The following is a 49,849-nucleotide window of genomic DNA, read 5'->3' as shown; positions in this document are numbered from 1 at the left end:
GGCCGGTCTAGCGTCTGATTAAATCAGAAGCTAAGCTTGAGATTGTCGTTGGGACGCTCTTCACGCGAACCCGCGTCCAGCCTCGGGTCAGGCTTGAAGATATGCTCCGCTCGAAAACGCTATAGCGGCGTATATTCCCGACATTTCCGGTAAGCTCCAAAACCGTCCAGGCGCAAATCCCTCAAGCTCAAATCCCTCAGGTCTCTCAAGCTCAAGTCTTCGGCTCCGCGCATCTCGCCGCGAGCCTGTAGCCCTCGGGGGGACAGATACCAGCGAGGAAATCGATGGTCGGTCAGCGCCACGTGAACCCTTGCTAAAGCGTTTTCAAGCGAAGTGGAATTCGGTTCGCGTGAAGTAAACGTTCCAGATCAAAATCATATCGCCCGCTTATGATTCTATCAGAAGCGGAAAGGCTCTAAGGCCGACAGCACCTGTTCGGGGGGATGAGCGGACGGGACCGCTGCCGTATGGTCGGGATCGGGACGGGGTTGCGGGAGCGGGCTCTTGCGCATCAGGCTGACGCCGGTCGGCATTCTGACGATGGCAACGATGATCGGGCTTGTCCTGGTCGCCGTGGCCGTGGTGCTGGCCGTCCGGCAGCCGTGGCTTGGCCTGAACCTCTCCAATCATCCGGATCGCGACCTGGTGTGGATCGATTCCGTCGATGCCGGCAGCCCTGCCGCGGCTGTCCCGGCCGCAGCTACCCTGGTGGCGCTGATCGGCCCTGGCGGAGAGCGGATCAAGCCGGCTCCCGGCGACCTGATCGAAGACCCCGACGGCCTCGCCACCTATGCGCAGGTGCGGGATTTCCTGGCGCGCCAGAGCCGGCTTGCCGCCATCATGGCGCAGGAGACGATCGGCATCGAGAGCCGGGGGGAGGATGCCGAACCTAAGGTCACGAACGTCCGGCTCTGGCGGCAACGCCCGGTGGCCGACCTTCCGCTCGTGTTCTGGGTCCAGGCCCTCACCGGTCTTTTCGGCTTTCTGATCAGCGTTTGGGTCTGGAGCCTCAAGCCTGGGGAGACCGGACCGCGGCTGTTCGCGCTCGCGGGCGCGGGGCTGATGATTTCCGCCATGCCCGCCGCAGTCTATAGCACGCGCGAGCTGGCGCTCGACGGCGGGCTCTTCCGCGTTCTCTCCGGCATCAATCACGCGGGCGCGCTCCTTTTCGGCGCGGCGATGATCGGGCTGTTTCTCTCCTATCCGCGCCGGCTGGTGCGGCCCCGCTGGCTGGCCGTGCCGGCGCTCGTGCTCGGCGTATGCCTTGTCGTCGGCCTGCTGGAGCTTTCGCCGGGGCCCCCGATCGGACTTCACCTGCCCGTGACCCTGGCGATGCTGACGATCCTCGCCTGTGCGGGGCTGCAGTACCGGCGCACGCGTGGCGACCCGTCCGCGCGCGCTGCGCTGGGCTGGTTCTCTCTTGCGGTGACGATCGGCGCAGGCGCCTTCGTGACCACCATCATCGCGCCGCACATGATCGGGGTGGCGCCGGTCATTTCGCAAGGCTACGCCTTTCCGCTGTTCCTCATCATCCATGCCGGTCTCGCGCTCGGCGTGGCGCGCTATCGCCTGTTCGAACTGGATGACTGGGCGTTCAGCATCCTGTTCTATCTCGGCGGCACGGTGCTGCTGCTCGTGCTCGACGCGGCGCTGATCTATGTGGTGGCGTTGGAGCGCTTGCCTGCCTTCAGCCTCTCTCTTCTGACCGTCGCCTTCCTCTACCTCCCTTTGCGCAGCGCGCTCGCGAGCTGGCTGCTCGGCCGCAGGCCGGTCATCCGCGAGAACATGTTCCGGCAGGTGGTCGACGTCGCGCTCGCGCCGCCCGGCGTCGATCAAACCGGACTGTGGCGGCAGCTTGTGCAGGACGTGTTCGATCCGCTGCGGATCGAGCCGTCGCCCGACGTCGGAACCGCCACCCTGAGCGAGGACGGTCTCGCACTTCTCGTTCCCGGCATCGGTACGCTGCCCGCGCTCCGGCTCGAACACGCCGGCCGTGGCCGCAGGCTGTTCTCGGCGCGGGATGCGAGCCTTGCCGCGGAGCTGCACGCCATGCTGCGCCATGCGGTGGAAAGCCGGGAGTCCTATGAGAAGGGCGCGGCGCAGGAGCGCGAGCGCATCGCCCTCGACATCCACGATAACATCGGCGTGCAGCTTCTCGGCGCGCTCCACAGCCGTGCCCCCGACCGCAAGGATGCGATGATCCGCGAAACCCTGTCCGACCTGCGCGACATCATCAATAACGCCTCCCGCCCTGGCCTGTCGTTCGACGAGACGCTCGCTGATCTTCGGGTGGAGATTGCCGAGCACCTGTCCTCCGCCGGCATCGACCTTGACTGGAGCACGCAGACGCAGGGCGCGTCCGTCCTGCCGCCGCAGGCCGTGCACGCGCTGCGCTCGGTGATCCGCGAGGCCTCGGGCAACGTCATCAAGCACGCCAGCGCCTCCGGCCTGCGCATCCACATCGCGCACTGCGTGGGCGGCATCGCCATGGTGATCGAGGACGACGGCTGCGGCTTCGATCCCTGCGGCGCGACCGTCGGCAACGGCCTGACCAACATGCGCACCCGCATGGTCGGGCTTGGCGGCACGTTCGAGATTGTGCCGGGCGCAGCCGGCACCCGGATCACGGTGCAATTTCCCCTCTCCATCGCAAAGGCTTCGCCATGAACCGCGTTCTGATCGTGGAAGATGTCGCCGAAACCCGCAGCTGGCTGGCCGAGATCGTGCGCGGCGCCTTTCCCGGCTCCAGCATCACCGAGGCCTCCAGCATGCGCGCGGGGCTTGCCGCGGCGACGGAAGACCGCTTCGACCTCGCGCTGATCGACCTTGGTCTGCCGGACGGCTCCGGCCTCGACGTGCTGCGTCGCCTGCGGGCCGAGCGGGCGGATACGCTGTGCGTGGTCACCACCGTCATGGGCGACGATGCCCATATCGTCGCGGCGCTGTCGGCGGGCGCGCACGGCTATCTCCTGAAGGAGCAGCGGCCCGAGGTCATCGTCCGGCAGTTGACCCAGCTCACGCAGGGCATCCCGGCGCTGTCGCCGTCGATCGCCCGCCGCATCATGGAGCATTTCCGTCTGACCGGTCCCTCCGCGCCCGACGCCGATCTGACCGCGCGGGAAAAGGAGGTGCTGGCGCTGATCGGCCGCGGCATGCGCAACGTCGAGGCCGCCAAAGCCCTCGATCTCGCCGAGAGCACGGTCGCGAGCTACATCAAGTCGATCTACCGCAAGCTTGACATCTCCTCGCGCGCGGAGGCCTCGTGGCACGCCACGCGGCTCGGCCTGACCAGTCAGCCGGGCTCCAAACCGGGCAAATAGGCCGCGCCGCCGCCTTTGACCACGAGTCGCCGGCCGAAGCGCGCCGCCAGTTCCTCGCGGTGGGTGATGACGATCAGCGTGCGGCCCTGCATGACCGCGCGGATGTTGGCGATCACCTCGGTCTCGGTCTGCGGATCGAGCGAGGAGGTGGCCTCGTCGAGGATCAGCACGTCGGGACGCCGGATCAGGGCGCGGGCAATCCCCAGGCGCTGGCGCTGGCCCGCGGAGAGCGGCTCGCCGTCGGCGGACAGAAGCGTGTCGTGCCTGCGGGGCAGTCCGTCCACCACCTCCCCGAGGCCGGCGATCCGCAGCGCTTCCATGATCTCCGGGAGAGCGAAGGAGCCGTCCCACAGGGTGACGTTGTCGGCGATGCTGGCGCTGAAGATCTCGGTCTCGTGTGGCAGCATGAGAACGCGCCGGCGGTATGGGGTCAGGCCGATGCCAGTGGCGGCGTCGGCCGCGCCGGCGAGCACCGCGCCCTCGCTCGGCTGCATGAATCTTGCTATGATGTGCGCGAGCGTGGTCTTGCCGTCGCCGGACCGGCCGGTGACGGCAATGTGCGATCCCGAATCGAGCGCGAGATCGACGGCACGCAGCACGGGAGCGGCGTCCGCCGCATAGCGGTGGCCGACGCCTGCGAGCGAGAGCCCGGCACCGAGGCGCCAGTCCCGCCCCGTGTCCGCGTCCAGGTCCTCAAGCTCCGCGGCGCGCAATTCGGAGATGCGCGTGATTGCGGCCATGGTGCGCTGCGCCGCCTCCCAGTGCGAGCACATGTTGCCGACCGGACCGGACAGCGACGCCGAGACCGTGAGGAACAGCACCAGCTCGCCGGTGCTCAGTTCGCCCCGGCTCACCATCCAGACTCCCACGACCACCACGATCCCGGGAGCGAAGGTCAGCCACCCGCGGCCCATGGCCTCCGCGTCGGCGGTGCGCTGGCGCATCGCCGCGAGGCTTGTGTTCTCCGCTTCCAGCTTGTCCGCGAAGCGGTCCGCGACCGCGCGATGGGCGTTCATCGACTTGATCGTCAGGAGCGAGGCGAAGGCCTCGACGATCACGGTGAAGGCGCGATCGCGGTCGAGGATCCAGGTCGCAAAGGCGGTGCGGCTGCGCCGCGCCAGCACCACCGCCGTCACGAACGCGAGCCCCGTTGCGCCGAGCGACATCACGGCGAGCAGCGGGTTGACCACCAGCAGCAGCACGGCATAACTCGTCGCCAGGATCGCACCCGTGATGAACTCCGGCATGGTGCCGGCGATGAAGCCGAGCGTCTCATCGAGGTCGTCGAATGAGCGCATCATGGTGGCGCGGCTGTTGTCCTGAAGCTGGCGCAGCGGCAGCCGCAGGCCCGTGACCAGCAGCTTCGGGGCGATGCGCGCGCGCAGCCGGACCTGGGCTGCGATGGTGAAGCGATGTCGCAGCCAGGTCAGGCCCGCGTCGAGCAGCGCGAGCGCCGCGAAGGCGGCGAGCACGCCGAGCGCGAGCAGGCCCATCGTGCCAGCCCCGGCCTCCGCCCGGTCGATCAGTTGCGCAATGAGGATCGGCGGCAACACCGCGAGCAGGCCGAGCGCGAGCGAGGCGGCGATCGCGGGCGCGAACCGGCCGGCCTCGGCCCGGCAGGCTTCGCGGCACAGTTCCCAGAACGCCTTGAACCCGCTTCCCAGGCGGCCTTCAACCAGGGCGTCCCAGGCGTTCATGGAATCAGGACTGCAGGAGGTCGGCCATGGCGGACGCCATCGGCGCGCCGGTGGTCAGCTCGATCCAGTACCACTGGCCGTTGGGATTGAGTTCGAGGAACACGGTCTCGCCCTCGGGCGTCACGATCAGGTCGAAGGCGCCAAAGCGCAGGCCAAAGCGCCGCATCATCGCCTTGAGCGCGGCCTCGACCTTGTTGTCCAGCGTCACCATGCTGTGGGCGATTCGGTCCGGCGACACCATCCGCCAGTCGATTCTGGCCGCTTCGTCGGCCTGGGAATCCAGCCGGCAGGCGAACACCTCATCGCCGATGACGGTGACGCGTAGCTCGTAGTCCTTCTCGATGTATTCCTGGAGCAGCGTGGGGCACAGCGCGATGCGGTCGGCGTGGGCGTCGAATTCATCCTTGCCGACACGACGCGAGAAGATGAAATAGGATCCGTTCGGGGTCGAGTAGCCCGCTTCTTTCATCGCCTTGCACAGAACGCCGCCCTGGGTCTGAGCCGCAAAGCGCCGGGCCTCTCCGGGGTCGTTGGTGATCAGGGTGCGCGGTACCCGGAAGCCAAGCTCGCTCGCCAGGCAGAGCTGGGGAAACTTGCGCTGCGAAACTCGATTGTTCTCAGGGTTATTGTACCAGGGCCGGTCGTGGAAGCAACTCAACGAGTTGAGAAGCTCCAGCGTTTCGCTCTGGATCATATCCGCGGTGCCGCGCTGCTTCACGCCCGGCGGATTATTCGATTCGACCGGCTTGCGGTGCCAGATCGCATGGACATCGTGTGGAAAGCGGACCGAGCGGCCCCAGATGTCCTCGAAAGTCACGCTGCGGTCGCCGGATCGCAGCATGGTTCTGTACTCGGTGTGGAAATCGTCGGTGTTCAGGCGGAAGAACGGCTGCCCGCGCGCCTTCAATTCGCTGATGACGGCATCCGCGTGGGTGTCGAGCTTCGCCGTGACGATGAGGACGGGTCTGGTTTTGCTCATGGAGCGATGCCGGAGAGGCCACCGCGCCGGCCAGCGGCGCGGTGGCTGGACAGCCTAGTCGTCCCGCCGATGGGTCGTGTCGCTGGAGGTCGCGCCGCCGGCCGTGCGGTGAGTGCTGTAGGTGCTACTGATCTGGGCGTGGAGCGGAGCAATCCAGGTCTGGCTCATCGGATCGTAGTACCCCTCCGACTCAGCGTCCGCCACGTCCATGTCCACGGGACGGGCGTTCAGCATCACGAACGCCAGATTCTGGCTGGAGGGTTCGCTACCGGTCTGCTGTCTCATTCGATCTTCTCCTGTGAAAGTTTCCTTGCGAACGCACGACAAGCTCTTCCGCGGCAGCGACCCGGTTGGTTGCCCCCAACCCGCTTGGCCGAAGCAGAGGGGCACGTTTTGCCATGAATGAATGCGCGTGCCACCCCCCGATCAGGGGTATGGAAGGCGGTCGGGGAGATTGGAGAAAAAACGTAGATGGTATGACATATCAATGAGACATGGCGGAGAGGGAGGGATTCGAACCCCCGATAGGCTTGCACCTATGCCGCATTTCGAGTGCGGTGCATTCGACCACTCTGCCACCTCTCCAAGGGGCCGTCGGGCGGGTGGGGCCCATTTATAGCGTTTTCGAGCGAAGTGGAAACCGGTTCGCGTGAAGAAAACGCGTCAAAACAATAAACTAGAGCTTTGCTTCTGATTCAATCAGAAGCAAAGCTCTAGCGCGTTTCAGGCGAAGCGGAAACAGGTTCCCGCCAGAAGACGTGCGCATTGATACATTGCCGCGCGGTCAAATGCAAAATTGAAACGCACCCGCAGCGAGAGGCTGGCGGTAGAACGGGACCAAGTTGCCTTCGTCGTCAATAAGGTGGTCTCGCCGTTATGGGTGGGACCGCCGGACGCAATAATAACCGGCGGCCCCGTGCCGCGTCATTAAAATCGTGGCCGGAAGTGCGGCTTCGCGGACCACCTGCGCGACAATATGACCGTAGCGGTCTTTGCGCAGCCGGCAACGTGATCCCGATCTTAACCTCACCAATCAAGGTTACTTTGTCGTGAAGGAAGGTCAGTCCTGAGTGAGGTCAGTCCTTGGCTTTTTTGTCCTTCTTGTCTTTGTCCTTTCCGTCCTCGGGCTTCTTTTCTTTCTTGTTCTCTTTTCTGCGGTTGGTGAAGCGCGCGTTGCCGAGGCCGGTGCCGATGGTCAGGACGCCCCAGCGGCTGGCATCCTGCATGTAAGGCATTTCGCTCAGGCCCTGCGCCACGCCGTCGTTATGCATGAGCACGGTGGTATCGTGACCGCCGATCTCCGGGATGGCTTCGATCAGTGACTTCGGCAGATTGAATCTGCTGCTCTCCCAGTTGCCGGGAAGGTTCTGCGCGCCTTTCTTGATTGATCCGTCCTCCTCGATCACGCCCGGACAGGAAATGCCGATGAAGGGCGCGAGCTTCAGTCCCTGCTTTTCCGTCTGTGAAACGAGATCCTTCAGCATTTTCACGAGCTTCTTCACCGCGCCCTCGCGGGTCGGCTCGTCATCGGCGTGGCGCCACAGTTCAGATCTCCAAACCCCGGCCCTGGAAAGGTCGGCGGCCTTCTTCCATTTGGTCTCGACCACACCGCAGCGGATATTGGTGCCGCCGATGTCAACCGCCAGAATGCTGTCAAACGCCTCGAAAATCCAGGAAGGCGCAAGATGGAGGCAGCCGATCAATCCCGCTTCGTCGGGATCGAAGCGGATCGGCACCAGGTGGACTTTGTGGCCCTCGTTCTTCAATAACAGGTCGGCACGGGCGATCGCGATCTCGCCGACGCGGCTCTTGCGGAAGCCGCCGCCGACCACGATGCATTCGGTGTCGGCCCAGGCTTTGGTTTTAAGGAAGCGCCCGGTCACATAAGCCAGTTCCTGCGCGAATTCCTCGATGGCGCCATGCACAAGGGCGGAAGCCTCGATATCCTCTCCGACCAGCGCCTCGTCGAGCGAGCCTTTAGCGATCGCCTCGGATGGCGCCTTGCCGAGCGGGTCCTCGCCATTTTTTTTAAACGGCTTGCGGAGGTCGTCAAGAATCCTGCGGAACGCGCCCTTGCAGGCGCGGTCGCCGAGGAAACCATCATCGTCCTTCAACTCGATATTGTAGTTGTCGATGTCCACCGACGGAAGCCGGAGAACGCCGTGCTTGCCGATGCCCGAAGTTGTCAGAACGTCTTCCGCCATGTCGTATGGTGCCCCTTGCCCGTTTGATCCAGCCTGCAACAACTGCGAGGGAACCCATTGGTTTCATGACCGGGCGACTGGCCAGCCGCAAGCGAGGACCCTCCGGGCGGCGTCCATCGGGAAGCGCGGAAAGTTGCTGCCGTTAGCGCCAATATTGCGCGATACTGCTATGCGATTTCCTTGACTCGCAGCGTTGGCGGGCTATAAGTCCCGCGACCGGCGCGGGGTTTACCCAGCGCCGCTCGTTTTTGTGTGACCGGATGGTCAATCCCCCGGCTACGTCGAAAACCATCGAGCATGATCAGGCAAAGCGGCGTTCGTCCGGTTTGCCGTAGGATCAAAAATGCTCCTGTCCAACGACTGAACAAAAAGCCGGCCCGGAATCTTCCGAGGCCGGGATCGAACACGAAGGAATAAAACGATGTTCGCAGTCATCAAAACCGGCGGCCGGCAGTACCGTGTCGTTCCGGATGATGTCCTTGAGATTGGCAAGATCGCCGGCGAGGTCGGAACGATCGTGCAGCTTGGCGAGGTTCTGGTGCTGGGCGGCGACACGCCGGTGCTTGGCGCGCCCACGGTGGCGGGCGCCTCGGTCGCGGCGGAAGTGCTGCAGCACAAGCGTGGCCCCAAGGTGATCGCGTTCAAGAAGCGCCGCCGCAAGCACTCCAAGCGCAAGCGGGGTTATCGCGACGAGATCACCGTGCTGCGCGTCACCGAGGTCCTGGCTGACGGGAAGAGCCCGACAATCGGGCCGCGCCCGAAGAAGGAAAAGGCCGTCGAGCCCGCGGAAGGGGCGAGTGGCGGCAAGCCCAAGAGGGCCGCGAGGAAAGCCGCCAAGACGGCGGAAGACGCGGATTAAGAGCAATTAAAAATCCCCGTGAGAGAAAATGAATGATTCTGTCACGGAAATGATCTAGAGATTCGGACGAGTTTGGAGACGGGCGATGGCTCACAAAAAGGCAGGCGGTTCCTCGCGGAACGGGCGCGATTCGCATGGGAAGCGCCTTGGCATCAAGGCTTTCGGCGGCGAACATGTGATTCCCGGCAACATCATCGCCCGCCAGCGTGGAACCACCTGGCACCCGGGTCTGAACGTCGGTATGGGCACGGACCATACCCTGTTCGCCAAGGTCGAAGGTCACGTCGCGTTTCGCGTAAAAACCGGCGGCCGGACTTTCGTGTCGGTGCTCCCGATGACGGAAGCCGCGGCCGAGTAGACGGTGGATGACGTTGCGTCCGCCGGTCCCTGTTGAACCGGTGGAGCATCGATGGCTCCAAGGGGAGGCGGGAAACCGGCCTCCTTTTTCATTTTGCGCTCGCATGGGACTTGCGTGCGCGACACGGAGCCGACCATGCTGCAGGACATGCCGATATCCACGCCCTTGCTGCGAGATCGGCGGTCGTTTGCGCTTGAGACTGAGCGGTTGACATTGCGCAGGCCAACCCATGCGGATGTCAGAGCCATCACCGCGCTCGCCAACGACCGACGCATCGCGGAGATGACGCGCTGCCTGCCACATCCCTACACGCCGGATGACGCAGTTCAATTCGTCGAAGCCGTCGCGGGCGATAGTCGTGAGATGGTGTTTCTGGTCGAGCACAATCATGTGCCGGTCGGAGTAGCTGGCGTTGACTGGAGAAAACCCGACGCGCCCGAGCTGGGTTATTGGTTCGGCGTTGATCATTGGGGCCGGGGCTTCGCCACCGAGGCCGTGCGCGCGGTCATCGATTACGCTTTCGAGGAGTGTGACGTCGATCGCATGGTCTCCGGCGCGCGCGTGATCAATCCGGCCTCGCGCAACGTGCTTGAGAAGTGCGGTTTCCAATGGACCGGCGTCGAACTGCACCGGATCAGGGCGCTCGGCTCATCCACGCCGGTCGATCGTTTCCGCCTGTCGCGTGGCGTGTGGTCGTCGCTGAAGCGTTGGAACAGCGCCGCGCGCCGTGAGCCGTGCATCTGAAATCTTTTGTGGCGGGCATGCTGTCGTCCTGCCGGAGCCGGAGGTTGGAGCCTTTCCGTTCTGAACGGAATCGGAAAGCGCTGACGGATGCATGATGCATGGCCGTTGCCTCCCCGGCTTCCCTATCCTACCTATCGGTCATGAAATTTCTCGATGAAGCCAAGGTTTATATCCGTTCCGGCGATGGTGGTAACGGCTGCGTGGCTTTCCGCCGCGAGAAGTTCATCGAGTTCGGAGGCCCCTCGGGCGGCAATGGCGGCCGCGGCGGCGATGTCATCGTCGAGGTCGCCGACGGCCTCAACACCCTGATCGACTATCGCTACCAGCAGCACTTCAAGGCTCCGAAGGGCGCTAACGGCATGGGCTCGGACCGCCACGGCGCGAACGGCAAGGCCATCGTGCTCAAGGTGCCGCTTGGCACCCAGATCATCGACGAGGATCGCGAAACCCTGATCCACGACTTCACCCGCGTCGGCGAGCGCCTTGTGCTGGCCGAAGGCGGCAATGGCGGGTTCGGCAACGCGCACTTCAAGTCGTCGACCAATCGGGCTCCGCGCCGCGCCAATCCCGGCCAGCCGGGCGAGGAACGCTGGATCTGGCTGCGGTTGAAGCTGATTGCCGATGCCGGTCTGGTCGGCCTGCCCAATGCAGGCAAGTCGACGTTTCTCTCCAAGGTGAGTGCGGCGAAGCCGAAGATCGCCGACTATCCATTTACCACGCTGCACCCGCAGCTCGGCGTCGTGAGAGTGCAGGATCGTGAATTCGTTCTGGCGGATATTCCCGGGTTGATCGAGGGCGCGCATGAGGGCGCGGGACTGGGCGATCGTTTCCTCGGGCATGTCGAGCGCTGCCGCGTGCTGCTGCATCTGGTGGATGCCGGCTGCGATCATGCCGGCCGCGCCTACAAGATCGTGCGCGGAGAAATGGAAGCCTACGCCGGAGCGCTTGCCGAGAAGGTCGAGATCGTGGCGCTCAACAAGATCGACGCGGTCACGGCCGAGGATCTGAAGAAGCAACGCGACCGCCTCAAGCGCGCCGCGAAAAAAACGCCGCTGCTGGTCTCGGGCGTCACGGGCGAGGGCGTGCAGGATGTGCTGCGCGCGCTGGTCGAGGTCATCGGGCAGGCGCCGGTCTCGGACAAGGCCAGGGGCGCGGATGCTTCGGCTGCGCAGGCGATGGAAACGCCGGTCGCCCGGGCCAAGCCGTGGTCCCCCTGAGCTACGCGACGGTGAGCGCATACCCCCTGTAGAGTGGATACCGGTTTTGCGATCGAATGATTTCGATCGGCATTCCGCTTTCCTGTCCGCTGCTTTCATGTGATGAAAGCGGCGCTTTCGTTTCGATTGACCGTCGAATGCCATGACCCGCCCGCATCTCAAGAAATTTCGTCGTATCGTCGTCAAGGTCGGCTCGTCGCTGCTGATCGATTCCGCCGCGGGCAAGGTGCGAGGGGAATGGCTGTCTGCGCTGGCCGCCGATATCGCAGGGCTTCACGGCGACGGCTGCGACGTGCTGGTGGTCTCGTCCGGCGCGGTCGCGCTCGGCCGCAGCAAGCTCAAATTGCCGCGCGGCCCGCTGAAGCTGGAGGAGAGTCAGGCGGCCGCCGCCGTCGGACAGATCGCGCTGGCCCGGATATGGTCGAAAGTGCTGGCCGATCACGGTATCGGCGCGGGGCAGATCCTGGTGACATGGCAGGACACCGAGGAACGCCGCCGCTATCTCAATGCGCGCTCGACCATCGCGAAGCTGCTCGAATGGCGCGCGGTCCCGGTCATCAACGAAAACGATACGGTCGCCACCAACGAAATCCGCTACGGCGACAATGACCGGCTTGCCGCGCGGGTCGCCACCATGGCGAGCGCCGATCTGCTGATTCTGTTGTCGGATATCGACGGGCTCTATGACGCGCCGCCTCATCTCAATCCGGAAGCAAAACTGATCCCGGTGGTGAAGAGGGTCACGGCGGACATCGAGGCGATGGCCGGCAGCGCCGCATCCGAACTGTCGCGCGGCGGAATGCGGACCAAGATCGAGGCAGCGAAGATCGCGACGACCGCGGGAACGCACATGCTGATCGCCTCCGGCACGATCGAGCATCCGCTGCGGGCCATCATGGATGCAGGTCCCTGCACATGGTTTCTGACGCCGGCCAATCCGGTCACGGCGCGCAAGCGTTGGATCGCCGGTTCGCTGGAGCCTAGGGGAACGCTCAAGATCGATGCCGGCGCGGTCGCGGCGCTGCGCGCCGGCAAGAGCCTGCTTCCGGCGGGCGTGACCCGGATCGACGGGCATTTCGCGCGGGGCGACGCCGTCATCGTGCGCGGTCCGAACGGGCATGAGATCGGCCGCGGCCTCGTCGCCTACGACGCCGCCGACGCCGACAGGATCAAGGGGCGTTCGTCTTCCGATGCAGCCCAGCTTCTTGGGGTTCGCGGCCGCGTCGAAATGATTCATCGCGACGACCTCGTGGTCGGCTCGCCTGGTGAGGCGGGTTAGCCAGAGAGTGCTCCGGGCTTTATAGCGTTTTCGAGCGAAGCATGTCCCCGGGACTGCACGCCTCGCCGGCCACGGATTTCTATGCTAGAGCATTTTCGCTTCTGATTGGATCAGAGCAAAGCTTGAGATTGTTGTTCTGAAGCGTTTTCTTCATGCGAACCGGTATCCGTCCCCCCGGGTCAGGCCAGGGGATATGCTTCGCTCGAAAACGCTATAGAACATGACCTACGAGAATAGAACTGCCGGACTGTTACCCGAATGACTGCTTCTTTGAAGGCGATCGATGCCTCGGCCGATCTTCCGGTCTTGATGAGCGACCTTGCGACCGGGGCGCGTACTGCCGCGCGAGCGCTAGGCCTTGCTCCAACGGCGCAGAAGAACGAGGCGCTCGATGCGATGGAGCGTGCGATCCGAAGGAATGCGGCTGCGATTCTCGCGGCCAATGCGGAAGACGTCGCTGATGCGCGCGCCGGCGGCGCCACTGCTGCTTTTCTCGACCGCCTTACGCTGACGCAGGCGCGCGTGGAGGCGATGGCCGACGGCGTGAAGGTGGTCCGCCAGATCGACGATCCCGTGGGGCGCGTCACAGAGCGCTGGCAGCGGCCCAACGGCATGACCATCGAGCGCGTGCGGGTGCCGCTCGGAGTGGTCGCCGTGATCTTCGAGAGCCGTCCCAATGTCTGCGCCGACGCCGGCGTGCTCTGTCTCAAATCCGGCAACGCCGTGATCCTGCGCGGCGGCTCGGAAAGCTTTCGCTCATGCCGCGCGATTCATGAGTGTCTGGTGGAGGGATTGCGCGAGGTGCGATTGCCGGAAGCGGCGATCACGCTGGTGCCGACGCGCGACCGCGCCGCGGTCGGGCTACTCCTGAGCGGGATGAATGGCGGCATCGACGTGATCGTGCCGCGCGGTGGCAGAAGCCTTGTCGCGCGTGTCGAGGCCGAGGCGCGCGTGCCGGTGTTCGCGCATCTTGAAGGCGTCAATCATGTCTATGTCGATGGCGCCGCCGATATCGCCATGGCGAAGGCGATCGTGCTCAACTCGAAAATGCGCCGACCCGGCGTTTGCGGGGCTGCCGAAACGCTGCTGGTCGATCGCGCGGGCGCGCGGGATATTCTGAAGCCGCTGGTCGAAACGCTGATCGAGGCCGGTTGCGAGGTGCGCGGCGATTCCGACGTGCAGGGCGTCGATCCGCGGGTCAGGGCCGCGGCCGACAGCGACTGGGACACCGAATACGGGGACGCGATCATTTCTGCGCGCGTGGTCGATGGTTGCGGCGGCGCGATTAATCATATCCAGCATCACGGCTCGCGCCATACGGATGCGATCGTGACCGAGGATCCCGAAACGGCGGCCCGGTTTCTCAACGAGGTCGATTCGGCGATCGTGCTGCACAATGCGTCGACGCAATTCGCCGACGGTGGGGAGTTCGGCTTCGGGGCTGAAATCGGCATTGCCACGGGCAAGTTCCACGCGCGCGGGCCGGTTGGCGCCGAGCAGCTGACGAGTTTCAAATATCGCGTCCATGGTGACGGGCAGGTGCGCCCGTGAGCGCGCCCGGATCATCCTGCGGGTGGCGCGGGGATTGATTTGGGGTCGCGTTCCGTCGTCTCACGCGCCATCCCGCTTCATTCCGATGGCATGCGTATCGGCCTGCTTGGCGGCTCGTTCAACCCGCCTCACGCCGCGCATCGCGCCGTCAGCCTGTATGCCCTGAAGCGGCTGGAACTCGACCGGGTCTGGTGGCTCGTTTCACCCGCCAACCCGCTCAAGGATGCGCGGGCGCTCCGCGCTCTCGGTGACCGCGCCGCCGCGGCGGCTGCCGTGGCGAACGATCCGCGCATCGACATCAGTTGTCTCGAAGCCGTCATCGGAACGCGCTACACCATCGACACCATAACCTATCTGCGACGCAGGTGCGCGAACGTGCGCTTCGTATGGATCATGGGCGCCGATAATCTGGAGCAGTTTCACCGCTGGGAAAACTGGCGGCGGATCGCCGCCGCGGCGCCGATCGCGGTGGTCGATCGCCCGCCGCACAGTTTCCGGGCTCTTGCAGCGCCCGCCGCGCAGGCGCTCGCACGATGGCGTTTGCCGGAAGCGAGGGCCGACCGGTTGGCCACGCACCGCCTGCCTGCCTGGGTTTTCCTCACCGGAATGAAATCGCGGTTGTCTTCGACCGGGCTGCGGAACCGGGATGGAACATGGATCGACGGCGACCTGAAAACCTGAAGGCGTTCTCACTGGAATCTTGAAACCTTCTCCCCTACATGCGTATTATAGATCATCGGGCGCTGGGGTTCGGCGTCGGTACCGTGAAAGGAAATGGTCCCTGACCGCACCTGTATTGTCCAGGCCTGCTTCATCCGCCTCGCTCGGATCGTCGACGCCGAAGCGAACGGCGGCCAAGACCGACAGGCCTGAAACCCGAACGTCTTTGGTGGCTCCCGTCCATTCGGAGGCGCAGCCCGACGTTGAACAAACCCTCAAGCTGATCCTTTCACGCCTTGAGGATATGAAGGCGGAAGATGTCGTTACCATCGATCTGCGCGGCCGGTCGGCTGTTTCGGATTACATGGTGATCGTCACTGGCCGGTCGAACCGCCATGTCGGCGCGATCGCCGAAACCGTGGCCAGGAGCCTCAAGGATATCGGGGTCAAGAAAATCCGTATCGAGGGCATGCCCAATTGCGACTGGGTGCTGATCGATTCCGGAGATGTGGTCGTACACGTCTTCAGGCCGGAGGTTCGTGAGTTCTACAATCTGGAGAGGTTGTGGATACAGAACACGGCGACGGCGAAGACGGTCTGAATCGTCCGCCGCTGGGTTTCAATTATTTCATGTCAGCGTGCGCAGATGCGACTCGTCGTCATTGCCGTGGGGCGTCTGAAGCAGGGGCCTGAGCGGGAGCTTGCCGATCGCTATCGCGGACGCTTCGCGGATATCGGGCGCAATCTTGGCTTTCGCGGCCTGGATGTCCATGAAGTCGCGGAAAGCCGCGCCCGTGATGCCGGGCAACGCATTCGCGAAGAGGCGGCGGCCATTCTTGCGCTGGCACCCGGAGAAATGATGGTGGCGCTGGACGAAAATGGCAAAAGTATCGGCAGCGCCGCATTTGCGGAACAGATCGGCCGCTGGAGGGATGAGTCGGTGGCGGACGCGGTTTTCATCATCGGCGGCGCGGACGGACTTTCGCCTGAATTACGGCGCAGGGCTAGGTTGAGCGTTGCATTCGGCGCGGCCACATGGCCGCATCAGATGGTGCGTGTCATGCTGCTGGAGCAGATCTACCGGGCCGCGACCATTCTGGCCGGTCATCCTTATCACCGTGGTTAGCGTGCAATGCTGAACGCGCTGGCGCGACCGGATTGATATCGTGCGAACATACGAGCGCCGATCACCTGAACTGGAGTTGATCCGGAGCCTGCGCTTGCTGTCCACGGAGGCAAGGGGCAGACAGTCGCCGCCTGCTTCGATGCTTGTGATCTCGGCCTGTCTGCTTGCGGGGTTTTCTTCCGCGGTGTCGTCGGCCGTGATGGCGCAGGCCGGAACACAAGCGCCGGCAACTCCTTCGGCGGACGACATCAAGCAGCGCGAGCGGGAGCTGGAAGCGATACGGGCGCAGCAAAAGAACGCGGTTGAACTGCAGGAGCGGCTGAAAGTCGATATTGCGGCGATCGGTCGAAACCGCGCCAAGCTCAATCAGCAGCTGATCGATGTCGCCGCCCGAATTCGTGACATAGAGACCAACATCGCGGAGGCCGAAGCGCGCCTGCTGCCGCTCGGCGCGCGCGAACAGGAAATCCGGGACTCGCTGGATTCGCGGCGATCGGAGATCATGGAAGTTCTCGCCGCGCTCCAGCGCGCCGGCCGCCGCACGCCGCCCGCTTTGCTGGTGCGGCCGGAGGATGCCTTGCAATCGTTGCGTACCGCGATCCTGCTCGGCTCCGTGGTGCCCGAGATGCGTGTGCGCGCGGAAAAGCTGGTGGCTGATCTCGATGAACTTGTCGGCCTCCGGACATCAATCGCCGCCGAGCGGGATCGGATGGCGGCCGATCGCGACAGCATCAAGGACGAACAGACCCGCCTTGCGACGCTGGTGGACGAACGGCAGCGGCAGCAAAGCGGCATTGAAAAAAACATGGCCGCGGAGGCGGCGCGCGCGATCGAGCTGTCGCGCCAGGTCGATACCCTGCAAGGGCTGATCGCGAAGCTGGAGCAGGATCTGAAGAGCGCGGCCAAGGCAGCAGCCACGGCCAGCCGGCAAGGCGTTCCGGGGGCGCCGAACGGCAAGCCGAATCTGGGCGCCCTCAAGGATCCTGGCCGGCTCAGTCCGGCTGTGGCCTTTGCGTCGGCCAAGGGCTTGCTGGCGCTTCCGGTCAATGGCACCAGGATTCGTGACTTCGGCGGTTCCGACGGTGCCGGCGGCATCGAAAAAGGCGTTTCCCTGGCCGCCCGTCCGGGAGCTCAGGTGACGACGCCGTGCGACGGCTGGGTGGTTTATGCCGGGCCGTTCCGCAGCTATGGACAACTCTTGATCCTCAATGCCGGGGGCGGGTATCATGTGCTGATCGCCGGCATGGAGCGTATTTCGGTTAACATCGGCCAGTTCGTGTTGACCGGAGAGCCGGTAGCGACGATGGGATCGACCTCCCGTGTCGCCTCGATTCTCGCGGCAAACGCTAGCCAGCCCGTTCTCTACATTGAGTTCCGTAAGGACGGCACTCCCATTGATCCAGGCCCGTGGTGGGCCGCTAACAGAGGCCAAAAGGTTCGCGGATGATGCGCAAGGTTTCCCTTATTGTTCTCAGCGCTGCCGCGGGTGCCGCGTTGACGCTGTTCGTGACGCAGCCGCGATCCGTGCTGATGGGATCGAGCGCGCGCGCCGCGACGTCGGATACCTATCGCCAGCTCAACCTGTTCGGCGACGTGTTCGAGCGTGTCCGCACCGATTACGTCGAAAAACCCGATGACAGCAAGCTGGTCGAATCAGCCATCAGCGGCATGCTCACGGGTCTCGATCCGCATTCGAGCTACATGGATGCCAAGAGCTTCCGCGACATGCAGGTGCAGACCCGCGGTGAATTCGGCGGTCTCGGCATCGAGGTGACGATGGAGGATGGCCTGGTCAAGGTGGTCTCGCCGATCGACGACACGCCGGCATCGAAGGCCGGAATCCTCGCGAACGACATCATCACCAATCTTGACGACGAGGCGGTGCAGGGCCTGACCCTCAACCAGGCCGTCGACAAGATGCGCGGCCCGATCGGCACCAAGATCAAGCTGAAGATCATCCGCAAGGGACAGGATAACCCGATCGACGTGACGCTGGTGCGCGACAACATTCGTGTTCGTTCGGTTCGTTCGCGGACGGAGTCCGATGACATCGCCTATATCCGCATCACGACGTTCAATGAGCAGACAACAGAGGGACTCAAGAAGTCGGTTTCCGACCTCCAGAGCCAGATCGGTGACAAGCTCAAGGGGTATATCATCGATCTGCGGAACAATCCCGGCGGGTTGCTCGAGGAAGCCGTGACCGTCTCGGATGCCTTCCTCGATCGGGGCGAGATCGTGTCGACGCGCGGGCGCAACGCTGAGGAAACCCAGCGGCGCAGCGCGCATCCGGGCGACCTCGCCAAGGGCAAGCCTGTGATCATTCTGGTCAACGGCGGATCGGCATCCGCGTCCGAAATCGTCGCTGGCGCGTTGCAGGACCACAAGCGGGCGACCCTGATCGGGACCCGCTCGTTCGGTAAGGGCTCGGTGCAGACCATCATTCCGCTCGGCTCCGGCAATGGCGCGCTCCGGCTGACGACCGCGCGCTATTATACGCCCTCGGGCCGTTCGATTCAGGCCAAGGGCATCGTTCCGGATATCGAGGTGCTTCAGGATGTGCCCGATGAACTGAAGTCACGGACCGACACCAAAGGCGAGGCTTCGCTGCGGGGACACCTGCGAAACGGTAATGACGAGAAGACAGGCTCGCAGTCCTACGTTCCGCCGGACGCCAAGAACGACAAGGCTCTCAAGATGGCCGAAGACCTTCTGCGCGGTGTCAAGATCAACGCCTCTTCGCCACCCGCGAGCAATAAAGCGGCGATTGAAAAGCCCGCGAACAAGGCGGCGAACTGATCCTTTGACGGGTGCGGTGTTTCGGAGTCGGGCGGCCTTTGGGCCGCCCGATTCGTTTCCGTGCTGGTTTACTGCAAGTCGCCTGATCTCGCATTGCCGCATTTTGCAAGCGCCCATGGTATCCTCGCGTGGGGATGATTCGAGGGGGCCATGACCGATACGACGGACGATCTCAGCACGCCGCTGGGACAGAACCCCACGCCCAGGCGTCGCTTACGGCTTCCTTTCTCGCTACCTCAGGCCATGGGATTTTTGTTGGGATTGATCCTCGTCGTCTTCCTGGGTTTTGTTTTCTTCAATCACGATCCTCTCGGCGGTGAACCTAAGGCGCGGGTGGCGATCCGCCAAGCTCCGGTCAGCGACGACAAGCCCGCGGCCATCCGACCGCCACCGCAGCAGCCGGACAGCGCCGCCGTCACCGCTCCATCTGCCAACGGGCAGAAGACCATCACCATCATCGACGGATCCAGCGGATCGCGTCAGGATGTCGTGGTTTCCGGTCCCGGTCCTGATGCTGCCGACGCCGGGTCAGTGAAGGCGGCAGTGGGGGGCGATCAGCGTCTGTTGGAGAAGTCGCGCCATGGAATGATTCCCGTTGCCGCCGCCGACGGGCTGAAACCTTTCAAGGCTTATGCGGCGGGTACCGAGGCGGATCGCGCGAAGGCTGCGAAGATGCCGGTGGTCGCCATCGTGGTCGGCGGTCTCGGCGTCGGTGCGACGAAAACCACCGATGCGATTATGAAACTGCCGCCAGCCGTGTCTCTCGCGTTTACACCCTATGGCTCCGATCCGGGCAGACTGGTGGCACAGGCGCGCGCGCAGCGCCACGAGGTACTGTTGCAGGTTCCTATGGAGCCCTATGATTATCCCGACAACGATCCCGGACCGCAGACCCTGCTGACGACACTTGGCGCCGAGCAGAATATCGATCGCCTGCACTGGCAACTGAGCCGCTTTCAAGGCTATGTCGGTCTGACCAACTTCATGGGTGCGCGTTTTGTCGCTGCGGCTGCGGTCATGCAGCCATTCATTCGCGAGACGGCCAGACGTGGTCTCGGATACCTCGACGACGGCGCCGCGCCCTTGAGCGTCGCGGGTCAGCTTGCGGAAGGGCAGGCCATGCCGTTCGCCAGGGCCGACCTGATTGTTGACGCCGTTCCGACCTCGGTGGAGATCGACAAGGCGCTCGCAAGGCTTGAAGACCTGGCCATGAAACGAGGCGCCGCCATAGGCATGACATCGGCGCTTCCGGTATCCGTCGACCGAATTGGCGTCTGGATCAAGAGCCTCGAAAGCCGTGGCGTGATGCTTGTGCCATTGACAACCGCGATGCTGAAATCAAAATCGAACTAGAGCGCCAGATTGTTGGACGCGTTTTCTTCACGCCGACCGGTATCCAATTCGCTTGAAAACGCTATAAGATCAGCACTCGTATCCGTCCCGTTCTCAGAGCGGTGGAGGCGCACGGGGCATTGATGGAATGACACGTTACGACGATCTACCCTATCGCACTTGCGTCGGCATGATGCTGATCAACGAGCGGGGGCTGGTTTTCGTCGGTCGCCGCGCGGGCGTTGAGCAGGTCGATGACAGCTACGTCTGGCAGATGCCGCAAGGCGGCGTCGATCCCGGCGAGGATACGTGGCTTGCAGCGAAACGCGAACTCTATGAAGAGACCAGCGTTCGTTCGATCGAGAAGCTTGCCGAAATGCCGGATTGGCTGACCTACGATATTCCACGTGTCGTGGCCGGCCGGGCGTGGAAGGGCCGATATCGCGGTCAGCGCCAGAAGTGGTATGCGGTGCGCTTCATGGGCGAGGACAGCGAGATCAACATCGCTAACCCCGGCGACGGTCACAAGCCCGAATTCACGGCATGGCGCTGGGAGCCGATGCAGAATCTGACCGGGTTGATCATCCCGTTCAAGCGTCCGGTCTATGAGCGCGTGGTCAAGGAATTCGGGAGTCTTGCAGGCGCTCAAGCCCGGACATAACCCCCGGATGTTCGGCGCCTCGCATCAGTCCACCACGATCTTGACCCGGTTGCCGACCTTGACCTGGGCGCGTGGATCGAGCCCGTTGAGGACGCGAAAGCGCTCGGCCGGATGATCGACGCCCGCCATGCGGTGCGACAGTGATTCCACGGTATCGCCCGGTTGCACGGTGATCGCCTTGATTCGCAGTGGTCGCGCGGCTTGAATCTCGTCGAGTGTCAGGCGGCGGAAGGAAGCGACCGTTTCGCGCGCGTTGCGTTCGCTTTCCGTTGTCTTGTGACGGGCGGCGAAGATGAAGCGGTAAACGTCGCTGCCGAAGCGCAAGGCATAGACGCGGAACTGCCATTCCTCCCCGCTGGCGACCGCCGATGCCGCGGGAAAGCCGTTGATGGTCAGTTCCTCGGTCGACGCCTTGTTGACGTTCTCCATCCATCCCGAGTTGAGGTACTCGGTGAGCTTCTGCTCCGCTGGCACACGGACTACATCGAAGCGCATGGCCTGACTGCCGCCCTCGCGAATGCCGATGACCGCCTGAGCCGTGTTATCCAGCGTAAAGCCTTCCGGCGCCTGGAAGGTGAAGCCCAGTTTGGGATGCAGGAAACGCCGGCTCCGCACGAATCCCTCACTCGGATCCTCGCCGTAGACGATGTTGTCGATCGCGTGGAGATAGGTCTCTCGGTCCCGTTCGCCCTGCGCGGGAGCACTGTACTGGCGAGCGTTGGCCTGCGCATTCTGGACGCGCTCCGGCGTTGCGGGATGCGACGACAGGAAGTCCTGCGAGCGGGGGTCCAGCGACGGCTTCCCGGCCTTGAGCGCCGCATTGCGCTCCATCGCAGCAAGGAAGCGGGCCGCGCCATAAGGATCGAAATGGGCGCGCGCCGAGATCCCGACGCCGATCCCGTCCGCCTCGAATTCCTGGGCACGTGAAAAGCTCGCCAGCGTCAGTTTGGACTTGGCGAGCGCCAAGGCCGTCAGATCCGGGTCGGTTCCCATCTCGGTCACGACATGGCTGACGAGGGCGGCCTGCCGTGCCTGGTCCTCGCGGATTGTCGCGTGCTTGGCAAGAACATGCGCCATTTCGTGCGACAGCACCGAGGATAGTTCCGATGTATCGTTTGCCAATGCGATCAGGCCGCGTGTCACGTAAAGCTGGCCGGTCGGCAGCGCGAAGGCGTTCACCGCGCCTGAATTGAGGATCGTCACCTTGTAGGTGAGGTCGGGCCGCTCCGACACCGCCACCAGCCGCTCGACCGTCCGGTTGATCAGCGCTTCAAGTTTGGGATCGTCATACGAGCCCCCATAAGAGGCGAGGATGCGCTTGTGCTCGTGTTCTGACTTCGGGGTAGGGGCCACTGCCCGCGCGGGCTTTACCGATTTGGCGGATGAAGGGGAGGCGGTCTGGAACCGGGTCATATCGCCGCATCCGCCGAGGGCGAGCGTCGCGCAGAGCAGCACGACAGGCGCCGCCAAAAAGCGGCTCGCTCCTGTCCCGCGCCATACTGGGCTCGCCGTCATGGCCGCAACGTTCTCCCTCGGACCGGAAATTCTATTTCAGTATTCCCGATCTGTTCAGTAAAACTCGACGGCAAAATGCCGACACTCCACCGCCGCATCTTACCACGCCAGCGCAGCCCCCGTTCTAAAAGTTGATGCTGGCAGAATACCGTGTCCTTTTCCATTGCGTTTTCGAGCGGAGCGGCTACCGGCTTAGCGCGAATAAAGCGGGTCAAAAACAACAGTCTAGAGCATCGGACCCGAAAGTGGGAACCGGTTTCGGGATAAATCCGATGCTCAATCAATTAACTGGAGCGGCGGCGCTGGTTCCATTTGACCGGCCGCCGCTCTAGAGCATCGCTTCTGATTCAATCCGAAGCGACAATGCTCTAGTCGCCGGCCACTTCGATCTGCCCAACGCGGAGCACCTCGATTCGTGGCCCTCCGCGCCGATCGACCCAGCCGCGGACACGCACTCGCCGATGTTCGAAAGACGTCGGCGCGACACCTGCCGCCTTAAAAGACGGCATTGTGCGTCTTGGAATAGTGGCGGCAAAGTCTCGTGTCCAGCGGGGGCCGAAGTTGAGATACAGGGTTCCGCCGGCCTGCCTGACAGTCCGGACGTGACCTTCCACGATCGCAAACCGCCCGATACGCGTCAAAATCTCCTCCGGGTGTTCGGCGCTTTTGATTACGGACGATTCCGCCCAGATTCCAAGACGGGCCTGCCGTGCCCCCGTCTCAGCCGTAGCGAGTTCCGCCGCGCAACCCTTGTCGGCAACGTCGGCGGAGGCCAGCGCTTCGCCGCGCGCCAGAAGTTCGCTCTGCACCGAACTTGCGGCGTGTTCGAGAAACAGGAAGCTGGATTGCCGGCCATAGCGATCGGGATCACCGTGCTCGCCGCGCAGGATCACATGCTGGCCGATCAGGCTTGCGAGGCTTGAGCGACGATTATCCGAGTCCCGCGCCACCACTTCGACGCCGGCAAGGCGGACCTCGCGGCCATCTTCGAGACGGAGCGTCCGCGCGTCGATGACGGCGCTCACGACGCCTTCACCCTGGACGTCCAATTGGCATCCATCGGCAAGCGCCGATGGAATGGCGAACGATATGACGCAGGGCAGCACAGCGAACAGGAGATTGCGAAGGCAAAGCCGTCGGGCCGTCATCTGACAGCCGCACCGTTCAGAGCCGTCTCCTGAGCCGCCGAGGCCCTCGGAGCATTATCCGAGGGCCAGGTGGGATTATCTTGGTCCGGAAATCGCACCGCGTGCGACCAGCCTGTTCCAGATGAACAGCACCACGACCGCGCCGATGGTCGAGGTGATGAAGCCCGCGCCCTGATCCGGACTGTAATGGCCGATCTGCTGTCCGATGAAAGTGGCGAGAAACGCACCGGCGATGCCCAGTGCCGTGGTGAGAATGAACCCGCTCGGATTGTTCGGGCCGGGCGATAAGAACTTTGCGATAACCCCGGCGACGAAGCCGACAAGAATGATCCAAAGAATGCCGCTCATGATGAAAGTCCTTCCTCAGAAATAGTCGTGGCGCTGAACGCTTCGCGCGATAGGCCGGTCCATGGGGCTGCACCTGCGGTGTGAGCCGCAATCCTAAAGCAATCGCGATAGTTCACTTTCAGTCGGAAGGCGTCCATCGGGCGTCAGATGGTGGACGACCTCGGGCAGATGCTTGCTCAATTCGGTGAGCAGTTGGTCCTGGGACAGCCCGGTCTGCGTTGTCAGCGCTCTGATCTGGTCAGCGCCGAGCGCATCGGCGAGGTCGCGCGGCGCGATCTGCTTGTTTGGTCCAGAACCGACCCAGGAATTCGCCGTCTCGCTATGGCCCTTCTTCTGAAGCTGGTTCAGCAACTCGCCGAGACCGCCGCTCAGAATGCTTCCGGCGGCGCCGCCCGCCAGCAGCCCGCCAAGTCCGCCCTTGAGCAGGTCACTGAGGCCGCCAGTGCTCCCGGGCAATCCGGCGTTGACGGTGCGTCCGGGCATGGGCGGCGGAGGTGCGGTGGTCGCCGGGCTGGTGTCAGGCTGGCTTCCGGTGAGGTGCTTCAGCGCCTTGTAGCCCAGCACGGCGAGGATCGCCAACGTCAGCGGCGACATGCCGCCGCTTTGGCTTTCAGCACTTTGGCTTTCCGCGCTGGGCTGGCTTGGGCCGCGGGGGCCGTTCTGCATTCCGTTGAGGATGTCGAGCAAACCCATGATCGCCTCCTGATGACGCACCAGCCCGCGGCGAAAGATAAGGTCGCCGTAGGAACATCACAAGGCGCTTTTGGCCGGCGGACGCTTTAGCCTTTCTGAATGGTCTTGCCGCGAGCGCGTGTCGGCAAGGGATCCGATCCCGGTTGGAGAGGATCGCGCGACGGCACCAGCCTCTTGAATCCACAATCTGATTCGGATCAGATGCTCAAGGCTTGCCCGAGGCGCCGATGTGCCGGATAAGTGGCAGGGCTTGGCGTTCAGTCCCGGTAGCTCAGCTGGATAGAGCACAGGTTTCCTAAACCTGGGGTCAGGGGTTCGACTCCCTTCCGGGACGCCATACGCTAGAGCATTGTTGCTTCTGATTGAATCAGAAACGAAGCTCTAGATTGTTGTTTTGGCGCGTTTTCTTCACGCGAACCGGTTCCCCCTTCGCTCGAAAACGCTCTACAGCTTCAGAGAAGATTTTTCTTCCCCGGCCTTTTCGGGCAGGGACAGCGTCAGGCGGTGCGGCTGCGGGTGACGGCTTGATACAGCATCCGCGCTCCGGCATCGAGCAGGAAGCCGAGGATGCCGATCATCAGCACCGTGGCCATCAGCTCGGAATAAGCGAGGCGGTCGCGCGTATCCAGAATGAAGTAGCCGAGCCCGGCCGAGACGCCGAGCATCTCGCATGGCACCAGCACGATCCAGACGATGCCGACGGCCAGCCGCAGGCCGGTCAGCACATGGCCGAGAACGCCGGGGAGGATCACGTACCACAGCGTTTCCCAGCGCGTCGCGGCGAGGCTGTCGGCAAGGCTGAGCCAGCTCGGCTGCAGCCGCCGCACGCCTTCGGCGGTGTTGAGCAGAATTGGCCACACCGCGGCGAACGCCAGCATGAAATAGATCGGCTGGTCGCCCACGCCGAACACCATCACCGCGATCGGCATCCACGACAGGGGCGAGATCATGCGCAGGAACTGAAACGCCGGCGAGGTCGCGGTGTTGAGGCGGTTATAGCTGCCGACGGCGAGCCCGACGGGCACGCCGATCAACAACGCGAAAGCGAGGCCGATCAACACCCGGCGCAGACTGACCAGAACATGCACCAGCAGATCCGGCTGTCCCAGCATGGTTACCAGTTCGGGGATGGCCGTGGTCGGCGAGAATTGTCGGATGAATCCCTGTGATGAGGCCAGGACATCGGTGCCGAGCCACCATAGCAACAGCAGCACGATCAGTCCGCCGATGCCGAGCAGGCTGCTTGTCAACGCCGGCAGCGTCAGCCACGGCTTGCGGCCGGCCCGAGCGGCGAAGGTCGCAGGGCCTGGCGGCGCGGAGCCGCTCAGGCTGTCGCCTGGCCAGCTTGTGCTCACGCCGCCACGACCTCGGTACGGGTAAAGGATTCCGGCAGATCGAACGCCGCCATGCCGCCTGCCGCGATCACCGCCTTCTTGACGAAACGATCGTCGACAAGCTCACGGCCGGCCGCCGCCGGATCGAGCTTATCGAGGAACGCGCGGTCGCCCTCGACTAGCGTATCGCGCAGGCGCCGGATCAGTTCCTCGGTGTAGCTCGGATACGGATAGGGCTGAAAATCGATCCGGCGCTCGCGCCAGTCCGGATGAATGATCGCGCCGGCCTTGATGTAGGCGGCATCGTCGGTCTCCGGCGGCGCCAGCACCTTGCTGAGAACCTCGACACTGTGCGGGGTGTACTGGTTGGGATTGTCCTTGGAGAGCAGCGCCGCCGTCTCGGCGCGATGTTCGCGCGTCCAGAGCTGCGCCTTGACCATCGCGTTGACCGCGCGCTGCACCCATTCCGGGCGCTGCTCGATATCGCGTTCATGCATGAACACCAGGCAGCAGGCGTGATCCTTCCAGACATCTCCGGTGAAGCGCAGGATCTTTCCGACGCCAAGCGCCTCACTCGCCGCGTTGAACGGTTCGGCGACGATGTAACCGCTGATCTGCTTCGCGGCGAGCGCAGGCACCATGTCGGCCGGCGCCATGACAACGAGATTGACCTCGTCGGCGGCCGGGGCGCCCGTGCGTTTCGACACCGGCTTCAATCCGTTTTCGCGCAGCAGGATTTGCAGCACCACATTGTGGATCGAGTACCAGAATGGAATGGCGACCGTGGTGCCGCCAAGTTCCCTGACGCTGTTGATGTGCGGCAGAACGCTGAGGCCGGAGCCGCTGGTGTGATTCCAGGCGACCACCTTGGCCGGCGCCTTGCTGCCGAAACGCGCCCATACCGTCATCGGCGACAGCAGATGGACGGCGTTCACCTGCCCGGAGATGAAGGCTTCCAGCACCTGAGCCCAGCTCCGCAGGCGCACCGGCTTTTCGGCCTTGATGCCGGCCTCCTCGAAAAACCCCTTGCCGTGCGCGACCAGGAGCGGCGTCGCGTCGGTGATCGGCAGATAGCCGATGCGCAGCGGCACATCCGCTTCCCTGGCGCGCGCCTCATACGTTTTCAGAAGGGGCAGCGCGCCGCCGGCCGTCAGCAGCGCCGACAGGCGCAGCATCTGACGGCGGGAGACGTCATAACGGGAGAACTCGTCGATCGACATGGCCGGTCCTTTGATTCGTAAATCTGGTCGCGTGGCGCCGGACGCGTGACCGGTTCAGTTGATGCGCCGCAGGGTCGCGCCGCGCAGCCGTGAAAGAATTTCGACGCGGATGGCGCCAAGCTCCGCGATGTAGTCCTCGCGTGGCGTCGGCAGATCGATGCGCCATTCGCCGATGACACGCGCCGGCGTTCCGCCGAGCAGCAGGATGCGATCGGAGACCAACAAAGCCTCATCGATGTCGTGGGTGATCAGGATCGCCGCGGTATGGAAATCGCGAACAACTTTCAGCAACAGATGCTGCATCTCGGTGCGGGTTACTTCATCGAGCGCGCCGAAAGGCTCGTCGAGCAGCAGGATTTCAGGTTTGCGCGCCAGGCATCGCGCCAGCGCGGCGCGCTGCGCCATGCCGCCGGACAGCTGCGCGGGGAAGTAGCGCCGCGCGTGCGTCAGCCCGACTTCACGGATCGCAACATCGACGCGGACCTTGCTTTCCTCCTGCGTCAGGTGCGGTTGATGCTTGAAATTGAGTCCGAATGCGACGTTCTTCTCGAGCGACAGCCATGGCAGCAGGCTCGCGTCCTGGAAGGCGATGGAAACGCGCGGCGGCACGCCCCGCAGCGGCTTGCCGTTCATCGTCACCGTGCCATCGGTCGGCTCTTGCAGTCCGCCGAGCACGCGCAACAGGCTCGATTTGCCGACACCGCTCGGACCGAGCACACTGACGGTCTCGCCGGCATCCAGCTCGAAGTCGAACGCCTCGACGACCGGTTTCAGTTGGCCGGGGTAATGCAGCACAACGCCGGCGGCTTCAAGAACGGCGACTTGGCGATCCGATGCCGGTGAGATGGTTTGTGCGAGTGCGGTCATGCTGTCGCGCCGATCGCCGCGGGCAGTTCCTGAACGCGGAGCGCGAGCTTCAGTTGTATGAGGCTGGGCGTGAGCACCGGAATGAAAGCCGCTTCGCGCAGCCGGCGCTGGAAGCCCGCGCCGGGCTGGGACAGATAGGCCCGGCCGCCGGAGGCCGACAGTTCGAACTGCACGGCCTGCACCGCGATCTCGGCGAGGCGGATGCGCAGGCGGAACAGGCTTGCCGGGTGCTCGACGAAGCGACCTCCACCCAGACCCTCAAGCAGCGCTGTTTCGGCGGTCGAGAGTTCGGCGGTGAGCGTAGCGACCGGCTCGCTCAGGATGTCGCGGTCATTGCGGAGTCTGGCGGTTGCTTCCGCGAGCGCGCGGCGCGCCAGGCCGATCGACAGCGCGGACTGCATCGCCAGAAAAGCGGGTCTCACCTTCGGAAGCCACTCGGCCGCATGATGATGGATGATGCGATCCTCGCCAATCTGCACGCCGTCGATCTTGAGCGCCGCCGTGTTTGATCCGCGCATTGCCATCAGATCGAGGTCGGACGAGCGTTCGAGGCCGGAATCGTCGGAGGCCAGCGCGGCGATAAAGGCAGGCGCGCCATCCGCGCCCTTGACAGCCATCGCGACGTCGAAACCTGTCGCGGGAAGGTTGGTCACCCACGGTAGATAACCGTCGAGCTGCAACGCTGTGCCGCTGCGCCGGGACTGCACCGACAGTTCCTCGATACCTGAGAGGAATTTCATCGCGTTGGACAGGCCGGTGGCGCCGCCGCGCCGGCCGTCGAGAAGATCCGGCAGCAGCCTCTCGCGCAAAGCGGCGTTGGGGCTTTGCAGCAGATATTCGATGAACGTGCGATGGCCCCAGAACACGAAGCCCGCGGTCAGCGAGCGGGTCGAGGTCTCGGCGATGGCCTTGACCGCATCGCCGACATGGCCGCCGTTGCCGCCCCACTGCACCGGCACGCCGAGGCGAAACAGGCCGGCGTCCGCGAGCTTCGGCAGAACCGATGCGGCCGTATCGGTTGTGGTGTCGAGATGAGAGGCGCTGGCGTCGAGCCAAGCTTCCAGATCGGAGACTGCCAGATCGGAGGTTACATGTGTCATGACGATGCTCTCAGCCGTCACTCGGCGGCGACGGTGGTCGAATTATTCCACGCGTAAGGCTTAAGCTCCGGATTGATGTCCGTTTGCCCGAGATTGTTGGCGAAGTTGCACAGCGTCGCCAGACTGACGCCGAGCACCACTTCTAGCGCGTTGGCGTCGTTGAAGCCGGCGGCGCGGAACGCGTTCAATTCGGCATCCTCGACGCGGCCACGGCTGCGGATCACAGCGCGGGTGAAGTCGGCTACGGCATTGAGGCGCGCATCCGGCCCATGCTCGCCGTCGCGCAGCGCATTGACGGTAGCGTCCTTCAGGTCAGCCTTCTTATAGGCGATCGCGGTGTGGCCAGCGACGCAGAAGCCGCAGCCATGGGTCGTGGCCGCCGTGATCTGAACCGCTTCGCGTTCCGCCAGCGTCAGGCCCGCGCGCGCGTTGATGCCGCTCACGGTCTGATAGGTTTCCAGCGCGGTCGGCGCGTTGGCCAGAAGTCCGATCAGGTTGGGCAGGAAGCCGTTCGCCTTCTCGGCATTCTGGACTCGCTCCCTAGCGGCTTCGGGAGCTGTGACGGCGGTATGAACGGGCAGACGTGTCATGTGCGTTCCACTGTTGGCATCGACCCAAGCGGGCCGGCGCGAAGAGCGGCGATCACCTCGGTCAGGTTATGAAAATTTGATGTGATGATGGTGGAGCAGGTGTCCAGTCCGGACAAGCCGTCTGGAAAAATAACGAGAAACGGCCTGCTTTGCCGATAACCGGGAGAATGCGGCTGTTTTCATCAACCAGCAAAGTGGGAGATTATTTCAAGATCAAAGATGACGCTCTCCCTCAGGCGTCTTTCGTCCGGAATGCGCCCCTTCTCCGTCCGCCCAACCCATCGACAGCGCTTCCCTCGCCGCCGTGAACGTTGCAGCAAGGTTGCACTGACCTCTGCCGCAGCCAGGAGATCGTCACGCGTCAGACTCGAACGATATAAGCGTCCGCTTATATGTCTCCCATGCGCCCGCAAGACATCCTGATGCCCGATGCCGCTGGATTGTACTGCAAACCCGGCGGCTTCCACATCGATCCGGTGCGGCCGGTGGACCGCGCGATCGTCACCCACGGCCATTCCGATCATGCCCGGCCCGGCCATGGGGCGGTGCTGGCGACACCGGAAACGCTCGACATCATGCGGCTGCGCTACGGCGATGATTTCGCGGGCTCCGCGCAGGCGATTTCCTATGGACAAGAGATCAGGCTGGGCGATGTCGCGATCATGTTCCATCCCGCGGGCCATGTGCTGGGCTCCGCGCAGATCGCGGTCACGCATGGCGGAGTCCGCATCGTCGTCTCGGGCGATTACAAGGATGCCGGCGACCCGACCTGCACGCCGTTCGAGATCGTGCCGTGCGATGTCTTCATCACCGAGGCGACTTTCGGGCTGCCGGTGTTCAGTCATGGCGATGCGGCGTTGGAAACAGCAAAGCTGCTGGCGTCGGTCGTGCTGTTTCCGGAACGAGCACATCTGGTCGGCGCTTACTCGCTCGGCAAGGCGCAGCGCGTGATCGCGCTGGCCCGCGAGGCCGGATACGACGCGCCGATCTATCTGCACGGCGCGATGGAGAAGGTGACGCAATATTATCAGAGCCGCGGCATCGCGCTCGGTGACCTGCGGCCGGCCAGGGGTATGAAGAAAGCCGATCTTGCGGGCACCATCACCCTGGCGCCGCCCTCGGCCACGGCCGATGTCTGGACGCGGCGATTTCCTGATCCGGTGAGAGCCTTCGCGTCGGGCTGGATGCGCGTACGCGCGCGAGCGAGGCAGCGCGGCGTCGAACTGCCTCTGGTCATTTCCGATCATGCCGATTGGAACGGCCTGACCCGCACCATCGCCGCGACCGGGGCCGGCGAGATCTGGGTGACGCACGGTCAGGAAGATGCGCTCGTGCATTGGTGCAGGGCGCAAGGTCTCGCCGCGCGCCCGCTGGCATTGGTCGGCTATGGCGATGAGGACGGCGAGCAGGATGCGGTGCCTTTCTCCGGCGGAGAGGACGGTTCGTGAATCGCTTCGCCGAACTTCTCGACCGCCTCGCCTACGAGCCCGGCCGCAACAACAAGCTGCGGCTGATGACGGCCTATTTTCGCGAGACGCCGGACCCTGATCGGGGCTACGCACTGGCGGCGCTCACCGGCGCGTTGTCGTTCAAACACGCCAAGTCAGGTTTGGTCCGCGACCTGATCGCCACGCGCGCCGATCCGGTGCTGTTCGCGCTTTCTTATGACTATGTCGGCGATCTTTCCGAGACGGTGGCGCTCATGTGGCCACAACAGCACCCTACGGACGCCTCGTCCGTTCTCCCCGCCGTTCGCGGGAGTGGAACTGAGAAGGCAAAGGAAACAGGTCACGTTCGTCATTGGCCTTCTCCGACTCTTACCGACGTCGTCACCACGCTGCGCACGCTCGGCAAGGCCGAACTGCCGGCGCAACTTGCACGCTGGCTCGACCAGCTCGACGAGACCGGACGCTGGGCGCTCTTGAAACTCGTCACCGGCGCGATGCGGATCGGCGTTTCCGCGCGGCTGGCCAAGACCGCCGTGGCCGCGCTTGGGAGCAGGGATGCGCATGATGTCGAACTGATCTGGCCGGGCCTCGCGCCGCCTTATCCCGATCTGTTCGCCTGGCTGGAGGGCCGCGGCGACAGGCCGGTCAATCGCGCCCCCGCGCCGTTCCGGCCGGTGATGCTGGCGCACGCGATCGAGGATGCTGACTTCGCGCGTCTGGATGCCGCCGATTTCACCGCCGAGTGGAAGTGGGACGGCATCCGGGTGCAGGCGGTGAGCGGCCGCGATGCGCACGGCAATGTCGAGACGCGACTTTATTCGCGCACGGGCGAGGACATCACGCGCAGTTTCCCGGATCTGCTGCCCTCGTTGCGGCGCGAAGGTTCTGTCGAAGGAAGGCTCAACGACTCGCGAGAATCGGTCGGCGCTTTTCGGCAGCAGGCTTTCGCCATCGATGGCGAGCTGCTGGTGGTGCGCGATGGACGGGTGCAATCGTTCAACGTCCTGCAACAGAGGCTGAACCGCAAAGCGGTGACGCCCAGGCTGATGAAGGAGTTCCCCGTTCACCTGCGCGCCTACGATCTGCTCGCCGACGGCGACAATGATCTGCGCGAGTTGCCGTTTGAAGACCGGCGGCGGCGGCTTGTTGATTTCATCGCCGCGCTTGACGACCCGCGTATCGACCTTTCGCCGCAGGTCTCCTTCGCCACATGGAGCGATCTCGCGGCGATCCGCGCCGATCCGGCCGAGGCGGGCGCTGACGCCGACGCCGTCGAAGGCGTCATGCTAAAGCGCCGGGACGCGCCTTATATGCCGGGACGCCCCAAGGGTCTGTGGTGGAAATGGAAGCGTGATCCGCATGTCATCGACGCGGTGCTGATGTATGCGCAGCGCGGCCACGGCAGGCGCTCGTCCTATTACTCTGATTACACCTTCGGGGTCTGGACCGCAGGGGAGGAGGGCGAGCGGCTGGTGCCCGTCGGCAAGGCTTATTTCGGCTTCACCGACGAGGAACTGCTGCGGATCGACCGTTTCGTCCGTCGTAACACCACCGAGAGCTTCGGCCCGGTGCGCCATGTCCTGCATGAGCCTGATCAGGGGTTGGTGCTGGAAATCGCCTTTGAGGGCTTGCAGCGTTCGGCCCGGCACAAATCAGGGGTGGCGATGCGTTTTCCGCGGATCAACCGATTGCGCTGGGACAAGCCGCCGCGCGAGGCGGATCGGCTGGAGACGCTGGAGCGGATGCTGGCCTCCGAAGCCACCAGATCAAACGGCCGTTGACGGCAGAACGGTGGTTCCCCATCTGCCCCACACTGATTATGTTGCGCGGGTCCTTGTGCCCGCAGGAGAGCCTTGATGCCGAACGATGACACCCGGAATTTGCGCGCCAGCCACGATAGCCTGTCGCGTTTCCTGGGCGGCTCGCCGCTGGCGGTTGCGTTTCGCCTGATTTTGCTGTCGACGCTGGTCGGCGTGATGCTCGCGGCGATCGGCTTCGATCCCTGGAATATCGTGCAAAGCATTCGCCTGCTGGTCGAACGCGTCTGGGATCTCGGCTTCGATGCGATCAACGGATTGTGGCGCTACTTCCTGCTCGGCGCTGTAATCGTGATCCCGATCTGGCTGCTGTCACGCCTGTTCGGCGCGCCGCGCGGGCGTTAGAGCATGATCCCGAAAAGTGGGCACCGGTTTTCGGATAAGATTATGCTCAATCGAAAAAGCATGATCCCGAAAAGTGGATACCGGTTATTCGGATAAGATCGATCTCGATCAAACAGTTGGCTACACCGGCCAGTCTTGCGCCGTGATGGTCGCGGCGTCAGCGCCGATGATCTCCGATAGCGAATCGCGTCCGGTTCGCAGCAGCGTCGACATCAGATCACGCTTGATGGCGTCGACAAGGCCAAGGCCCTTGTAGACCAGCGACGAGTAAAGCTGGATCAGGGTGGCGCCGGCGCGAATCTTGGTCAGCGCCGCGCCTCCGGAATCGATGCCGCCGACGCCGATCAACGGAAACGCGCCCTCGGCGCGCACATAGGTCTCCGCCACCATCCGGGTCGATAGCTGGAACAGCGGTCGTCCCGACAGCCCGCCCTGTTCTTTCGCGCGCGATTGATCGCGCAGCGTCGAGGGCCGCGCAAGGGTGGTGTTGCCGACGATCATGCCGTCGATGCGGCGCGATCGCGCGGTGTGAACGACGTCGTCGAGTTCCGCCAGCGTCAGGTCGGGCGCGATCTTGAGCAGCACCGGTGTGTCGCCGGCATTCTGCCGGACGCGCTCGCGGGCGTCGATCACCTTCGCCAGCAACTCGTCGAGCGCCGCCGCCTGTTGCAGGTTGCGCAGGCCGGGGGTGTTGGGCGACGACACGTTCACGGTGAAGTAGCTCGCCACCGGGGCAAAGATTTCGATCAGCCTGACATAGTCGGCGATGCGATTGGCCGAATCCTTGTTGGCGCCGATGTTGACTCCGACGATGCCGCCGGAATGCGCGCGGGCCGCGAGCCGGCGAAGCACGGTGTGGGCGCCGTCGTTATTGAAGCCCATGCGGTTGATGATGCCCCCGTCGCGCTCGAGCCGGAACACGCGGGGACGGGGATTGCCAGGCTGCGCTCTTGGCGTGACCGAACCGATCTCGACGAAGCCGAAGCCGAGTTTCAGCAGCGCGTCCGGCACCTCTGCGCTCTTGTCGAAGCCGGCGGCGAGGCCGATCGGGTTGGGAAAGTTCAGGCCGAAGGCGCGAACCGCCAGTTTCGGATCGTCGGCGCGCTGGCGTATCGGCGGCAGAAGCCGCAGTCCCTGGATCGCCATGCGATGCGCGTCCTCCGGATCGAGCCAGCGCAACAGCGGCAGCGAGAGGTTGTCGAAGGCGCGTATCACGGCGCAAGTTCCGGAATATCGTGATATCCGTCCGCTCGCGCGGGCATGTCCAGTACGGCCGTGACATGGCGCAGATCGAGTTCGCCATAGAGGTGCGGAAATGGTTCGCCTCCGCGCGAGATTTCCCAGCGCAGCGCTTCGCCCAGTCCATCGGCATCGATCGCGATCAGGAGCAGCCCGGTCTGGCCGAAGAAGTGCTTGCGGGCCGTGCCTTCGAGCTGAGTGGCGGTGGAAAAATGAATGAAGCCGTCGCGTAGATCGTCGGCGCTGCCGCGAAAAACGCCGTCCCGCTCGGCCTGCCGCCAGGCCGAATCCGGGCAGATTTTGTAGATCGTGCGCACGCGTGTCCTGAGCCCGTCGTTGCGCTACCCGTACTGGAAAGCGCATGATCCCCTTGCTGCCCGCTAAAATTGCGGCAGCTCATGGGTGACCGTATCGGCGGCTCGCCCGTACTTCAAGAGCCGCATTTTATCCGTGGCGCAATTGCAGGCTTGCTCCCGTTGAGGTAATAATTCCTAACTCTTGAGCGAACTCACTGCCGCGGAATCAGGACGCGCCTCATGGTCATGCTGACACACGCCCAGATATGGACGGCGCTGGACCGTCTCGCGGAGCGCGCCGGCCTGTCGCCATCGGGCCTCGCGAGAAGGGCGGGGCTCGACCCGACCACCTTCAACAAATCGAAACGCATCACCGGCGACGGGCGCGAGCGATGGCCCTCGACCGAGTCGGTGGCCAAGGCGCTGGCCGCGACCGGCACCGCGATCGACACCTTCGTGCAATTCATCGAAGACACGGAGCGAGCCGCCAAGGCGGTGCCGCTGCTCGGTTTCGCGGAAGCCGGCGCCGGCGGTTATTTCGACGATGGCGGTTTTCCCGTGGGCAAGGGCTGGGACGAGGTGGGGCTGCCTTGCGTCAATGACGAGCACGCTTATGCGCTGGAGATATCCGGAGACTCGATGAAGCCGGCCTATCGTGACGGCGATGTCATCGTGGTCTCGCCGGGGACGCCGATCCGGCGTGGCGATCGCGTGGTGGTGAAGACCAGGGACGGCGAGGTGATGGTGAAGGAACTCAAGCGCCGCACCGCCAGGACCATTGAACTGCAATCGCTCAATCCGAGCCACGCCAACCGCACGCTGCCCGCTTCCGAGGTGGAATGGATCGCGCGGATCGTGTGGGCAAGCCAATGACTCTTTCTTCCTCTTCCGCTTGCGGGAGAGGTGAAGAACCAGCGGGATTTCTACAAGCGGCTCGACTTACGCCACCGCGCCGTCTTTCCTGTTCTGACGGTTCTTGACGAGATCATCGACCACGGCGGGATCGGCCAGCGTCGTGGTGTCGCCGAGGCTGGACGGCTCGTCCTCGGCGATCTTGCGCAGGATGCGGCGCATGATCTTGCCCGAGCGGGTTTTTGGCAGGCCCGGCGCGAACTGGATCAGGTCGGGCGAAGCGATCGGGCCGATGTCCTTGCGCACCCAGGCGACCAGTTCCTTGCGCAGCGTCTCGCTCGGCTCCACGCCCTTCATCAGTGTCACGTAGGCGTAGATGCCCTGGCCCTTGATGTTGTGGGGGTAGCCGACCACGGCCGCCTCCGACACGCTCTCATGCGCCACAAGCGAGCTTTCGACTTCCGCCGTGCCCATGCGGTGGCCGGAGACGTTGATGACGTCATCGACGCGGCCGGTGATCCAGTAATAGCCGTCGGCGTCGCGGCGGCCGCCGTCGCCGGAAAAGTATCTGCCCTTGTAGGAGGAGAAGTAGGTCTGCTCGAAACGGGCGTGGTCGCCGTAGACCGTGCGCACCTGGGCGGGCCACGATCTTGCGATGCACAGGTTGCCGCTGCATTCGCCTTCCAGGATATTGCCGTCGGCATCGACGATCTCGGGCGCGATCCCGAAGAATGGTTTTGTCGCGGAGCCGGGCTTCTGCGCGATCGCGCCCGGCAGCGCCGAGATCATGATGCCGCCGGTCTCGGTTTGCCACCAGGTATCGACCACCGGGCAGCGGCCGTCGCCGACCACGCGGTGGTACCATTCCCACGCCTCGGGGTTGATCGGCTCTCCGACCGAGCCGAGCAGGCGCAGGCTCGCGCGCGAGGTTCTCTTCACCGGCTCGTCGCCCGCCTGCATCAAGGCGCGGATCGCGGTCGGGGCGGTGTAGAAGATGTTGACCTTGTGCTTGTCGATCACGTTCCAGAAACGGGACGTGTCGGGATAGTTCGGAACGCCCTCGAACATCAAAGTGGTCGCGCCGTTCGCCAGCGGTCCGTACAGGATGTAGCTGTGGCCGGTGACCCAGCCGACGTCGGCGGTGCACCAGTAGATGTCGCCGTCGTGATAGTCGAAGACGTACTGGTGCGTCATCGCCACGAACACCAGATAGCCGGCGGTGGTGTGCAGCACGCCCTTGGGCTGTCCGGTCGAGCCCGAGGTGTAGAGAATGAACAGCGGATCTTCCGCGTTCATCGGCTCGCACGGGCATTCGCTTTCGACCACGGCTGCGGCCTCATGATACCAGACGTCGCGCGTCGGATTCATGTCGACATTGCCGCCCGTGCGCTTGACGACGATCACCCAGTCGACCTCGCCGTTGACCTTCTCGATCGCGGCGTCGACATTGGCCTTCATCGCGATGGTGCGGCCGCCGCGCAGGCCCTCGTCGGAGGTGATGATGACGCGGGATTTGCAATCGCGCAGGCGGCCCGCGATGGAATCCGGGGAGAAGCCGCCGAACACCACCGAGTGGATCGCGCCGATTCGCGCGCAGGCGAGGATCGCATAGGCCGCTTCCGGAATCATCGGCAGGTAGATGGTGACGCGGTCGCCCTTCTTGACGTTGCGCAGCCGCAGGATGTTGGCCATCTTGCAGACTTCGTCGTGCAGTTCGCGATAGGTGATGCGCCTCGATTGCGAGGGATCGTCGCCTTCCCAGATGATCGCGGTCTGGTCGCCGCGTTTTTCCAGATGGCGGTCGATGCAGTTGTAGGCGGCGTTGAGCACGCCGTCCTCGAACCATTTGATCGAGACCTTGCCGAGTTCGAACGAGGTGTTCTCGACCTTGGTGAAGGGTGTGATCCAGTCCAGGCGCTGCGCCGCCTCGGACCAGAATCCGTCCGGATCCTTGATCGAACGCGCGTACATCTCGCGATATTTGGCGTCGTCGACCCAGGCCCGCCTGGCCCAATCCGCGCTTACGTCATAAATCTTGTCGGACATTGTTTTGCTCCACCGCAGGACCGGGCCCGGAACCAAAGGCAGGTCCGTCTTCACCGTTGCAACGATTATGCGTCGCGGTGTGCGGCGGCGACAAGCCGTCAGGTTGAATTCTCATTCAACTGTGTTGAGCCCCAATCCGGCCTGGAGCACTACTTCACGTCACCCGCCCCTATAGCCCGCCCATCTTGCAGACCAGCTTCCATTCCGCGGGGGTCACCGGCTGCACCGACAGCCGCGAATATTTCACCAGCGCCATGTCGGCCAGTCGCTTGTCGGCCTTGACGGCGGCGATGGTCACCGGCGTCTTCAGCGGTTCGTTCGCCTTGATGTCCACGCAGACGAACCTGGCGGTCTTGTCGGTAGGGTCGGGGTAGGCCTCGCGGATGATTTCGGCGATGCCGACGATCTCCTTGCCCTCGTTGGAATGATAGAAGAACGCTAGGTCGCCCTTCTTCATGGCGACGAGATTCTGCCGCGCGGTGAAGTTGCGCACGCCGGTCCAGGGCTCGCCTTTGGCGCCCTTCGCCACCTGCTGCTCCCACGACCATGCCGAAGGCTCCGATTTCACCAGCCAGTAGGCCATTACTATCCCTCTCCCCGGAACGGCCGCGTCAGCAGATTGTCGATGGCGCCGTCGATCGTCGATCGGCCGGCGAGAATGGCCGCGACCGCCTGCGCGACCGGCATCTCCACGTCGTGGGCTGCCGCCAGTTCGAGCAGCGCCGGCGCGGTATGCGCGCCCTCGCTCAGTTTGTCGCGCGGCGCCGGCTCGCCGCGCCCCAGCGCGATGCCGAGCGAGAAGTTGCGCGACTGCGGGCTTGAACAGGTGAGGATGAGATCGCCGAGGCCGGACAGACCGGCCAGGGTTTCGCTGCGCCCGCCGCAGGCGCATCCGAGGCGGACCAGTTCGCTGAATCCGCGCGTGGTCAGCGCCGCCAGCGCCGACGCGCCGAGCTGCTTGCCGACGACGATCCCGGCCGCGATCGCCAGGACGTTTTTGGCGGCGCCGCCGATCTCGACGCCGCGTACGTCGGTTGTATGATAGGGGCGGAAGGCGGCCGAGCCGAGCGCGTGAACCAGCGCGACCGCCAGCGCTTCGTCCTTCGCCGCGAGCGTCACGGCCGTCGGCAGCCCCCTTGCCACGTCGTCGGCAAAACTCGGTCCGGACAGGATCGCGGGGACCGCATGTGGCGCGGCTTCTTCGATCACCTCGGTCATGAAGCGCCGCGTACCATGCTCGACGCCTTTGGCGCTGGCGATCACGGGAGTTCCGGGTGAAAGATGCGCTGCCAGTGCGGCGACCGCCGCGCGCGAATGTTGCGCGGGCACCGCGATGATGACGATATCGGCGCTGCTGGCAGCGGCGATGTCATGCGTCACGACGATGCCGCGGTCGAGCGGAATGCCGGGCAGGCGCGGATTGTCCCGTGTCGCCGAGATCTGTGCGGCGACGGCGGCGTCGCGCGCATACAATGTGACCTTCCGGCCCGCGCGCGCGGCGACGCCGGCCAGGGCGGTGCCCCAGGCTCCCGCGCCGATCACGCAAACGCGGTTGAACGGTTTCATCGCGGCACCGCCTTCAAAATCCGGCGCGGGTATTGGCGAAGCCTGCCGGCGCCTGCGCCTTGGCATCCAGCAGCCAGCGGGCGCGCGGAGGCGTTTCAAGCGAGTCCGTCAATCCCGTCGCCAGCCGTTCGGCGCCGGCCCATGCGATCATGGCGCCATTGTCGGTGCAAAGGGCCGGCGGCGGGATGATGAGCGTGGTCCGCGCCCTCGCGGCAATGCCTTCGAGCGAGGCGCGGATCGCCTGATTGGCGGCGACGCCACCGGCGGCGACCAGCGCGCGCGGCATCCCGAACCGTTCCTGAAACAGCCTGAGGCCGACGCCGAGCCGGTCCGCGGTGGCTTCAAGCACGGCCGCTTGAAATCCGGCGCAGAGATCGCTGATGTCCCGCGGCTCCAGCGGATCGATGCGGGCGGCTTCGTTGCGCACGGCGGTCTTCAGCCCGGAAAGCGAGAAGTTGGCGTCGGGGCGCCCAAGCATCGGCCGCGGGAAGTTGAATCGCGTCGCATCGCCGCTGGCGGCCGCGCGCTCGACCTGCGGGCCGCCGGGATAGGGCAGGCCGAGCATCTTCGCGACCTTGTCGAAAGCCTCGCCCATGGCGTCGTCGACGGTGGTGCCGAGCCGGACATAGTCGCCGACGCCGAGCACCGCGACGATCTGGGTATGGCCGCCGGAGGCGAGGAATAGGCAGTAGGGGAATTCGAGCCGGCTGGTCAGCCGCGGCGTCAGCGCGTGGGCTTCGAGATGGTTGACCGCGATCAGCGGCGTGCCATGAACCAGCGCGATCGCCTTGGCCGTGGTCAACCCCACGATGACGCCGCCGATCAGGCCGGGACCGGCGGCGGCGGCGACCCCCGACAATTGCTGGAAACCGACGCCTGATTCCGTCATCGCACGGGCAATGAGGCCATCGAGCAGTTCGACATGGGCGCGGGCCGCGATTTCCGGAACCACGCCGCCATAGGGGGCGTGTTCTTCGGTCTGCGAGCGCACGATGTTGGAGAGAATCCGGGCGCTGCCGTCCGGGAGACGCTCGACCACGGCGGCGGCGGTCTCGTCGCAGGTGGTCTCGACCCCTAGCACCAGCATCGATCTATCGCCCCTATATATGGGCCTTGCGTTATTGGGCAAACCAGCGTTTCCCTGTTCCTTCTTCGCGTAGCATTATGGGGTCCTGGCGTGCAATCCTCGGACGAGACAGACATTCTGGCAACGATCGGTACCCGGGGCAGCCCGCTGGCGCTGGCGCAGGCGCACGAGGTACGGGACCGGCTGGCGCGCGCGCATCAGGTGGCGCCCAAGCGAATCGCCATCAAGACCATCCGCACCTCGGGCGACGCCATTCAGGACCGGCCGCTGTTCGATGTCGGCGGCAAGGGACTTTTCACCAAGGAGATCGAGGAAGCGCTGCTCGCCGGCACCATCGACTTCGCGGTGCATTCGTCCAAGGACGTGCCGACATTCCTGCCCGACGCGACCTGGCTGCCCGCCTTTCTGCCGCGCGAGGACGTGCGTGACGTCTTCATCAGCCCGCACGCGAGTTCTTTGAACGATCTGCCGGCGGGCGCGACGGTCGGCACGGCCTCGCTGCGGCGGCAGGCGATGGTGCTGAAGCTGCGTCCCGACCTGAAGGTCAATTCGCTGCGCGGCAATGTCGAGACGCGCTTGCGCAAGATTACGGCTGGAGAAGCCGACGCCACGCTGCTCGCGCTCGCCGGCTTGAACCGGCTGGGATTGCAGGACAAGGCGACACGCATTCTGGAGACCGACGAATTCCTGCCGGCGGTCGGTCAGGGCGCCATCGCCATCGAGTCGCGGCGTGATGATGACCGCATCAACGCGTTCGTGAAAGCGATCGGCGATCCTGAAACGGAAGTGGCGCTGAGCGCGGAGCGAAGCTTTCTGGCGCTGCTCGACGGCTCCTGCCGCACCCCGATCGGCGGCCATTGCCGCGTGAACGGCGACCGCATCGATTTCCGCGGTCTTATCATCTCTCCCGACGGCACGGAATTCTACGAGACCTCGCGCGAAGGCGCGCGCGCGGATGCCGCCGCGCTCGGTGCGGACGCGGCGCATGAACTGCGCGAGCGAGCCGGTGAAAAATTCTTCACCCTGTTTGCCGGAGCGTGAAGGCGTGGCGGTTCTCGTCACACGGCCTGAACCGGACAATGAAACCACGGGCTCGGCGCTGCGTGCGATGGGGCGCGAGGCGCTGTTGTCACCGGTGTTGCGCTTCGAGGCGGTTGCTTTCGAAATCGACCGGGACGCGAATTATGGCGCGGTCATTGTCACCAGCGCCAACGCGCTGCGCGCGCTCGCCGTCCATCCGGGGATTGAATCGCTGCTGAAGCTGGCCGTGTTCGCGGTCGGTCGTCACACCGCCGAGGCCGCGCGCCGGGTCGGCTTCCAGGATGTGGTGGCGGCGGCCGGAGACGCCGCGGCATTGTGCGAACTCATCGTGAAGCGTGTCCGCGCGAAATCCCTGCCGAAGGGCGCCAGGATTCTCTATCTTGCCGCGGCTGACCGCTCTTGCGATCTCGCGGGGAAGCTCGAAGGGCACGGTTTGGCCGTCGAGACGACGACATGTTACCGGATGGCGCCGGTGGCGAGCCTGTCCCGCGAGGTCTGTGACGCTTTCGCCGCGCACCGGATATCAGCGGTGCTGCATTACTCGCGCCGCAGCGCCCGTGCGTTCCTGGATGCTGTCCGGATCGGGGGCGTCGAGATATCGGCTCTGGCGGTCCCGCAATGTTGCATCTCGGGCGCGGTCGCCTCTGTTCTGCGGGATGCCGGCGCCCCCCATGTGGTGGAGGCCAGCGCTCCGGCGGAGGAAGCCGTCCTGGAGGCGTTGGATTGTGCATTGCGGCCGCCGTCGCAGTAAGACGTGCGTTACGGCCGTAATCGCGATAAACAGGGAGAAGGGGTCTCGAATCGATACTCGATGTGTCGCCGCAATGGGGAACCGTGACGATGGCAGATGACAAGCATGACGACGCCTCCCGGGAGACAAACTCACGCCCGCTTTCCACAGGCGACGAAACGACTGGAACCTCCGAGGCGGCGGATCGCGACGTTCAGGCGGATGCGGGTGAAACGGCCGGCGATCACCAAAGCGAGGATTGGCCGTTTACGACGCCCCCCGCTTCGGCCGCGGATGACAGAGAGGACGACTTCTCTCAGGACAGGGGCTGGCAGGATCAATCCTCGGCCGCTGACCGCGAGACCGACCAGAATTCTGAGGCGGCGGGCGATGCCGGGGTCGGCGGAGCGGCTGGCGATCAGCCGTCCGGCGAGCAGCCGGTTGCTCCGCGTTCTCCGTCCCGCGCGTCGTCGGCCCTGATCGCCGCCGTGACCGGTGCCGCAACCGCTGGGATTGTGATTGGCGGCGCATGGCTGGCGGGCTGGCCGCCGCCACCCTCGGCTTCACCTCTCGCGTCGTCAGCGTCGGTCTCGTCAACTTCGGCGCCGCAAGTAAGTTCGGCGGAATTCGGCGCTCTCGCGAGCCGGGTGGACCGGATCGAATCGACGGCGAGCAAGGCGGCCGCATCGCCGCTCGATCAGGCCACGGCGGAGCGCATCGAGACGCTGGACAAGTCGGCTGCATCCTTGCGTGAGGAACTGACGACGTTGCGCGATGAGTTGGCGTCGGTACGCGGCCAGTCCGACAGGTTGGCCGCGACGCTGAAGGACGGAACCGCCGCGCCGAGGAACGACGGCGAGACGCCGTCTGATGTTGCTTCAACGGACCTCGCGCCTTCCGATCTTGCGGCTATCAGCGCGCGCCTTGCGCAGACCGAACAACAGATCGAGCAGATGACGCAGAACCTCACGGCTGAGATAGCCCGGCGTGATGCGGAAACAGCCAGGCGTGACACGGAGTCAGCCCAGAATGGCGAGCAGACAGCCAAGTCCAAGCAGGCGGCTTCGACCGACGATGGACCGCTTCGGCAGGCCGTTGCGGCGACGCTGCTGAATGTCGCCGTGCGTCAGGGGCAGCCTTATGGGGATCTGTTGACGGCATTCAGGACGCTGGTCTCCGAGCCGGATACCTTGAAACCGCTGGAGACGTTTGCCGAGTCCGGGGTGCCGAGCGCGAACGCGTTGTGTCGCGAACTTCTTGCGATCGTTCCGAAGCTCGAGCCGCCGCCGGTTAGGCTCTCCTCCGCCAACGACATCGTGAACCGGCTGCAGGAAAGCGCCGTGCGTCTGGTGCGAATCGAGCGCCTGGACACCGCGCCGGCCGGAGAATCCGCCGGCGCCGTCGTCGCGCGCATCAAGGTGGCGGCCCGTCACAACGATGTCGCCACCGCGAGAAAAGAACTGAATAACCTTCCGCCGACCGATCGTACCGCCGCGGAGTCCTGGATCGCCAAGGTCGACGCCCGCGATGCTGCTCTTGAAACTGCGCGTCAATTCGCCTCCGAAGCGATGGCCGCGCTGGCCAAACCGGCGCCATAGGTTCCAGATGTTGCGGATCATCCTGTTTCTCGTTCTTATCGCTCTCTCTGCATTGGGCGCCACCTGGATCGCCGATCAGACCGGCACGATCGTTCTGTCATGGGACGTCTGGCGGATCGAGACGACGCTCCCGGTGTTCGCACTCGGGCTCGGCCTGCTGATCGTTGCCTCGCTCCTGGTCTGGAGCGTCGTGCACGGGTTGTGGCAGGCGCCGACACGTATGCGCCGCGCCCGCCGGGAGCGGCGGATCGCGCGCGGCAGGGACGCCATCACGCGGGGTCTGCTCGCGATCGGTTACGGCGATGCCGCGGCCGCCCGCAATCATGCCAAGGCCGCCCGGCGTCTGGTGTCGAACGATCCGCTGGCGCTGCTCCTGCACGCCCAGGCCGCGCAGCTTGACGGGGATGCGGACCGCGCGCAACGCGCTTTCCGGACCATGGCCGAACGCACGGATACACGGCTATTGGGCTTGCGAGGGCTTTTCATCGAAGCCCAGCGTGCCGGCGATCCGGCGGCGGCGGTAGCGATCGCGGAGGAAGCGCTCAAGACCTCGCCATCCTCGATATGGGCTTCGCAAGCCGCGCTCGGCTTCCGTTGCGCCAGAGGCGACTGGACCGGCGCGCTCGCCATCCTCGACAAGAACGTGGCGTCAGGCCGTATCGACAAGGCGCTGTATCGCCGTCAGCGCGGCGTGCTGCTGACGGCGAGAGCGTTGGAGCTTGAAAAGTCCGATCGCGACCTGTCGCGCCAGACCGTGATGGAAGCGGTGAAGTTCGCGCCGACGCTGATTCCGGCCGTGGTGCTTGCGAGCAAGTATCTGAGCGAGGCGAATCAGATGCGGCGCGCGATGCGTCTCATCGAAACTGCCTGGCTCGTCCAGCCGCATCCTGATCTCGCCGATGCCTATGCGCATGTGATGCCGGGCGATTCAGCGCTGCAGCGGTTGGCGCGCGTGGAGAAACTGTCGGAGAAGGGGCCCGGTCATCCGGAAAGCGCGATGGCGATTGCTCGCGCGGCGATCGATGCCAGCGAATTCGCGCGGGCCCGCGAAGTTCTGGAGCCGCTGATCGCAGCGCCGACGCAACGCGTTGCGATGCTGATGGCCGAAATAGAGCACAACGAGCACGGCGACAGCGGGCGCGCCCGCGCCTGGACGTTGCGCGCCGTGCGTGCCCTGCACGATCCGGTATGGACCGCGGACGGGTACGTGTCTGACCACTGGCGTCCGGTTTCGCCGTTAACCGGGCGGGTTGACGCGTTTCAGTGGCAAACTCCCTTGTCGGCCTTGCCTTCGAGCAGGCCTCCCTTGGTCGAGGCGGAGGTTTCGGACCAGATCGCGGAAGATGCGCCGCGCGTCGAAGCCTTGCCTGCCGCGACCTCTACCGGGGATTTCAAGGCTCAAGACAGCGTGATACCCCCGGCCGGAGTCGAAGCCGCATCGTCTGGAACGATTGCCATGCCGGACGAGACCGCATCGGCCGATGACACGCCATCAGAGGAAGTCAACAAGTCCGGAGCGATTCCCGACGTGATCCCGATCGTTCGTGCACCGGACGATCCGGGCGTCGATGATGACGGTCCCCGCAATGACGGGTTTGTCGAGGACGATACGGCGGCGGCGCGCCAGGCGGGAGGATTGCGCGGGCTGCTGTCGCGCCGGGGGAACTGAGGTAGTCGCCGGGACGGCGTTTTTTGCCGGCGGCGCGGCGGCCGGGTCCTTGCCAAGGGGGATGGTGCCCGATATCAGAGGTCCCGCGCGCCGGGCCGGGTCCGGAGCTGCACAAGAATAGCCGCTTTAGCTCAGTTGGTAGAGCACATCATTCGTAATGATGGGGTCAGGTGTTCGAGTCACCTAAGCGGCACCACTTCCTTCATCGTGCGATCTGGAGGATATTGGCGCTGATGGTTGCCGTCGATACAGGCGGATTTCACTCTGACCCGATGGAGCGCGCCAATGATCCGTTTTGCCGTCATTCTATCGCTTCTTCCGCTGCTCGCCGTTATCGGCGTGGCGTCGGCGCAGACCGCCACGGAAAAAAGTAACTCCGGTTGCGCGCGCGACGTGGCCAAATATTGCCGGGCCCAGATGAACGATGGCGACATGGTCGTTCTCTCGTGTTTGAGGGCACATCGTGCGAAGCTGAGCAAAAAGTGCGCCAGGACCCTGGCGGTGCACGGCCAATAGAACCAGGCAGCGCGTTTTGCCGAAGTGTACTCCGGTTGCGAGGAGCCCTGGCGAATGGTGCATGTTCCGCGTTGCGCGCGCGTCTTGAACTCACCGGTACGACATTTCAGAAAGGACGTCAGGCGAACCGATGCTTGATAGATTGCGCCATTTCATCGTTGACGTCATATCGCCCGAAGCGCCGGAAACCCGGTCGTTCGACGAAACAGGCTGCAAGCTTGCCGCGACAGCGCTGTTCATCCATATCATTTCGCTCGACGGCGCGCCTTCCGACGTGGAAATCCGTAAACTGCATGAACTCATCGAAACCCGCTTCGGATTGGATCCCGGCACAGCCAACAAGCTGATTACGTCGGCAACCCTGGCGGAAGGCGAGGCGGTCGATCTCTACCAGTTCACCAGCGTGCTAATGCGTTCGCTGAATGACGAGGACCGCTTGCGCATCGTCGAAATGATGTGGGAACTGGTGTATGCGGACGACCACGTCAGCGAGTTCGAGGAGAATGTCGTGTGGCGCGCCGCCGATCTGCTGGCCATTTCCTCGCGCGACCGTATCAAGCTCAAGCATCGCGTCGGCAGCAGGCGCTCGGCGCCTGATCCTGCGACCTGATCCGGGAATCTGGGGAACGCACCGCCGAGTGCGGTGAACCGGATTCAGGCCCGGTCGTCGCCCCGAACCTTGATCGTCCCCTCCAACAGTTTCAAGAGCGCAGATCGTGATCCATCCGGTGACACTGATAACAGGCGCTTCCTCCGGGATTGGCGCTGAGTTCGCGCGGGTGTTCGCCGCGCATGGGCACAGGCTGGCGCTGGTCGCCCGGCGCGCCGATCGCCTCCATGCCCTCGCGGCTGAAATCGTCGCATCGGGGCGCATGGCTCCGATCGTCATTCCCTGCGACCTCGGCGAGAAGGGCGCGGCGGAGAGGATCGCGGCGGCGCTCACCGCCGAAGGTGTCGAGGTCAAGTATCTCGTGAACAATGCCGGCTACGGATTGTCCGGTCACGCCGCCGAACTGGATCACGCCGATCAACTGGCGATGATCGACCTCAACGTCCGGGCGCTGACGGATCTGTCGCTGCGATTTTCCGAAAGTCTGATCCGGCTGCGGGGCGGCATTCTCAACGTCGGGTCGATCGCCGGATTTCTGCCGGGGCCCGGCATGGCCGTCTATTATGCGTCGAAGGCCTATGTTCTGTCATTCAGCGAGGCGCTGCGGGGTGAACTCGGTCCCCGCGGCGTCCATGTCACCGTGGTCTGCCCTGGCCCAGTCCCCTCTGAATTTCAGGCGCGGGCGGGTGTGAAATCCAGTTTCCACTCTTCGATCCTGCAGGTATCCGCAAAGGATGTCGCTCTCGAAGGCTATCGAGGGCTGATGGCAAACAAGAGGGCGGTGCTGCCGGGTCTGGGAGTCAAAATGCTGCCGTTGCTGCTTCGGTTGGTTCCGCGCGATGCTGTCCTGCGGGCTGTCGCAGGGTTTCAGGCGCGAAGACGGCTGTGAGGCTTCATCGGCCTGCGCGTCCTGGGTACAGGCATCGCGGGTACCGACGAAAATGTCGCGGTTGTACCGAAGAAAATCAGGCAGGTTGGACGGGGCGGCCTATTGGTGGAGCCAGGCGGGATCGAACCGCCGACCTCGTCATTGCGAACGACGCGCTCTCCCAGCTGAGCTATGGCCCCGTTTGCGATCGGCGGCGAAAGAACGCTGCTGCGACCGAAACGCCGCCATTTACAGTCCTCGCCAACGGCAAGTCAAGAACGGCCGAAAGTATTGCGTTTTCGAGCGAAGCGGGATCCGGGCCGCGTGAAGAAAACGCGTCAATACATAAAGATAGAGTTCTTCACCGCTTCCATGAAGCGGTGAAGGGCTCAAGCGCGATCCGGGGCTTCAAGCCTCATTTGCCCTGCCTTCTCTTGTTTAGCGGGAACCAAAACGATATTTAGCAGGCTCGTGCTCCGAATTTGGGGGTCGTCGCCGAGGCTTGGCAACCGGGCAGCGAAACTTCGGATGGTAGGGACACAGACCAGTGCTCAAAGGGTCTTTCCGCTTTTGACGGAAATCGGAAGCGGGGCTCTCAGATTTCGACTTCACGCGTTTTCTTCACGCGAACCGGTACCCACTTCGCTCGAAAACGCTATAGTGTGGCTGCAATTCGGAGGTTCTCTTGACGGACGTTTGGCAAGGTGAAGAACTATTCGAACCGCCACGCCATATACCGGTGGTCAGATCCTGACATTCGCATCCGGTTTCACCGAGCCTTCCGAACGCCAGAATCGAACACCACTGGCAAATGAGTCGCGAAGGTCAAATCCATTCCACTGGTCGTATTCACGATCAAACCCGCGAGCTGATCCGCCATGCGCGCCATACTGGATATCGTCCTTATCATTCTCGACCTCTATGTCTGGCTGTTGATCGCCTCGGCGATCCTGTCATGGCTGATTGCATTCAATGTGGTGAATACCCGCAATCAGTTCGTCGGCGCGGTGGCTGAATTTCTGGAGCGGATCACCGAACCTCTGCTGGCGCCGATCCGCCGATTATTGCCGAATCTCGGCGGGCTCGACATTTCTCCGATCATCCTGATCCTGATCATCCTGTTCATGCAGCGGGTCATCACCTATTACATCTATCCTGCCGTGTTCTGATCGGCCGCCGGTGGAGCCGTGGCGGTATTCTTCGCAGGGCCTCAGCATCGCCTTGCGGGTAACGCCGCGCGGCGGCCGCGACGCGATCGACGGCATTGAGATGCTGGCGGCCGGCCGGCCGGTGGTGAAGGTTCGCGTACGCGCCGTCGCCGATGGCGGCGAGGCCAACCGCGCTGTCACCGCGGTGCTGGCCAAGGCGCTGGGTGTGCGGAAAATCGATGTCCGGATACTCGCGGGAGCAACCTCGCGGCTGAAACAGGTCGCGGTCGAGGGCGATTCGGTCCAGCTCGGCAACCTTCTGCGCGCATTGACAGCGGCTCAACCGAAATAGCCTGAACTGGGGATCAGCATGGCGGCCAGTCTCATCGATGGAAAAGTCATCGCCGCCGATTTGCGCGCGCGGGTGGCCGTTGAAGTGGCGCGGATGAAGCGCGATCACGGACTGACGCCGGGCCTCGCCGTGGTGCTGATAGGCAACGATCCGGCGAGCGAGGTCTACGTCCGCAACAAGCACAAACAGACCCAGGCCGCCGGCATGGCGTCGTTCGAGCACATGCTGCCCGCGGATGTCGCACAGGCCGATGTGCTGGCGCTGATCGCTGAACTGAATGCGAATCCCGCCGTTCACGGCATTCTGGTTCAACTGCCGCTGCCGAAGGGGCTCGATACCGAGGCGGTCATCGCCGCCATCGATCCGGCCAAGGATGTTGATGGGCTGCATCCCCACAACGCCGGCCGTCTCGCCGGCGGCCTGCCTGCGTTGTCGCCCTGCACGCCGCTTGGTTGCATCATCCTGACCAAAAGCGTGCATGCCTCGCTCGAAGGTATGGACGCCATCGTGATCGGCCGCTCCAATCTCGTGGGACGGCCGCTGGTGCAGTTGCTGCTCAATGAAAACGCCACGGTGACGATCGCGCATTCGCGCTCCCGCGACCTGCCCGACCTATGTCGCCGCGCCGATCTGGTCTATGCGGCGGTTGGCAGGGCTGAAATGGTGCGCGGCGACTGGCTCAAGCCGGGCGCGACGGTAATCGATGTCGGCATCACGCGCGTGCCGGCAGCCGAGGGCAAAACGCGGTTGATCGGTGACGTGGCGTTCAATGAGGCGATGCAGGTCGCGGGGGCTGTGACGCCGGTACCCGGCGGTGTCGGACAGATGACCGTGGCCTGCCTGCTGGTCAACACGCTGCGCGCGGCCTGCGCGATCAGGGGGCTGCCTGCGCCGGGGGTGTAGACAGCTTTTTGACAAAAGGCTTCGCACGCCGACCCCGGCGTACAACGACACTGGCGCGGCTAGAGCGTTTTCAAGCGAAGCATGTCCTCGGGCTTACCCGAGGATGGATGTGCGGCC

Annotated in this window: 48 protein-coding genes and 4 tRNA genes; 31 read left to right on the top strand and 21 right to left on the bottom strand. The window is 64.2% G+C overall.

The genetic code is table 11. The features are described from left to right. Positions 1-504 precede the first annotated feature (504 nt). Positions 505-2,667, top strand: coding sequence for a sensor histidine kinase (locus tag NWI01_RS03985; protein WP_141382643.1), 2,163 nt, complete (start codon positions 505-507; stop codon positions 2,665-2,667). Continuing rightward, the gene (locus tag NWI01_RS03980; RefSeq protein WP_141382642.1) at positions 2,664-3,320 is read left to right on the top strand and encodes a response regulator; all 657 of its coding nucleotides are present in this window, start codon (positions 2,664-2,666) and stop codon (positions 3,318-3,320) included. The genes NWI01_RS03985 and NWI01_RS03980 overlap by 4 nt, the downstream gene beginning before the upstream one ends. Here the strand turns inward: NWI01_RS03980 and NWI01_RS03975 are convergent. The 5 genes from NWI01_RS03975 to NWI01_RS03955 form a co-directional block, all read right to left on the bottom strand. Then, on the bottom strand, positions 3,293-5,017 hold the full coding sequence (locus NWI01_RS03975; protein ID WP_141382641.1) for an ATP-binding cassette domain-containing protein: 1,725 nt from the start codon (positions 5,015-5,017) through the stop codon (positions 3,293-3,295). The two genes, NWI01_RS03980 and NWI01_RS03975, sit on opposite strands and share 28 nt — an antisense overlap. A gap of 4 nt (positions 5,018-5,021) precedes the next feature. Further along, positions 5,022-5,996 carry an MvdC/MvdD family ATP grasp protein gene (locus tag NWI01_RS03970; RefSeq protein WP_141382640.1) on the bottom strand — a complete coding sequence of 325 codons (975 nt, stop codon included), beginning with the start codon at positions 5,994-5,996 and terminating at the stop codon, positions 5,022-5,024. 54 nt (positions 5,997-6,050) lie between these two features. After that, on the bottom strand, positions 6,051-6,281 hold the full coding sequence (locus tag NWI01_RS03965; protein WP_141382639.1) for a hypothetical protein: 231 nt from the start codon (positions 6,279-6,281) through the stop codon (positions 6,051-6,053). 210 nt (positions 6,282-6,491) lie between these two features. Further along, a tRNA-Ser gene (locus NWI01_RS03960) sits at positions 6,492-6,581 on the bottom strand. 491 nt (positions 6,582-7,072) lie between these two features. Continuing rightward, complete coding sequence (locus NWI01_RS03955) at positions 7,073-8,200, bottom strand: ROK family protein (RefSeq protein WP_141382638.1); 1,128 nt, start codon at positions 8,198-8,200, stop codon at positions 7,073-7,075. Positions 8,201-8,621: 421 nt separating this feature from the next. Here NWI01_RS03955 and rplU point away from each other — a divergent pair, with 421 nt between their 5' ends. The 13 genes from rplU (at position 8,622) to NWI01_RS03890 (ending at position 20,786) form a co-directional block, all read left to right on the top strand. Next, a complete protein-coding gene (rplU, locus tag NWI01_RS03950) occupies positions 8,622-9,059 on the top strand; it encodes a 50S ribosomal protein L21 (RefSeq protein WP_141382637.1) in 438 nt (145 codons plus the stop codon). 85 nt (positions 9,060-9,144) lie between these two features. Then, positions 9,145-9,417, top strand: coding sequence for a 50S ribosomal protein L27 (gene rpmA, locus NWI01_RS03945; protein ID WP_011313771.1), 273 nt, complete (start codon positions 9,145-9,147; stop codon positions 9,415-9,417). Between the two features lie 135 nt (positions 9,418-9,552). Beyond that, the gene (locus NWI01_RS03940; RefSeq protein ID WP_141382636.1) at positions 9,553-10,161 is read left to right on the top strand and encodes a GNAT family N-acetyltransferase; all 609 of its coding nucleotides are present in this window, start codon (positions 9,553-9,555) and stop codon (positions 10,159-10,161) included. Positions 10,162-10,301: 140 nt separating this feature from the next. Next, on the top strand, positions 10,302-11,378 hold the full coding sequence (obgE, locus tag NWI01_RS03935; protein WP_141382649.1) for a GTPase ObgE: 1,077 nt from the start codon (positions 10,302-10,304) through the stop codon (positions 11,376-11,378). 142 nt (positions 11,379-11,520) lie between these two features. Then, positions 11,521-12,657 (top strand): glutamate 5-kinase, encoded by a 1,137-nt coding sequence (gene proB, locus NWI01_RS03930; RefSeq protein WP_141382635.1) that lies wholly within the window; start codon positions 11,521-11,523, stop codon positions 12,655-12,657. Between the two features lie 258 nt (positions 12,658-12,915). Continuing rightward, a complete protein-coding gene (locus tag NWI01_RS03925) occupies positions 12,916-14,208 on the top strand; it encodes a glutamate-5-semialdehyde dehydrogenase (RefSeq protein ID WP_141382634.1) in 1,293 nt (430 codons plus the stop codon). 39 nt (positions 14,209-14,247) lie between these two features. Next, on the top strand, positions 14,248-14,889 hold the full coding sequence (locus tag NWI01_RS03920; protein ID WP_141382633.1) for a nicotinate-nucleotide adenylyltransferase: 642 nt from the start codon (positions 14,248-14,250) through the stop codon (positions 14,887-14,889). A gap of 208 nt (positions 14,890-15,097) precedes the next feature. Further along, complete coding sequence (rsfS, locus tag NWI01_RS03915) at positions 15,098-15,469, top strand: ribosome silencing factor (protein WP_141382648.1); 372 nt, start codon at positions 15,098-15,100, stop codon at positions 15,467-15,469. 45 nt (positions 15,470-15,514) lie between these two features. After that, the gene (rlmH, locus tag NWI01_RS03910) at positions 15,515-15,994 is read left to right on the top strand and encodes a 23S rRNA (pseudouridine(1915)-N(3))-methyltransferase RlmH (RefSeq protein WP_141382632.1); all 480 of its coding nucleotides are present in this window, start codon (positions 15,515-15,517) and stop codon (positions 15,992-15,994) included. Between the two features lie 139 nt (positions 15,995-16,133). Further along, a complete protein-coding gene (locus NWI01_RS03905; protein WP_141382647.1) occupies positions 16,134-17,441 on the top strand; it encodes a murein hydrolase activator EnvC family protein in 1,308 nt (435 codons plus the stop codon). Further along, positions 17,438-18,793, top strand: a complete 1,356-nt coding sequence (locus NWI01_RS03900; protein WP_141382631.1) for a S41 family peptidase — start codon at positions 17,438-17,440, stop codon at positions 18,791-18,793. Before NWI01_RS03905 ends, NWI01_RS03900 begins: the two co-directional genes overlap by 4 nt. Before the next feature lie 150 nt (positions 18,794-18,943). Further along, the gene (locus NWI01_RS03895; protein WP_141382630.1) at positions 18,944-20,146 is read left to right on the top strand and encodes a divergent polysaccharide deacetylase family protein; all 1,203 of its coding nucleotides are present in this window, start codon (positions 18,944-18,946) and stop codon (positions 20,144-20,146) included. A gap of 127 nt (positions 20,147-20,273) precedes the next feature. After that, positions 20,274-20,786 (top strand): RNA pyrophosphohydrolase, encoded by a 513-nt coding sequence (locus NWI01_RS03890; protein ID WP_141382629.1) that lies wholly within the window; start codon positions 20,274-20,276, stop codon positions 20,784-20,786. A gap of 24 nt (positions 20,787-20,810) precedes the next feature. Here NWI01_RS03890 and NWI01_RS03885 read toward each other — a convergent pair whose 3' ends face one another. From NWI01_RS03885 to NWI01_RS03870, 4 genes are all read right to left on the bottom strand, one after another. Next, on the bottom strand, positions 20,811-22,301 hold the full coding sequence (locus NWI01_RS03885; RefSeq protein ID WP_141382628.1) for a M48 family metalloprotease: 1,491 nt from the start codon (positions 22,299-22,301) through the stop codon (positions 20,811-20,813). Positions 22,302-22,669: 368 nt separating this feature from the next. Further along, on the bottom strand, positions 22,670-23,449 hold the full coding sequence (locus tag NWI01_RS03880; protein WP_141382627.1) for a thermonuclease family protein: 780 nt from the start codon (positions 23,447-23,449) through the stop codon (positions 22,670-22,672). 75 nt (positions 23,450-23,524) lie between these two features. Further along, positions 23,525-23,797 carry a GlsB/YeaQ/YmgE family stress response membrane protein gene (locus NWI01_RS03875; protein ID WP_141382626.1) on the bottom strand — a complete coding sequence of 91 codons (273 nt, stop codon included), beginning with the start codon at positions 23,795-23,797 and terminating at the stop codon, positions 23,525-23,527. Positions 23,798-23,890: 93 nt separating this feature from the next. Beyond that, complete coding sequence (locus NWI01_RS03870) at positions 23,891-24,490, bottom strand: YidB family protein (protein WP_141382625.1); 600 nt, start codon at positions 24,488-24,490, stop codon at positions 23,891-23,893. A gap of 260 nt (positions 24,491-24,750) precedes the next feature. On the opposite strand from NWI01_RS03870, the gene NWI01_RS03865 reads away from it, so the two are divergent. Further along, positions 24,751-24,827: transfer RNA gene (locus NWI01_RS03865), tRNA-Arg, on the top strand. A 160-nt stretch (positions 24,828-24,987) separates the two neighbouring features. On the opposite strand, the gene NWI01_RS03860 is transcribed toward NWI01_RS03865, so the two are convergent. Genes NWI01_RS03860 through NWI01_RS03840 form a run of 5 tightly spaced genes read right to left on the bottom strand, consistent with a single transcriptional unit; the run spans position 24,988 to position 29,601 of the window. Beyond that, positions 24,988-25,845, bottom strand: a complete 858-nt coding sequence (locus NWI01_RS03860; RefSeq protein ID WP_244613630.1) for an ABC transporter permease — start codon at positions 25,843-25,845, stop codon at positions 24,988-24,990. Beyond that, positions 25,842-27,044 carry an ABC transporter substrate-binding protein gene (locus NWI01_RS03855; protein ID WP_141382624.1) on the bottom strand — a complete coding sequence of 401 codons (1,203 nt, stop codon included), beginning with the start codon at positions 27,042-27,044 and terminating at the stop codon, positions 25,842-25,844. Before NWI01_RS03855 ends, NWI01_RS03860 begins: the two co-directional genes overlap by 4 nt. Before the next feature lie 54 nt (positions 27,045-27,098). After that, entirely contained in the window at positions 27,099-27,911 is an 813-nt protein-coding gene (locus NWI01_RS03850) for an ABC transporter ATP-binding protein (RefSeq protein ID WP_141382623.1), read from the bottom strand. Then, the gene (locus NWI01_RS03845) at positions 27,908-29,011 is read right to left on the bottom strand and encodes an acyl-CoA dehydrogenase family protein (protein ID WP_181410357.1); all 1,104 of its coding nucleotides are present in this window, start codon (positions 29,009-29,011) and stop codon (positions 27,908-27,910) included. The genes NWI01_RS03850 and NWI01_RS03845 overlap by 4 nt, the downstream gene beginning before the upstream one ends. Before the next feature lie 17 nt (positions 29,012-29,028). After that, entirely contained in the window at positions 29,029-29,601 is a 573-nt protein-coding gene (locus NWI01_RS03840) for a carboxymuconolactone decarboxylase family protein (RefSeq protein WP_141382621.1), read from the bottom strand. A 401-nt stretch (positions 29,602-30,002) separates the two neighbouring features. Here NWI01_RS03840 and NWI01_RS03835 point away from each other — a divergent pair, with 401 nt between their 5' ends. The 3 genes from NWI01_RS03835 (at position 30,003) to NWI01_RS03825 (ending at position 33,211) form a co-directional block, all read left to right on the top strand. Beyond that, on the top strand, positions 30,003-31,049 hold the full coding sequence (locus tag NWI01_RS03835) for a ligase-associated DNA damage response exonuclease (RefSeq protein ID WP_141382645.1): 1,047 nt from the start codon (positions 30,003-30,005) through the stop codon (positions 31,047-31,049). Beyond that, positions 31,046-32,830 (top strand): cisplatin damage response ATP-dependent DNA ligase, encoded by a 1,785-nt coding sequence (locus NWI01_RS03830; protein WP_141382620.1) that lies wholly within the window; start codon positions 31,046-31,048, stop codon positions 32,828-32,830. Before NWI01_RS03835 ends, NWI01_RS03830 begins: the two co-directional genes overlap by 4 nt. Before the next feature lie 75 nt (positions 32,831-32,905). Next, entirely contained in the window at positions 32,906-33,211 is a 306-nt protein-coding gene (locus NWI01_RS03825; RefSeq protein WP_141382619.1) for a DUF6460 domain-containing protein, read from the top strand. A gap of 120 nt (positions 33,212-33,331) precedes the next feature. Here NWI01_RS03825 and NWI01_RS03820 read toward each other — a convergent pair whose 3' ends face one another. Together NWI01_RS03820 and NWI01_RS03815 are read right to left on the bottom strand one after the other, a co-directional pair. Then, on the bottom strand, positions 33,332-34,426 hold the full coding sequence (locus NWI01_RS03820; RefSeq protein WP_141382618.1) for a quinone-dependent dihydroorotate dehydrogenase: 1,095 nt from the start codon (positions 34,424-34,426) through the stop codon (positions 33,332-33,334). Next, positions 34,423-34,767, bottom strand: coding sequence for a DUF952 domain-containing protein (locus NWI01_RS03815; RefSeq protein WP_141382617.1), 345 nt, complete (start codon positions 34,765-34,767; stop codon positions 34,423-34,425). Before NWI01_RS03815 ends, NWI01_RS03820 begins: the two co-directional genes overlap by 4 nt. 225 nt (positions 34,768-34,992) lie before the next feature. Between NWI01_RS03815 and NWI01_RS03810 the strand changes: the two genes are divergently transcribed. Continuing rightward, the gene (locus NWI01_RS03810; RefSeq protein ID WP_141382644.1) at positions 34,993-35,619 is read left to right on the top strand and encodes a S24 family peptidase; all 627 of its coding nucleotides are present in this window, start codon (positions 34,993-34,995) and stop codon (positions 35,617-35,619) included. Between the two features lie 66 nt (positions 35,620-35,685). Here NWI01_RS03810 and acs read toward each other — a convergent pair whose 3' ends face one another. The 4 genes from acs to tsaD all read right to left on the bottom strand — a co-directional run bounded on the left by acs (position 35,686) and on the right by tsaD (position 40,297). Then, positions 35,686-37,644, bottom strand: coding sequence for an acetate--CoA ligase (gene acs, locus NWI01_RS03805; protein ID WP_141382616.1), 1,959 nt, complete (start codon positions 37,642-37,644; stop codon positions 35,686-35,688). A 169-nt stretch (positions 37,645-37,813) separates the two neighbouring features. Then, positions 37,814-38,227, bottom strand: coding sequence for an EVE domain-containing protein (locus tag NWI01_RS03800; RefSeq protein WP_141382615.1), 414 nt, complete (start codon positions 38,225-38,227; stop codon positions 37,814-37,816). 2 nt (positions 38,228-38,229) lie between these two features. Then, a complete protein-coding gene (locus NWI01_RS03795; protein ID WP_141382614.1) occupies positions 38,230-39,210 on the bottom strand; it encodes an NAD(P)H-dependent glycerol-3-phosphate dehydrogenase in 981 nt (326 codons plus the stop codon). Positions 39,211-39,223: 13 nt separating this feature from the next. Beyond that, the gene (gene tsaD, locus NWI01_RS03790) at positions 39,224-40,297 is read right to left on the bottom strand and encodes a tRNA (adenosine(37)-N6)-threonylcarbamoyltransferase complex transferase subunit TsaD (RefSeq protein WP_141382613.1); all 1,074 of its coding nucleotides are present in this window, start codon (positions 40,295-40,297) and stop codon (positions 39,224-39,226) included. 90 nt (positions 40,298-40,387) lie between these two features. Here tsaD and hemC point away from each other — a divergent pair, with 90 nt between their 5' ends. From hemC to NWI01_RS03750, 8 genes are all read left to right on the top strand, one after another. Further along, positions 40,388-41,338, top strand: coding sequence for a hydroxymethylbilane synthase (hemC, locus tag NWI01_RS03785; protein WP_141382612.1), 951 nt, complete (start codon positions 40,388-40,390; stop codon positions 41,336-41,338). 4 nt (positions 41,339-41,342) lie between these two features. Further along, positions 41,343-42,089, top strand: a complete 747-nt coding sequence (locus NWI01_RS03780) for a uroporphyrinogen-III synthase (RefSeq protein WP_141382611.1) — start codon at positions 41,343-41,345, stop codon at positions 42,087-42,089. Between the two features lie 89 nt (positions 42,090-42,178). Next, positions 42,179-43,666, top strand: a complete 1,488-nt coding sequence (locus tag NWI01_RS03775; RefSeq protein WP_141382610.1) for a COG4223 family protein — start codon at positions 42,179-42,181, stop codon at positions 43,664-43,666. 7 nt (positions 43,667-43,673) lie between these two features. Continuing rightward, complete coding sequence (locus NWI01_RS03770) at positions 43,674-45,335, top strand: heme biosynthesis protein HemY (protein ID WP_141382609.1); 1,662 nt, start codon at positions 43,674-43,676, stop codon at positions 45,333-45,335. Between the two features lie 120 nt (positions 45,336-45,455). Next, a tRNA-Thr gene (locus NWI01_RS03765) sits at positions 45,456-45,531 on the top strand. Positions 45,532-45,620: 89 nt separating this feature from the next. Further along, positions 45,621-45,851, top strand: a complete 231-nt coding sequence (locus tag NWI01_RS03760) for a hypothetical protein (protein ID WP_141382608.1) — start codon at positions 45,621-45,623, stop codon at positions 45,849-45,851. 130 nt (positions 45,852-45,981) lie between these two features. Beyond that, positions 45,982-46,461: a tellurite resistance TerB family protein gene (locus NWI01_RS03755; protein WP_141382607.1), complete on the top strand. Its 480-nt coding sequence runs from the start codon at positions 45,982-45,984 to the stop codon at positions 46,459-46,461. Between the two features lie 106 nt (positions 46,462-46,567). Next, positions 46,568-47,350 (top strand): SDR family NAD(P)-dependent oxidoreductase, encoded by a 783-nt coding sequence (locus tag NWI01_RS03750; protein ID WP_141382606.1) that lies wholly within the window; start codon positions 46,568-46,570, stop codon positions 47,348-47,350. 103 nt (positions 47,351-47,453) lie between these two features. Here the strand turns inward: NWI01_RS03750 and NWI01_RS03745 are convergent. Continuing rightward, positions 47,454-47,529 (bottom strand) — tRNA-Ala (locus NWI01_RS03745). Between the two features lie 678 nt (positions 47,530-48,207). On the opposite strand from NWI01_RS03745, the gene NWI01_RS03740 reads away from it, so the two are divergent. From NWI01_RS03740 to folD, 3 genes are read left to right on the top strand one after another with little or no spacing between them, the layout of a single operon-like run. Further along, positions 48,208-48,498: a YggT family protein gene (locus tag NWI01_RS03740; protein WP_011313809.1), complete on the top strand. Its 291-nt coding sequence runs from the start codon at positions 48,208-48,210 to the stop codon at positions 48,496-48,498. A gap of 10 nt (positions 48,499-48,508) precedes the next feature. Next, the gene (locus NWI01_RS03735; RefSeq protein ID WP_141382605.1) at positions 48,509-48,829 is read left to right on the top strand and encodes a DUF167 domain-containing protein; all 321 of its coding nucleotides are present in this window, start codon (positions 48,509-48,511) and stop codon (positions 48,827-48,829) included. Positions 48,830-48,847: 18 nt separating this feature from the next. Then, a complete protein-coding gene (gene folD / locus NWI01_RS03730; RefSeq protein WP_141382604.1) occupies positions 48,848-49,732 on the top strand; it encodes a bifunctional methylenetetrahydrofolate dehydrogenase/methenyltetrahydrofolate cyclohydrolase FolD in 885 nt (294 codons plus the stop codon). Positions 49,733-49,849: the final 117 nt, after the last annotated feature.

The organism is Nitrobacter winogradskyi, assembly GCF_006539545.1.
Taxonomy (GTDB): domain Bacteria; phylum Pseudomonadota; class Alphaproteobacteria; order Rhizobiales; family Xanthobacteraceae; genus Nitrobacter; species Nitrobacter winogradskyi_A.
The sequence above is the reverse complement of the archived record's forward strand: the minus strand, read 5'-3'. Positions and strand labels throughout refer to the sequence as shown.

Bases quoted from the DNA above. Each gene is read 5' to 3' on its own strand.
- NWI01_RS03980 (WP_141382642.1), top strand. From the start codon at position 2,664: ATGAACCGCGTTCTGATCGTGGAAGATGTCGCCGAAACCCGCAGCTGG.
- NWI01_RS03975 (WP_141382641.1), bottom strand. From the start codon at position 5,017: ATGAACGCCTGGGACGCCCTGGTTGAAGGCCGCCTGGGAAGCGGGTTC.
- NWI01_RS03970 (WP_141382640.1), bottom strand. From the start codon at position 5,996: ATGAGCAAAACCAGACCCGTCCTCATCGTCACGGCGAAGCTCGACACC.
- NWI01_RS03965 (WP_141382639.1), bottom strand. From the start codon at position 6,281: ATGAGACAGCAGACCGGTAGCGAACCCTCCAGCCAGAATCTGGCGTTC.
- NWI01_RS03955 (WP_141382638.1), bottom strand. From the start codon at position 8,200: ATGGCGGAAGACGTTCTGACAACTTCGGGCATCGGCAAGCACGGCGTT.
- rplU (WP_141382637.1), top strand. From the start codon at position 8,622: ATGTTCGCAGTCATCAAAACCGGCGGCCGGCAGTACCGTGTCGTTCCG.
- rpmA (WP_011313771.1), top strand. From the start codon at position 9,145: ATGGCTCACAAAAAGGCAGGCGGTTCCTCGCGGAACGGGCGCGATTCG.
- NWI01_RS03940 (WP_141382636.1), top strand. From the start codon at position 9,553: ATGCTGCAGGACATGCCGATATCCACGCCCTTGCTGCGAGATCGGCGG.
- obgE (WP_141382649.1), top strand. From the start codon at position 10,302: ATGAAATTTCTCGATGAAGCCAAGGTTTATATCCGTTCCGGCGATGGT.
- proB (WP_141382635.1), top strand. From the start codon at position 11,521: ATGACCCGCCCGCATCTCAAGAAATTTCGTCGTATCGTCGTCAAGGTC.
- NWI01_RS03925 (WP_141382634.1), top strand. From the start codon at position 12,916: ATGACTGCTTCTTTGAAGGCGATCGATGCCTCGGCCGATCTTCCGGTC.
- rlmH (WP_141382632.1), top strand. From the start codon at position 15,515: ATGCGACTCGTCGTCATTGCCGTGGGGCGTCTGAAGCAGGGGCCTGAG.
- NWI01_RS03905 (WP_141382647.1), top strand. From the start codon at position 16,134: ATGCTTGTGATCTCGGCCTGTCTGCTTGCGGGGTTTTCTTCCGCGGTG.
- NWI01_RS03900 (WP_141382631.1), top strand. From the start codon at position 17,438: ATGATGCGCAAGGTTTCCCTTATTGTTCTCAGCGCTGCCGCGGGTGCC.
- NWI01_RS03895 (WP_141382630.1), top strand. From the start codon at position 18,944: ATGACCGATACGACGGACGATCTCAGCACGCCGCTGGGACAGAACCCC.
- NWI01_RS03890 (WP_141382629.1), top strand. From the start codon at position 20,274: ATGACACGTTACGACGATCTACCCTATCGCACTTGCGTCGGCATGATG.
- NWI01_RS03885 (WP_141382628.1), bottom strand. From the start codon at position 22,301: ATGACGGCGAGCCCAGTATGGCGCGGGACAGGAGCGAGCCGCTTTTTG.
- NWI01_RS03880 (WP_141382627.1), bottom strand. From the start codon at position 23,449: ATGACGGCCCGACGGCTTTGCCTTCGCAATCTCCTGTTCGCTGTGCTG.
- NWI01_RS03875 (WP_141382626.1), bottom strand. From the start codon at position 23,797: ATGAGCGGCATTCTTTGGATCATTCTTGTCGGCTTCGTCGCCGGGGTT.
- NWI01_RS03870 (WP_141382625.1), bottom strand. From the start codon at position 24,490: ATGGGTTTGCTCGACATCCTCAACGGAATGCAGAACGGCCCCCGCGGC.
- NWI01_RS03855 (WP_141382624.1), bottom strand. From the start codon at position 27,044: ATGTCGATCGACGAGTTCTCCCGTTATGACGTCTCCCGCCGTCAGATG.
- NWI01_RS03850 (WP_141382623.1), bottom strand. From the start codon at position 27,911: ATGACCGCACTCGCACAAACCATCTCACCGGCATCGGATCGCCAAGTC.
- NWI01_RS03845 (WP_181410357.1), bottom strand. From the start codon at position 29,011: ATGACACATGTAACCTCCGATCTGGCAGTCTCCGATCTGGAAGCTTGG.
- NWI01_RS03840 (WP_141382621.1), bottom strand. From the start codon at position 29,601: ATGACACGTCTGCCCGTTCATACCGCCGTCACAGCTCCCGAAGCCGCT.
- NWI01_RS03835 (WP_141382645.1), top strand. From the start codon at position 30,003: ATGCGCCCGCAAGACATCCTGATGCCCGATGCCGCTGGATTGTACTGC.
- NWI01_RS03825 (WP_141382619.1), top strand. From the start codon at position 32,906: ATGCCGAACGATGACACCCGGAATTTGCGCGCCAGCCACGATAGCCTG.
- NWI01_RS03810 (WP_141382644.1), top strand. From the start codon at position 34,993: ATGCTGACACACGCCCAGATATGGACGGCGCTGGACCGTCTCGCGGAG.
- acs (WP_141382616.1), bottom strand. From the start codon at position 37,644: ATGTCCGACAAGATTTATGACGTAAGCGCGGATTGGGCCAGGCGGGCC.
- NWI01_RS03800 (WP_141382615.1), bottom strand. From the start codon at position 38,227: ATGGCCTACTGGCTGGTGAAATCGGAGCCTTCGGCATGGTCGTGGGAG.
- NWI01_RS03795 (WP_141382614.1), bottom strand. From the start codon at position 39,210: ATGAAACCGTTCAACCGCGTTTGCGTGATCGGCGCGGGAGCCTGGGGC.
- tsaD (WP_141382613.1), bottom strand. From the start codon at position 40,297: ATGCTGGTGCTAGGGGTCGAGACCACCTGCGACGAGACCGCCGCCGCC.
- NWI01_RS03775 (WP_141382610.1), top strand. From the start codon at position 42,179: ATGGCAGATGACAAGCATGACGACGCCTCCCGGGAGACAAACTCACGC.
- NWI01_RS03770 (WP_141382609.1), top strand. From the start codon at position 43,674: ATGTTGCGGATCATCCTGTTTCTCGTTCTTATCGCTCTCTCTGCATTG.
- NWI01_RS03760 (WP_141382608.1), top strand. From the start codon at position 45,621: ATGATCCGTTTTGCCGTCATTCTATCGCTTCTTCCGCTGCTCGCCGTT.
- NWI01_RS03755 (WP_141382607.1), top strand. From the start codon at position 45,982: ATGCTTGATAGATTGCGCCATTTCATCGTTGACGTCATATCGCCCGAA.
- NWI01_RS03740 (WP_011313809.1), top strand. From the start codon at position 48,208: ATGCGCGCCATACTGGATATCGTCCTTATCATTCTCGACCTCTATGTC.
- folD (WP_141382604.1), top strand. From the start codon at position 48,848: ATGGCGGCCAGTCTCATCGATGGAAAAGTCATCGCCGCCGATTTGCGC.